Raw genomic sequence first — 42,567 nt, forward strand, 5'->3', positions numbered from 1 at the left:
GAACTCGGGGTAGATACCGATCAGCACGGAAATGGTCGCCGCGATCACGATGGGGATCACCATGGTCAGGGGCGCCTCCTTGATCCCGCCGGCATGAACTTCCCCGGCTGGAGGTTTACCGAAAAAGGCCTTGTAGGTGATGGGGGCGAAATAACCCACGTTGAGCAGGGTGGAACTGAGCAGTACCAGGATAATCCCGATCTGGCCTGCGTCCATGGAGCCGACCAGCAGATACCATTTGGTGACGAAACCTCCCACCGGCGGAGCCCCGATCATCGACAGGGAGGCGATGGCGAAGGCCCCGAAGGTGAAGGGCATCACTCGGCCCAATCCCCCCATCTCGGAGATGTTCTTTTTGTGGGTGGCCACGTAGATCGCCCCGGCGCAGAAGAAGAGGGTGATCTTGGCAAAGGCGTGGTTGGTGATATGGATCAGGCCCCCCTCCACCGCCGCCGGGGTCAGCAGGGCCACTCCCAGGATGATGTAGGAAAGCTGGCTCACCGTGGAGTAGGCCAGCCGGGCCTTGAGATTGTCCTTGCTCAGGGCGATGATCGAAGCCATCAGGATGGTGAAGGAGACAAAGTAGGCGGTGATGATCCCCAGATTGAGATCATCCATCAGGTCGACGCCGAACACGTAGAGCATCACCCGGGTGGTGCAGAAGACCCCCACCTTGACCACCGCCACCGCATGGAGCAAAGCGGAAACCGGGGTGGGAGCCACCATGGCGCCGGGTAACCAGCCGTGAAACGGCATCACTCCGTTTTTGGCGAAACCCAGGATGCAGAAGAAGTAGAGCACCGTCACCATGACGCTGCTGGCCCCCTCGGGCAGGATGCCGGTGGAGACGTTGTCGGCGAAGTCCAGGGTGCCGGTGAGCAGATAGATCAGAATCATCGCCGGCAGCACCAGCCCCTTGGCGGTGGTGGTCAGGTATACAATATACTTCTTGGCCCCGTCGTAACCTTCCTGATCCTGGTGGTGGGCGACCAGGGGATAGGTACCGATACTGACGATCTCGTAGAAGAGGTAGAGGGTGAAGAGGTTGTCGGAGAAGGCCACCCCCATGGCGCCGAAAAGGGCCAGGGCGAAACAGGCGTTGAAGCGAGTCTGGGCGTGTTCATGAAGGCCGCGCATGTAGCCGGCCGAATAGGAGACCGCCAGAATCCAAAGGAACGAGGCGGCCACCGCGAAGATCATCGAGAAGGCATCCACCCGCAGGGTTACCGAGATGCCGGGTAGTATCTGGAAGATCGGGTAAACGATGGTTTTGCCGGCCAGAATCAGCGGGGCCATGGAGGCGATGATCGTGAACATCACCACGGCGGCCACCGTCGACCAGGTTTCCCGGATGTTGGGATTGCGACCGGAAAGCATTACCAGGATGGCGCCGGTGAGGGCGGCCAGCAAGGCCAGCAGCGGTTTTATTGATACAATCGGTTCCATTGGGCGTATTTCCTCGTCAGCCTGCCAGTTCCACCGGCTCTTCGGGGTCGATTGACTTGTAGTTGCGGTAAACGGCGATGATGATGCTCAGAATGATCGCCGCCTCCGCCGCCGCCAGCCCCATGATAAAGAGGGCGAAAATCTGCCCCACCACCGGGTCCGGGGCCAGAAAACGGTTGAAGGCCATAAAGTTGACCGAAGCGGCGCAGAGGACCAGTTCGGCGGAGATCAGAATTCCGATCAGGCTGCGGTTTTTGATGATTCCGTAGATCCCAAAACCGAAGAGCAGGGCGGCGATCAGCAGGTAGGTCTGCAACTCGTTATAAAGGTTGAGAATATCCATGGCTACACCTTGCTCCTTCCCCGGCGACCCAGCACCAGGGAGCCGATGATCGCCACCAGCAAAATCAGGGAGATCAGTTCGAAGCTGACCACGAAGGTGGTCATCATCGCCCGGCCCACATCCTCCAGGGCGCCAGGGTTGAGCCTTGTTGCCGCTTCCGGCCAGGAAGTTTTGAAAGCCAGGGCCGCCAGGCCCCAGGCCATCAGGACGCCGGCGGCAATCGCCCCCGGGCCGGCCAGGGGGTGCATCTTCTTGAACTTTTTAACCCCCTGGGGTTCGGCCAGCATCACCGCGAAGATGATGGCGACACAGACCGCCCCGGCGTAGATCAGAAGCTGCATCAGGGCCAGGAAGGGGCTGCCGAGGAAGTAGTACACTCCCGCGACCCCCACCAGACAGAGGGCCAGCCCGCTGACCGCTCGGATCAGGGTGGCGGCGTGGGTGGCGACCAGGGCGCCCAGGATGATGATCAGGACAAAGCCAAGGAAAACCACTCCGGCCAGCCCCTCCACCGAAAGTAATGGGGTCATCGCTTTCGTTCCTCGAAACGTTTTAGCAGGTCAAAAATATACTCCTGGCGGGTCAGCCCGGCCAGATTGTATTCCTTAGAAAAATCGAGGGCATCGGTGGGGCAACCCTCGACACAGGAGCCACAGAGGCTGCAGGTGGTGAAATCAAGCTGATACTGGGTCAGCACCTTCTTCTTGCTCCCTTCCGGTTTCTCCCCGGCCAGGGAGATGCAACCCGAGGGGCAGTTGCGCTGGCACATGCCGCAAACGATGCATTTGTTGTTGCCCTCCTCGTCGGCCACCAGCTCGATGTGGCCCCGGTAGCGCGGGGTCATCTTCACGCTCTGGCGGGGGTACTGCATGGTGACCACCGGCTGGAGCATGTACTTGAAGGTGATCCCCATGCCCACCAGCAGGCTCTTGCCGCCGTCATAAAGCTCTTGGAAATAGCCGCTCATTAAAACACCTTCAACAGGGCTGCGGTAACGATCAGGTTGACCAGGGCAAAGGGCACCAGCACCTTCCAGGAAAGATTCAGCAGGCCATAAATGGTGGTCCGGGGAAAGGTCCAGCGGATCCACATGACCACAAACACCAGCAGATAAGTTTTGATCAGCAGCCAGTGGACTCCCGGAGCCCAGCCCAACGGGCATTGCCAACCGCCGAGGAAAAAGATGCTGGTAAGGGCGCAGCCGACAAAAACATAGGCGTACTCGCCCAGGAAGAAGAGACCGAAACCCATGCCGCCGTATTCAGTGTGGAAACCGGCCACCAGCTCGCTTTCGGCCTCGCCCAGATCGAAGGGCGCCCGGTTGGTTTCGGCCAGGGCGCAGATAAAGAAAATTAAGAAGGCCACCGGCAGCATGATACTGCCGTTCCAGGGAAAGATGTTCCACTGCAGCAGGTTGCCCTGCTTAATGACAATCTCGTTGAGGTTCATGGTGCCGGCGATCATCACCATCGTTACCACGGTGATCAGCATCGGTACCTCATAGGCCACGTTCTGGGAGACGGCCCGGGTGGCGGAGATCACCGAATATTTGTTGTTGGAGCCCCAGCCTGCCAGCAGCAGGGCCAGCACGTTGACTGAGGCGAAGGCGAAGATTACCAGCATGCCGATGTTGAGGTCGCGGGCCACCACGTTGGGGGCGAAGGGAATGGTGACAAAGACCATGATCGCGGTGGTCATGGTCATCAGCGGAGCCAGGCGGTAAAGCAGGCCATCGGCTTGCTCCGGCACCACCAGCTGTTTGCTCATCAGTTTGATCCCGTCGGCCAGGGACTGGATAATCCCGAAGGGTCCCACCTCCTTGGGTCCGATCCGCCGTTGAATATGCCCGGCCACCTTCCGCTCCAGCCAGACCAGAAAGGCGGCGTTGAGACCGACAAAGGCCAAGGTGCCGACGATGTAGGCCAGAACCCGGAATATTTCAGGATATCCACTCATTTCAACTAGGCTCCTATCGGTCGATCTCCGGAATTACCAGGTCAAGGCTGCCAAAAAGGGCCAGGGCATCGGCCAGCAGCAGGCCCCGGGCCGCCTCGCCAAACAGGCTGACGTTGGAAAAGGAGGGGGAACGCAGCTTCAGCCGGTAGGGGGTGGTGCTGCCGTCGCTGACCAGCCGGATGCCAAAGTCCCCCCGGGCCGCCTCCGCCGCGAAGTAGTAATCCCCCCTGGGAGGCTTGACCGCCTTGGGTACCTTGGCGGCCATCACCGGCCCCTCCGGCATCTTCTCCAGCCCCTGCTCAACAATCCGCAGGCTCTGTTCGATCTCGTCCATCCGCACCAGATAGCGGGCCATGGAATCGCCCTGCTCATAAACCGGAACATCGAAATCGATCTCGGGATATACCGAATAGGGTTCCTGTTTGCGCACATCGTAGGCGATTCCGGAGCCCCGGGCCACCGGCCCGGTGGCCCCGTACTTGCGGCACATCTCCGGGCTGATCACCCCAATTCCCTCCAGGCGCTGGCGGAGAATAACGTTTTTGCTGACCAGGTTGTGGTACATGGGCAGCTTTTCCCGCATCCGTTTGACGAAGTTGCGGACCCCGGTGACGAAGTCGTCGTCGATATCGTTGTAGACCCCGCCGAAGCGAAAATAGCAGTAGGTGAGGCGGGAGCCGGTCACCGACTCCAGCAGGTCGAGGATCTGCTCACGATCATCCATCACGTAAAGCAGGGGAGTAAAACCGCCCAGATCGAGAACGAAGGCTCCCAGCCAGAGAAGATGGCTGGAGATCCGGTTCAACTCGACGGTGACCACCCGGATATATTCGGCCCGCTCCGGGACCTCGATCCCGGCGGCTCTCTCCACCACCCCGGCGTAGCCGTGGTTGTAGCAGAGAGCGGAGAGGTAATCCAGGCGGCCGGTGTTGGGCATAAACTGGGGATAGGGGCGATTTTCCCCCATCTTTTCGTGCATCCGGTGGATGTAGCCCAGGACCGGTTCGGCCTCGACAACATACTCCCCGTCCATGGTCAACTTGACCCGCAGGGCGCCGTGGGTGGCGGGATGCTGCGGCCCCACGTTGAGGATGAAGGTTTCGTGGGCGGGATCGGCGGCCAGGGGTCTCATGGCTGGTAATCCTTGCGTAGGGGGTGAAAATCAGCATCCTCGGGAAGCAGGAAGGGTGAAAGGTCCGGATGCCCTTCAAAGACAATGCCGAAGAAATCGTGGGTCTCCCGTTCGTGCCAGTTGGCGCCGGGATAAACCTGGGAAATGGTCGGCAGCTGCGGGGTATGGCGGGGAACCCGGGTTCGGATCACCACCCGGCAAAGCTGGGGGTAGTGGTTGAAGTCATAAACCACCTCGAAGCTGTCCTCCACCGGCTCGGCCGGCGCCGTCGGTTGGGGTGCCGATGCGGCGGGCGGGGCTGATGGTTTGGCGGGGGTCTCGCCGCTTTCAGCCGCCTTCTTGGCCGCTTCGGCCGCCGCCTTTTTGGCCGCCGCCGCGGCCTTCGCCGCCTCTTTGGCCAGGGCTTCCTGCTCCCCCAGCCAGTCGACGCCGGTGACCGCCTCCAGGAAAAAACCTTCCCGGTCGAGAATCTCCGCCGCCGCCACCACCTGCTCGGGGGGGACGGTTACACTGAGATGGTAACCCCGGGCGGCATAATCGCACTCCTCAATTCCCAGGGCCAAGGCGTTCAAGGCTTGTTTGACGGCTGCGCTTTTCATTGCGGTTCAACCCTCGGCCAGCGCCGGCTGCCGGTAAGCTTCTCCTCCAGCAGGAGCAAACCTTCAATCAGGGCTTCGGGCCGGGGCGGACAGCCGGGGATATAGATATCCACCGGCAGAATCTTATCCGCGCCTTCGACGATTCCGTACTGGCCTTCAAACTTGAAAGGCCCGCCGGAGATGGCGCAGTTGCCCATGGCGATCACCCACTTGGGGTGGGGCATCTGCTCGTAGAGGGTGACGATGGCCGGGGCCATCTTTTTGCTGATGGTGCCGGCCACGATCATGACATCCGCCTGCTTGGGGGCGGGGCGAAAAACCCCGATCCCGAAACGGTCCAGGTCAAACCGCGAGGCCCCGGTGGCCATCATCTCGATGGCGCAGCAGGCCAGACCGAAGGTCAGGGGCCACAGCGAGTTGGCCCGCCCCAGGTTGAGCAGCTTGTCCAGGGTCGCGAAATGGACTACTGGTGGGTGCTGTAAATTTTCCGTTCCCACTTAAACACTCCCTTTTTCCAGGCATAGACCACGGCCAGCGCCAAGGTATCGATGAAGAGGAAAATAACAATGAAGTCCAGCAGGTTGGAGCCGAGGATTGTCTCTCCGGCATAGATCACCGCCACCGGCAACAGGAAGAGAATATCAACGGCAAAGGCGAGAAAGATCAGGGCGTAGAGGTAATAAACCACCCCGAAGCGGATCCAGGCCTCACCGATGGGCGGCATGCCGCATTCGTAAATGGACCTGGTCTGGGGTTGCAGGGTTCTGGGGGCCAGCAACTTGGAGATGATGACCGGGCCACCGGCCATGGCCATCCCGCCGAAAAAGAAGGCCACCACGTACAAGAGATCTATCAGGTATTCCTGTTCCACTCTTCCCTCCTCTCTGTTCCCCCGAACTGCTCAGGAAGAAAAAAACTTAAGCTGTTCTTTAGTCCTGCTCCGGGCCAAGGTCAAGCAAAAAATGAATAGCTATTCATAAAAAACGTTTTGGGGGGTAGCGGGAGCATCGCCCCGATTATCAGCACAGCGGGCGGGAAAGCGCAAGGGAAAAACGGTTTATTGGCCGAGGGGGGCGGCCAGGCGTTGCAGGAGGCGGCGATGGATATCGTCGAAGCCGCCGTTGGAAAGAATGGCGACCAGATCGCCGGGGCGGGTGGTGGCGGCCAGCTCAGCGAGGATCAGGTCGGTGGTGGGGAAGGCTTGGGCCTGTTGGCCCCGGGCCGCAAGGTCGGCGGCCAGCTGTTGCACCGAGAATCTTTCCGCCTCGGGGATCTGCTCCAGCCCTTCCGAAACCCGGAGCAAAACCCGGTCGGCGGCGGCAAAAACCGGCACGTAGGCCTCCTGAAAGACCCGGCGGCGGCTGGAGTTGGTGCGGGGTTCGAACACCACCAGCAGGCGGCGGTCGGGGTAGGCCGCCCGCAGGGCGTTGAGGGTTTCCCGCACCGCCGTGGGGTGGTGGGCGAAATCATCGATCACCGTTACCCCGGCCACCTCCCCCCGAACTTCCTGGCGCCGACGGACCCCGGTGAAGGAGGCCAGGCCGGCGGCGATGGCCTCTGGGGCAACTCCCAGCCGGTCCAGCAGGGCGATCACCGCCAGGGCGTTCAAGGCGTTGTGTCGGCCGGGCATCGGGCTGCGGAAACGGCCGAAATCGCGTCCCTCCCTCTCCGCCGTAAAGGTGGTTCCGGTGGGTTGGATCTCAATTTCCCGCAGCCGCCAAGGCAGATCCCGCGTTTCGCCGTAACCCAGCACCGGGCAGGGGGCCCGGCGGCAAATCTCGGCGACCACCGGATCGTCCAGACAGGCGATCAAGGCCCCGTGGGGGGGCATGATCGCCACCAAGCGGGCAAAGGCCGCCTTGACCGCCGCCAGGTCGGCGTAGATGTCGGCGTGATCGAATTCGATGCTGGTGATGATGCAGAGCTCGGGACGATAATGGAGGAATTTGGGACCCTTGTCGAAAAAGGCGGTGTCGTATTCGTCACCCTCGCTGACAAAGAAGGGGCCGTTGGCCGCCCGGGCTCCCCGCCCGAAGGCCTGGACGATGCCCCCGATCATAAAGCCCGGCTCCAGACCGGCGTGGTCGAGCATGGTGGCCAGCAGGGAGGCGGTGGTGGTTTTGCCGTGGGTTCCCGCCACCACCAGGGAGCGTTTTTCCTTGAGAAAATAGTGGCCCAGGGCTTGGGGAAAGGAGAGATAGGGAATCTTGAGTTGGGCCAGGGCCCGGGCCTCGGGGTTGACCGCCCGGATCACGTTGCCGACAATCACCAGATCGGGGCGGGCAGCCAGGTTTTCCGGCCGGTAGCCCTCCATCACCTCGATCCCCGTCTCGGCCAGATAATCACTCATTGGCGGGTAAACCCGCTGGTCGGAGCCGCTTACCCGCATGCCGGCGCTCTGCAGCATCCCGGCCAGGGCGGCCATGCCGGTGCCGCCGATCCCCATCAGGTGAACGTGGCGGACCTGGGCCGGCGGGCGGTTCAAGGTTGGATCCAGCGGGTTGCTCAGGTGGGGCTGCAACTCAGGGGCGGACGGCATCACGCACCGTGCGATGAATTTCGTTGAAGGTTTCGGTGAAGTTGGCGGGGGAGAGGCGACCGACCTCGATGAACTTGATCACGATCTCCTTGGTCACCTTGAGGATCGTTTCCTCTCCCACCGGGCGCTCCCGGGGTTCGCCGGCCGCAGTCTGGTTTTTGGCGGGAATGCTCATGGGGGTCGAACTCCAAGGGGCTGACTAAAGGGGCCGGGGAGGAAAAAGAAAGCCCCCGCCGCTTTAGGAAGAAGGCCAATTCAACTGACGGCGGCAGAGGCCCCTGGTCTCGAGAAAAACCGGTCAGGCCCTCCCCGACGGAACCAGCTGTTACGTTCAAGAAAGGGGGTCCAGATTAAAAAGTGGTGGAGCTAAGCGGGATCGAACCGCTGACCTCTTGAATGCCATTCAAGCGCTCTCCCAGCTGAGCTATAGCCCCACGTGGACGGCCCATCGTTTACCACGACCCCGCTTGGCCTGTCAAGTTTTTTTCGTGGGAAACTCCCGTCATTTTAGTTGCCAGGCTCAAGAGACTCTGCTAGACTCACCCTGTTTCGCATGCTTTTGATATATTAAGACTTGTTAAGCATTTGGCTCTCCAGATAACCATCACCATAGAGGACCACCATGTTCCTTGATTCCCTGTTCGGTTTTCTCTCCAACGATTTGGCAATCGATCTGGGTACGGCCAACACCCTGGTTTTTGTTAAAGGCAAGGGGATCGTTTTGCGGGAGCCTTCGGTGGTGGCGGTCCGCAAGGACGCTCGCACCAACAAGGTGCTGGCCGTGGGCAAGGAGGCCAAGATGATGCTGGGCCGTACCCCCGGCAACATCGCCGCCATTCGGCCGATCAAGGATGGTGTCATCGCCGACTTCGAGGTCACCGAGGCGATGCTGCGCTACTTCATCAACAAGGTCCACAACCGGCGCACCCTGGTGCATCCCCGGATCATCATCAGCGTTCCTTCCGGTATCACCCAGGTGGAGAAGCGGGCGGTGAAGGAGTCGGCCGAATCGGCCGGGGCTCGGGAGGTATACCTGATCGAGGAGCCCATGGCCGCCGCCATCGGGGCCGGCCTGCCCATCACCGAGCCCACCGCCAACATGGTGGTGGATATCGGCGGCGGCACCACCGAGGTGGCGGTGATCTCCCTGGCCGGGGTGGTTTACGCCAGCTCGGTGCGGGTGGCCGGCGACAAGATGGATGAATCGATCCTCCACTACATCAAGCGTAAGCACAACCTGGCCATCGGTGAGCACACCGCCGAGGTGATCAAGACCACCATCGCCAACGTGATGCCGGAAGAGCCCTACGAGAGCATGGAGGTCAAGGGCCGGGATCTGGTTTCCGGGGTGCCCAAAACCCTGGTGATCACTTCCGATGAGATCAGGCAGGCGATCACCGAGCAGGTTGATGCCATCGTTGAGGCGGTCAAGATGGCCCTGGAGTTGACCCCCCCGGAACTGGCCGCCGACATCGTTGACCAGGGGATCGTGCTCACCGGCGGCGGGGCCCTGCTCCGCAATCTGGACCGGCGGCTGCGCGAAGAGACCGGGGTACCGGTGATTATCGCCGAGGACCCCCTTTCCTCGGTGGTGCTTGGCTCCGGTAAGGCTCTGGAAAATATCGATGTCCTCAAGGATGTTTTGACCACCTGAGTTAACCGAGGCAATGTTTAAACCTGACCACCGATCCGCCCCATGAGAAAAAGAGGAAAAAGTGCCCGTCAGGCCCGCACTTTGCTGCTGTTTGGCGTTGTTTTCGTTCTGATTCTCATCATCATCGTCTCCTCCCTGGGCCGCCGGGAGTTCAATCTGGTTCACCGGTTGGGTCTGGAAGTGGTTGGGGGGGTGCAGGCGGTGGGCACCGGGGTCGGCGGCTACTTTGCCGGTATTTGGACCGATTACCGCGAACTGATCGGGGTTCGGGACGAGAACCGGCGGCTGCGCGAGGAGCTGCGCCATTACCAGGCCGCCACCACCCAATACCGGGAGGCGGTGGCCACCAACGTTCGTCTGCAGAAACTGCTCGGGTTGAAGGAATCACTGCCCGACCCCACCATCACCGCCCGGGTCATCGGGCGCGATCCCTCTCTCTGGTTCAAGACCCTTACCATCGATCGCGGCAGCAGTGACGGGGTGGAGCGCGGCATGCCGGCGGTGACCGTGGAAGGCATTGTCGGCCAGGTGATCAACACCTCGCCCAATTATGCCAAAATCCTCCTGGCCAACGACCCCAACAGTGCCGTGGATGTTATTATCCAGAAAAACCGGGTCCAGGGGATCATCAAGGGGGATGGCAATGAGTTCGTTCTCCACTATGTGTTGCGCAACTCCGATGTGGAGAAGGGGGATCATATCATTACCTCGGGCCTGGGCGGGGTCTTTCCCCAAGGCTTGCCGGTGGGTCGGGTGGCGGAGGTGGTTCGCTCCCCAAGGGGGATGTTTCAAAGTATCAGGGTGGAGCCGGCCGCCGACTTCTCCCGGTTTGAACATCTGGTCATCATCATGAAAAAATCTCCTCTTACGGAATAGCCGCCGCCATGAGGTTTTTGGTTTTTTTCGGCATCGGCATCATCTTTCTGGTTTTACAGACCACCCTGTTTCATCGGTTCCCGGCCTGGATCGGCCGCCCGGACCTGCTTTTTCTCCTGCTGGTTTTTGTCGCCCTGCAGATGGATACCTTCCGGGGTCTGGTACTGACTCTGCTGCTGGGCATGATGCTGGATATCTTCTCCGGTATTCACTTGGGGGTCTATCCCCTGGCCTATCTGCTGCTCTTTCTGATAATTAAGGTGATCTCCCGCAACCTGGCCCTGAAGGATTCGGTCCACCAGGTGCCTCTGGTGATGGTCGGATTTCTGGGGTTTGCCGCCTGTGCCCACCTGCTGGTTTCCCTCCTCTCCCCGGGAAACGAGACCTACTGGGCCTGGCCGCAGCTTTTGCAGAACATTGTTATTCTGGGCGTTGCCTGCCTGCCCTTTTTCCACTGCTGCCTGTGGCTGCAGGATCTGCTGGAGAATAAACCGCCGCTCTCCATCTTTGTTTTCAAACGGCGTCCCGCCAACCGCTTCAACAGGGACTGAGTCATGCTGCGCCCCTTGGGCAATATTAATAAAATGGATCCGGCCGAGCTGAAAATGCTCAAAAAACGGACCGACGCCGCTACGGCGGTGGTGCTTTGCGTCGTGGCAATCCTGGTTTTGCGACTCTGGTACCTCCAGATCCAGCAGGGTGGCGAATATATGCAGCTCTCCGAGAGCAATCGGATCCGGGTCCAGCAGCTGGCCGCTCCCCGGGGCAACCTCCTGGATCGCCACGGGGAGATCATGGTCACCAATCGGCCCCGTTTCAACGTGATCTGGATTCGTGAGGACGCGCCCCACCCCGATGAAGTGATCAAGCAACTGGCCCGGATTCTCGACCTGGATATCTCCGAACTGCTGGATCGCATCCGGGCCGGGGCCGAACAGCCCCGTTTCATCCCCACCCGCCTCAAGGAGGATATCGACTGGCGAACCCTGGTCCGGATCGAAAACAACAGTTTCAATCTGCCCGGAGTTCAGATCGAGGTTCAGCCCAGTCGGGATTACCTCTACGGCAATATGGCCTCTCACCTGGTGGGCTATCTGGGCGAGATCAACCGTCAGGAGCTGGCGGAGCGGCCGGGGGATGGTTATCGATCCGGGGATCCCATCGGCAAGATGGGGATCGAAAAGTTATTTGAGTCCTATCTGCGAGGGGAGAAGGGCCGCAGTTACGTGGAGGTGGATGTTCGGGGTTTTGCCCAGAAGCAGTTACAGATTCAGGAACCCCTGCCGGGAAATGATCTCCAGCTCACCCTGGACGCGGAGATTCAGCAGGTGGCGGAAAAGGTCCTGGAGGGTCAGGCCGGGGCGGTGGTGGTGATGGAGGTTGACACCGGTCGCCTGCTGGCCCTGGCCAGCGCCCCCCATCTGCCCCTGGACCAGTTTGTCGGCCGGATCCCGCTGCCGGTCTGGCGCGGTCTCCTCGATGATCGGCGCGCTCCCTTGCTGAACAAGCCGGTGCAAGGACAATACGCCCCTGGCTCCACCTACAAGATCATCACCGCCCTGGCCGGCCTGGAAGAGGGGGTGGTCACTCCCGAGACCACCCATTACTGTGCGGGCAGCATTGTTTTTGGCGGCCGCCGCTACCACTGCTGGAACCGCAATGGCCATGGTCATGTCAATCTCAAGCAGGCGATGACCGTTTCCTGTGACGTCTATTTCTACCAGCTGGGCCAGCGGCTGGGGGTGGATACCCTGGCCCGTTACGCCCGGATACTGGGGCTGGGTGGCAAGACCGGAGTCGTGCTGGAGCACGAAAAGGCGGGCCTGGTGCCCACCGCCGCCTGGAAGCTCCAGCGCCATCGGGAGCCCTGGCAGGATGGTGAAACCCTCTCCCTGGCCATCGGCCAGGGGTTCAATCTGGTCACCCCTTTGCAGATCGCCCGGATGACCGCCGCGGTGGCCAACGGCGGCCGGCTCTATCGCCCCAAGCTGATGGTCGCCATCCGCGACCCCGAAGGCCAGGTTATCCAGGAGTTCGCGCCCGAGCTGGAGAGGGATATCAGCACGGTCAAGACGCGAACCTGGCGCCTGTTGCAGGAAGCCGTGGAGGCGGCGGTGGCGGGGGAGCGGGCCACCGGCCGAAGCGCCCGGATCAAGGATATCAGGGTGGCGGGAAAAACCGGCACCGCCCAGGTGGTGCGCTTGTCCCATTTCGAACACCTGGAGGATGATGAGGAGATCCCCTATCAGTTTCGTGATCATGCCTGGTTCACCGCCTATGCCCCGGCGGATAAGCCGGAAGTGGTGGTGACCGTGCTGGTGGAGCATGGCGGTGGGGGTGGCCTGGTGGCCGCCCCCATGGCCAAAACCGTCCTGGAAGCCTATTTTCGCCAGGCCGCCCAGAAGCACGAGGAGGTCGCGGCCTCCCCCAATAGGGAATAGATCGCCATGATACGTTTTGATCGCCGTTTAGTGCAGAATTTCGACTGGGTGATGGTCGCCGCGGTTCTGGTGGTGGCCCTGCTGGGGTTGCTCAACCTTTACAGCGCCACCCATTTGAGCCGAGGCTACGGCTCCACGGTCTTTATCAAGCAGGCCTACTATTTTCTGGCCGGTTTCGGGTTGATCTTCCTGATTGTTCTGGTGGACTACAAGGTCCTGATCAAGTGGAACTACCTCCTCTACGGAATAATGATCATCCTGCTGCTGCTGGTCCTGCTGGTGGGGGGCGAGGTGGCCGGATCCCAGCGCTGGATCAACCTGGGGTTTTTCCGGCTCCAGCCCTCGGAGCCGGCCAAGTTGCTGCTGGTGATCACCCTGGCCAGCTACTATTACCGCAAGGATACCGGCAAGGGGTTTGCCTTAAAGGAGCTGTTGCTGCCCATGGGGCTTACCGCCGTGCCGGTGCTGATGATTCTCAAGCAGCCCGATCTGGGGACCGCCCTGATGCTGGTCTTCATCTTTGTGTCCATGACCCTGTTCGTCAAGCTCAAGTGGTCCACATTGGGGGTGCTGGCCGGGATCGGGGTCTCGTTTTTACCTCTGGTCTGGCAGTTTTATCTCAAGCCTTACCAGCGTCAGCGGATTATGACCTTTCTGAGCCCCGAAAGTGACCCTTTGGGCAGCGGTTATCATATCGCCCAGTCCAAGATCGCGGTGGGCAGCGGGGCCACCTTCGGCAAGGGTTACATGCAGGGAACCCAGGCCCAGCTGGATTTTCTCCCCGAGCGCCATACCGACTTCGCCTTCTCGGTTTGGGCCGAGGAGTGGGGTTTTATCGGTTCGCTCTTCTTTCTGGCCTGCTACTTTTTCATCGTCCTCTGGGGGCTCAATATCGCCCTTTCCGCCCGGGACAAGTTTGGGGTGCTGCTGGCCTTCGGTATCGTTTCCCTCCTCTTCTGGCAGGCCTTTATCAACCTGGGCATGGTGCTGGGGCTTTTGCCGGTGGTGGGGATGCCGATGCCGCTCTTCAGTTACGGCGGCTCCTCGCTGCTCACCACCCTGGCCGGAATCGGGATTTTGATCAATATCCGGATGCGCCGTTTCACCACGCCCTAGCGGGTGTGGCTCAGCACCAGTTCGGCCAGGGCTTCGATCAGGCGGGGATGGGTGTTGAGGGCGGGGGGGCGGACCAGGCGGATGCCTAGGCCATGGGCCAGCTCCCGGTACTGGATGTCGATCTCATAAAGGGTCTCCACGTGATCGGAGACAAAGCTGATCGGCACCATCAGGACGTTCTTCACTCCAGCATCGGCCAGCTCTCGGAGCGTTTCCGGGGTGGAAGGGGCCAGCCAGCGGACCGGGCCGCTGCGGCTCTGGAAGCAGAGCCGGCCGCCGAAGCCGAGCAGCGGTTCGACGGCGGCGATGGTGCGTTTGATATGGTCGAGGTAGGGGTCACCGGCCTCGATGAAACTCACTGGCAGGCTATGGGCGCTGTAAACCAGGGTAAACGGAGCGTCACCGAAGGCGACCGCCCCCTCCTTGATGGTGGCGGCCAGGGCGGCGGCGTAGGCGGGTTGGTCTGGCCAGGCGGTTATCTCCCGGCAGGAAAAATTGTAATCGGTGGCGGCTAAAGCCCGGCGCAGATCATTAAACGATGAACCGCTGGTGGCTCTGGAGTAGTGGGGATAGAGGGGCAGGGCCAGCAGGTCGCGCACGCCGGCCCGCTGAAATTCGGCCAGGGCCTCCTCGGCCAGGGGGTGCCAGTAGCGCATGGCGCAACGGACCATGAACTCACCCTCTCCGGCCAGGCGGGCGGCCAGGGCCCGGCCCTGCTCGGCGGAGATTCGGGCCAACGGCGAACCGCCGCCGATCAGTTGGTAGGCGGCCCGGCTTTTGGGAGCCCGCTTTTTGACGATCTTGCGGGCGATAAACTTCTGCAGGAAAGGAAAGGGTCCCAGGCGGATAATCTCCCGGTCGCTGAACAGGTTGAGCAGGAAAGGCTCGACGTCATCCAGGCTCTCCGGCCCTCCCATGTTGAGCAACACCACCCCGATCTTTTTCCCCGCCATTCAATTTTCCTCAGTCACGGTCGCCAGTTGGGCCAGATCCGGCGGGGTCAGGTTCAGCCCGGCGAACAGGCGTGCTTCCAGGCGCTTGCAGATCTGAAAGTTGTGCCGGATCTGTTCCCGCCGCCGGGGATCCCCCTGGGCGTAGCGGCGGATGATATCGTCGCGTCGCTCCTCCAGGGTCACGATGCTGGCATGGCAGACCCGCTTGTCGGCATAGTAGACGATCTCCCGCTCGTTGCGGCGGCCGTTGCCGGTCGAACTGAGAAAGACATGCTCGGCCACCAGCGGGCCCACCTCGTCATAACCGTGGCGGCGGCAGATCTCCTGGCCCATCCGGGCGTGGTTGCAGTCTTCCTCCAGGCAGAGCGCCTTGGCGATATCATGGAGCAGGCCCCCGGCCAGGGCCAGTTCAACCCGGATCGGTTCTCCCCGGTCCCGCAGGGCGGAGGCCAGAACCTCGGCCACCCGGCCGACCAGCAGGGAGTGGGCCCTGATATGCTCCGGCATCCGGTAGCGCTCCATCAGGAGCCGGCAATCTTCCGGGGTGGGGATGGCCATCAAACCTTATTTTTTCGCGCTTAACCGGTGGACGGTCTCCACCATGAGCTTGGCCTGGGCCGGGGGAATTTCGGGCAGGATGCCGTGGCCCAGGTTGAAGATATGGCCGCTGGCCGCCTTGCCCTGCTCGAGAATGGCGGCCACCCGCTGCTCCAGCTTGTCCTGGGGCAGCAGCAGGGCGCAGGGATCAAGGTTGCCCTGGAGGGCGATGCCGGGGCCGACAATCCGGGCGGCCTCATCCAAATTGATCCGCCAGTCCAGGCCCAGGACATCGGCCCCGACGGTTTTGCTCTGGTCAAGCAGGGTGGCGCCGTTGTTGGCGAAATAGATCAATGGGACGGTGACCCCGGACGCCTTGAGGGCGGTGATAATCCGCTTGGCGTAGGGGTGGGCGAATTCGGCGAAATCACGGGGAGCCAGCACCCCGGCCCAGGAGTCGAAGAGCTGCAGGGCCTGGGCCCCGGCTTCCACCTGGGCTTTGAGGTAGGAGATGGTGCTGTCGGTGATCTTGTCCAGCAAGCGGGCGTAGAGGGCCGGCTCGGTGTACATCATCTTCTTGGTGAGAAAGAAATTTTTGCTGGAACCACCCTCGATCAGGTAGGTGGCAATGGTGAAGGGGGCCCCGGCAAAACCGATCAGCGGCACCTTGTTGGCCAGTTCCTTGCGCAGCAGGCGAATGGCGGCCATCACGTAGCCCAGCTCATCTTCCGGGTCGGGGACGATCAGTTTGTTTACCGCGGCCTCGTCCCGCACCGGGCTTGGGAACACCGGCCCGCGGTTTTCATGGAACTCCAGGGGGGCGCCCATGGCCTCGGGGACCACCAGGATATCGGAGAAGAGGATGGCGGCATCCACCCCGATCAGGTCCACCGGCTGGATGGTGACCTCGGCGGCGGCCTCCGGAGTTTTGCACATCTCAAGAAAGGTGTAACGACTGCGTACCGTGTGGTATTCGGGGAGATAACGCCCGGCCTGACGCATCATCCAGACGGGAGTGTAGTCGGTGGCTTCGCCCCGGCAGGCTTTCAGAAAAGTGTCGTTCATCGTTTTTCCTTTTTTGAGGTGGTTTTTTCCTTGTTCTCCAGGCGAGTGGGAACGTAGTTGCAAAATGGCTCCTCGGCCAGATAGTCGCCGGTGACCGCGTAGGCGCGGGCCCGGCAACCGCCGCAAACATTGACGTACTCACAACGGCCGCACCGGCCCTTGTAGCCTTTGAAATCCCGCATCTCCTGGAAAAGTTTGGAGTTTTCCCAGATATCCTTGAAGGACTGCTGCTTGAGGTTGCCGGCGGGCAGGGGGAAGTAGCTGCAGGGCAGGACATTGCCGTCCACATCGATCAGGGAGATCAGCTGGCCGGCCAGGCAGCCCTTGGCGCCGCCGGTGGAAAACTGGAGGGTGCGCCGCTTGAACTTCTCGCCCTCCTGCTTAGCCTTCTGCAGGATCAGCCGGTAATAGTGGGGGGCGCAGGTGGGGCGGACCAGCAGTTCGTCCTCCTCCTTCTCCATTTCGTAATGCCAGGCCAACAACTCCTCGTACTCCTCGGGACTGATCAGCTCCTCCATGATATTTTCACCCCGGCCGGTGGGCACGATCATGAACATGTACCAGGCCTTGGCCCCCAGCTCCTTGGCCAGCCGGTAAACCTTGGGAATCTCGGCCTGATTGCGCTTGGTGAAGGAGGAGTTGATCAGAAAGGGGATATCGTGGGCGCGAAAAAGGCGGGCGGCGTTGATGGTGCCGGCAAAAGCCCCGGGCTGAGAGCGGAAGTCGTCGTGGACGGCGGCATCGGCTCCGTCCAGGCTCAGGGAAACCATCCTGATTCCCGCCTCCTTCAGACGGCGGCAGATCTCCTCGGTGACCAGGGTGCCGTTGGTGGCCAGGCACATCCGCAGCCCCTTGCCGGTGCCGTAGGCGGCGATTTCGAAAACATCATCGCGCAACAGCGGCTCCCCGCCGGAGAGCACCACCACCGGCTCGGCGTAGGAGGCGATATCGTCCAGAATCCGCTTGGCCTCCTGGAGATCGAAATCGGGATGTTCCTTGGCCTCCAGCTCCGAAGAGGAGCGGCAGTGAACACACTTGAGATTGCAGCGGCGGGTGATCTCCCAGGCCAGCCATTTGGGGGCGAATTCCATTTTTTTATCCTTGCGTTTAAGGGTGCAACGGCCCACTTTGTCGGACAACAGGGTCAATTATAACCGGACAACAAGAAAAAACAACGATAACGGCCAACTCCGCCCCCGGTCATGTTCTTTTAGGTTGATCTTTGCCTGGCTGGCGGGCGTAAACTGTGCTATGCTGCCGAACTTCCGCTCCGCGTTGCTCGGGGTTTACCGTTTGTCCAAGGGGTTTGCTGGCAGGTTTCCGGTATGAAAATCGCCCTGATTCAAATTAATCCGCTGGTTGGTGATTTTGCCCATAACAGCGAGCTGATCGTCGACGGCTGCCGGCGGGCGGCGGCCCTGGGTTGCGGGCTGGCCATCCTGCCGGAACTGGTGCTCAGTGGTTATCCGCCCCAGGATCTGCTGGAACGACCCGCTTTTCTGGCCGATCATCAGCGGGCCCTGGAGCGGCTGATCCACCGGGTGCGGGGAATCGGGGTGCTGTGCGGGGCGATCACTCCCAATCCGGCGCCCGGCGGCAAGGGGCTGTACAATTCGGCCCTGCTTTTCGCCGAAGGCCGGTTGCTGGCGGAGGTGGCCAAGCGGTTGCTGCCCACCTATGACGTCTTCGATGAGGCCCGCTATTTTGAGCCCGGCCCCCCCCCCGCCCCCTGCCATTTTCAGGGCTTGAACCTGGCGGTCACCATCTGTGAGGATGTCTGGAACGACCGGGAGCTGCTTCCCCGCTCGGCTTACCGGTGCGATCCGGTGGCTGAACTGCTGGAGCCGGCGGGAGGCGCAGCGGGGGTTGACCTGTTCGTCAATATCGCCGCCTCCCCCTTCGGCATGGGCAAGAACGCCCTGCGGGAGAGCTTGCTGCGCCGGGTTTGCAGCCGCTACGGGGTGCCGTTGGCCTTTGTCAACCAGGTGGGGGGGCAGGATACCCTGATCTTCGACGGCGGCAGCCTGGCCCTGGATCGGCAGGGGCGGACAATCTGCCGGGCCGCCGCTTTCGCCGAGGATCTGGTTACTTTTGAACTTACCGCCCCAGCCCCGATGGGAGAGGAAGGGGGGGCGCGCGGTGACGGAGAGGAGGAGCAGGCCTTGGCGGCCCTGACCCTGGGCACCCGGGATTATGTGCGCAAGTGCGGTTTCAGCCAGGTGGTGGTCGGGCTCTCCGGCGGAGTCGATTCGGCCCTCACCGCGGTGGTGGCCGCCCGGGCCTTGGGGCCGGAGAATGTCCTGGGGGTGGCCATGCCCTCCTCCTACTCCTCGGCGGTCAGTCTGGAGGACGCTCGCCAACTGGCAGCCAATCTGGGAATCGAGTTTGCCGAGCTGCCCATCACCGAGGTGCAGGGCAGTTACCTGGAGAGCCTGGCCCCTTTGCTGGGGGAGGTGCGCGGCCGGTTGACCGAGCAGAATATTCAGGCCCGGATCAGGGGTAACTTTCTGATGGCCCTGGCCAACCACCGGGGCCGCTTGGTGCTTTCCACCGGCAATAAATCGGAGATGGCGGTGGGCTACTGTACCCTCTATGGTGATATGAGCGGTGGCCTGGCGGTGCTGGCCGACGTGCCCAAGACCTTGGTTTACCGGCTGAGCCGGCTGATCAACCGGGAGAAGGAGCTTATCCCCTGGCGCACCATCGAGCGGCCTCCCAGCGCCGAATTGGCCCCTAATCAGCGAGATGACGATGATCTGCCCCCCTATGAAGTGCTGGACCCCATTCTCCAGGCCTATCTGGAGGAGCAGTTGCCCCTGGGGGCCATCGTCGAGCGGGGCTTTGACCCGGCGGTGGTGGAGGAGGTGGTGGCCCGGGTGCGTCGCAGTGAGCATAAACGCCGGCAGGCTCCCCCCGGCCTGAAGATCAGCGGCAAGGCCTTCGGGCCGGGCCGCCGTTATCCCATCGCGGAAAACTACAGAGAAAGGATTGTCCGATGATACTGACCCCCATTAGCACCAGCTCCCAACAGGGGCGGGAAAAGCTGGCCGCCCTGGCCGATCGTTTTCAGCTGGCCGACGAGCGGGTTCGCCAGGCGGTGAGCGAAATCATCGCCCAGGTAAGAAGCCGCGGGGACGCCGCCCTGGTGGAGTTCACCCGCAAATTTGACGCCCCCCAGTTCACCGCCGGGCAACTGGCGGTGACGCCGGCGGAGATCGAGGCGGCCCATGCCCAGGTAACCCCGGAGTTTATGGCCGATCTGGAGTTGGCCTGCCGGCGGATCCGCGAGTTCCACGAACGGGAGCGGGAGCAGTCCTGGCTGCTGACCCGGGATGACGGGGTGATCACCGGTCGGCTGGTCAATCCGGTGGATGCCGCCGGCCTCTACGTGCCGGGCGGCCAGGGCGGCAGCACGCCCCTGGTCTCCTCGGTGTTGATGAACGGGATTCCGGCCGGAATCGCCGGGGTGCCCCGCCGGGTGATGCTGACCCCCCCCGACGGCCAGGGCCGGATCAGCCCGGCCCTGCTGGTGGCGGCCCACCGGATCGGCATCAGCGAAATTTATAAGGCGGGCAGTGCCTGGGCGGTGGCCGCCCTGGCCTACGGTACCGAAACCGTGCCGGCGGTGGATGTGATTGTCGGACCCGGCAACCAGTATGTCACCGAGGCCAAGCGCCAGGTTGCCGGACGGGTCAGGATCGACATGATCGCCGGCCCCAGTGAGGTCCTGATCGTGGCCGACGGCAGCGCCCGACCGGAATATGCCGCCGCCGATCTCCTGGCCCAGGCCGAGCATGATCCCCAGGCTTTGGCCATCTGCATCTGTACCGAGACCGCTTTGGCCGAGCGGGTCGCCGCCGCCGTCGAGGGGCAGCTGCCGGAGCTGGAGCGGGTCGATATTGCCACCAAATCCTTGCGGGATAAGGGCTTGTTGCTGGTGGCGGCCGATCTGGAGGAGGCGATCACCCTGGCCAATGGGATCGCCATCGAGCATCTGGAGTTGATGGTGGCCGATCCCTTTGCCTGGCTGCCCCGAATCCGCCACGCCGGCGCCATCTTCCTGGGCAGTTACACCCCGGAGGCGGCCGGGGATTATCTGGCCGGGCCCAACCACGTGCTGCCCACCATGGGTACCGCCCGTTTCTCCTCGGCCCTGGGGGTGGAGACCTTCGTCAAGAAAAGCAGCCTGATCAGCTACTCCCGGGAGGCGCTGCTGGCCGATCTGCCGGCCATCGACCGGCTGGCCCGCCTGGAAGGGCTGACCGGCCACGCCCGCTCGGCGATGATCAGAAAGGAGTAGCCGCCGAGGCGGCGTTCATTATGTTCAATGGCGCTGAGAAAAGATGGCACCGGTTGCCCGGTTGGGCCCTGATCGCCTGCCTGCTGCCCGCTGCCCTGCTGCTGAGCTGGCTGCTGCTGGCCCGGCTGGATTTTCTCTATCCCTTCTGGTATCGGGTCCTGGAGATCGAGGAGCATATCGCCCTTTATGCCCCGCAAAACCGCCACGGCCGGGCCGATTTTGTCCAGACCTCTCCCGCCGAGCATCGGCGTCTCTTCGCCCTGATTGTCCAGGGGATCCATGGCCGCACCGAGCTGGCCGCCATCGAGTACCGCGACCAACAGGGCCGCGCCCTGGGCCAACTGTTGCAGGCCGATGAGATCGGGCATCTGCGGGATGTGGCCCGGCTGGTGAAGCTGTTGCTGGGGTTTGGCTGGGTGCTGCTGGCGGGAGCGGTGGGCCTGGTCCTGCTGCTGCGCCTGCGGCGCTGGTCCCTGCCGCCGCCTTCAAAGGTGGTGGTGGCCACGGCTCTCCTGCTGGGGGTCGGCGGGCTGCTGCTGGCCCTGGTGGGACCCCAGCGGTTTTTTGACCTGCTCCATGAGTGGATTTTCCCCCCCGACCATCCCTGGTTTTTTTATTACCAGGATTCGCTGATGACCACCCTGATGAAGGCGCCCCAGATCTTTGCCGCCATTGCTGCCACCTGGGTCGGGCTGGCTCTGCTTATTTGCGGCCTGGCCCTGGTTGGAATCAACCGGATAATTCGCTGACGCCATGGAAAATTTTCTGATTACCATCACCTGTTTGCTGGCGGGGGTCGGTTTGCGGCGGCTGCCGCAGATGCCCCAGGGGGGGGCCACCGTGCTTAATCTGGTGGTGATCAATATCTCCCTGCCCGCCCTGGTGTTGCTGAAAATTCCCGAGCTGGTTTTCTCCCGGGCGGTGCTGGTTCCGGTGATTATGCCCTGGGTGATGCTGGCCTCCTTCGCTCTCCTGACCCTGCTGATTGCCCGGATCGCCGGCTGGAGTCGACCGGTCACCGGTTGTCTGCTGCTGCTGGTGCCCATGGGTAATACCTCCTTCCTGGGCATTCCCATGGTTACCGCCTTTTTCGGGGAGGAGGGGGTGCCCTATGCCCTGCTTTACGACCAACTGGGTTCATTTCTGGCCCTCTCCACCTACGGGGCGCTGGTGTTGGCCCTGTACAGCGGTGAGGGGCGGGTTAGTCCCCGGCAGGTGCTGGGTAAGATTATCCGTTTTCCCCCCTTCATCGCCCTGCTGATCGGCCTGGGGATGCATCTGGGCGGGACATCGGCCGCTCCCCTGGCCTGGCCTGCTCCCCTGGCGGCCCTACTGGCCACCTTGGCCGCCACCCTGGTTCCCCTGGTGATGCTGGCGGTGGGCTGGCAGATGACCCTGCGCCTGCCCCGGGAGCTGCTCTCCCCCCTGCTGGGTGGGCTTACCCTCAAAATGGGGATGGCTCCCCTGGCGGCCCTCCTGGGTTGTCTTTTTCTGGGCCTGGGCGGCGAGCCGACGCAGGTGGCGATCTTCGAGGCCGGCATGCCGCCGATGATCTCCGCCGGCGCCCTGGCCATGCTGGCCGGTCTGGCGCCCCCCCTGGCCGCCGCTCTGGTGGGCTACGGAGTGCTGTTGGCCTTCATCACCCTGCCCCTTCTCCACTGGCTGATCATGCTGTTGGGGGTGTAACAGCCCGTTGAAAAACGGGTTGTTAGCGGCCCATGGATGGGCCGCCGAATTCATTGGCACTGAAAGTGGCAATGAATTCGTGAGGTTGGCCAAAGCCATCTTTGGCCAACCGTTAGTTGAAAAAGCCAGGGATGGCTTTTTCAACGGACTGGAAAGGGAAACGGGGCGGAGATGGGGCACAAAAAAACCGCCCCGAAGGGCGGTTACCGGCGGCGGCCGGGGGCCGTCGCGGGAGATTTAACGGTTGATCAGCTGATCAGGCGGCTGTCGGAGAGCAGGCTCTGCAGCATTCGATCGGCCACGGCTTGGGCATCAACCTGATACTCACCCCGCTCGATCTGGCCCTTCAGGGCCCTGATCTTTTCCAGGCGAACCTCCGGGGTCTGGGCCAACACCTCCTTCACCCGCTGGATATCCTGGGTGCTGCTGGAGAGATCAACCCGATCACCGGTCTGGGCCGCGCCGGTGGGCGCGCTGGCCGCCGTCTCCTGGCTCCGCTTCACCGGCAGCTTTTCGGTCTTCAGCTGGGGAAAGATATTGGTAAGCTTCATAGTCGCCACTCCCGGGCCGTCCCGTGGCCGTTTTCGCCGGCCATCGCTGGGACACTTAAGATACGCCGCCATTCGCCGACGCTCACAACATTGTTCTCCTGTGTAACATATCGGTCGGCCCAAGACAAACTTTAATCTTTTTTACCACGCCAGTTCATGGGGTAAGGGCGGTGGTGGCGACGGCCGCTGCCGGTGGCTCCGAGCCGGATCGTTGCCAAGATCGGGGGTTACCTGGTATGATCCCCGGCCATGACCTCCCAGGAACCGCTTTACCTCATCGACGGCAGCGCCTATATCTATCGGGCCTACCATGCCATCGGGCCGCTGACCAACCCCGGCGGCCTGCCCACCCACGCCGTTTACGGTTTCACCACCATTCTGTTACGGGTGATCCGGGAAAAGTCCCCCCGTTTTCTGGCGGTGGTTTTCGACGCCAAGGGGCCAAATTTTCGCCACCAACTCTACCCCCAGTACAAGGCCAACCGGCCGACGATGCCCGAAGATCTGAGCTGCCAGATCCCCTACATTAAAGAGGTGGTGGCCGCCTACAATATCCCGTCCCTGGAGCGGGAGGGTTTTGAGGCCGACGATCTGATCGCCGCGGCGGTACGGCGGCTGGCGGGGCCGGAGCAGCCGGTGGTGGTGGTCTCCGGCGACAAGGATCTGCTGCAACTGGTGGGGGATCATGTCACCCTCTGGGACCCAATGAGCGATAAGGTTCTGGACGTGGAGGGGGTGACCGGTAAATACCAGGTGCCGCCGCGTCAGCTGCTGGACTATTTCGCCCTGGTGGGTGACAGCTCCGACAACGTGCCCGGGGTGCCGGGGGTGGGGCCCAAGACGGCGGCCAGATTGATCGGCAGCTTTGGCGATCTGGACCAGCTCTATGAGCGGATTGAAGAGGTTACTCCCCCTAAATTGCGGGGAAAATTGCTGGTCCATCGCCAAGAGGCCCTGCTCTCCCGTGATCTGATCCGGCTGGCCGACGAACTGGAGGTTCCGGCCCGGCCCGAGGATTACGCCCATGCAGCTCCCGACCAGGAGAAGTTGCGGCAACTGTTCCAGTTTCTCGATTTCACCCGGCTGATCAAAAGCGAGTTGAGCTCCGAAAAGCTGGTGGCCGACCGGTTCCGGCTGGTTACCGACCCGGCCCGGCTGGTGGAACTGGCCCAGCAGTGGCGGGGGGAGGCGACCCTGGTGATCGACAGCGAAACCACCTCTTTGGACCCCCTGCAGGCGGACCTGGTGGGGATTTCGCTCTGCTCCGGCGCCCCGGGGGAAGGGGCCAAGCGGGAAGCCTGGTATCTGCCCATCGGCCATCGGGCCGACGGCAAGCCGGTGGCTGGCCAGCTCCCCCTGGCCCGGGTGCGGGAGATCTTAACCCCCCTGCTGGCCGATTCCGGCACCCTCAAGCTGGGCCACAACCTCAAGTTCGACCTCCAGGTCCTGCGGCGCCACGGCTTCCCCCTGGAACCGCCCCTGGCCGATACCATGATCGCCTCCTACCTGATTGATCCCTCCCGACGCTCGCACAAGCTCGATGATCTGGCCGAGGAGTTGCTCCAGCGGCGCTTGACCAGTTTCGCCGAGGTCACCGGGGGCGATAAGCGCCCCGACGCCTTTGCCCATGTGGCCCTGGAGGCGGCTGCCGACTACTCCTGTGAGGATGTGGTGGCCACCCTGCTGCTGTGGGAGCAGTTGCAGCCCAAGCTGGCGGAGTTGGAGTTGACCGAGCTTTTTGACCGGGTGGAGATGGTACTGCTGCCGATCCTGGCCCGGATGGAGCGGATCGGCATCATGGTGGACCGGGAGCTGCTGGTGGAGCTGGCCGAGGAGTTCGGCCGCGAGCTGGCCCGGCTGGAGGAGAAGATTCAGCAACTGGCCGGGGAGCCGTTCAATACCAATTCCCCCCGCCAGTTGGAAGAGATCCTCTTTGATAAACTGAAGCTGCCCCGGGGGCGCAAAACCAAGGGTAAAACCGCCTACTCCACCGATATCAAGGAGCTGGAGCGGCTGGCCGCCTACCACGACCTGCCGGCCACGGTGATCGCCCAGCGCAACCTGAGCAAGCTCAAGTCCACCTACGTCGATAAGCTGGGCACCCTGATCAGCCCGAGCGACGGCCGGATCCACACCTCCTTCAACCAGACGGTGACCGCCACCGGCCGCCTGAGCAGCAGCAACCCCAATCTGCAGAACATTCCCATCCGCACCCCGGAGGGGCGGCGGCTACGGGCCGCCTTCATCGCCGCTCCCGGCCACCTCTTCCTGGCCGCCGACTACTCCCAGATCGACCTGCGGGTCCTGGCCCATTACGCCCAGGACCCGGTGCTGCTGGAGGCCTTCGGCCGGGGTGAGGATATCCATACCCGCACCGCCGCCGAAATTTTCCGGGTCAATCCGGCCATGGTCACCCCCCAGATGCGGCGGGTGGCCAAGACCATCAACTTCGGCATCATCTACGGGATGAGCGCCTTTGGCCTGGCCGAGCAGCTCCATTGCAGCCGCAAGGAAGCCCAGACCTTTATCGACCGCTACTTTGAACTCTACCGGGGGGTGCGGGAGTTCATGGGCAGTATTGTCGAGCAGGCCCGGCGGGACGGCTACGTCTGCACCCTGCTCAAGCGCCGCCGGCTGTTGCCGGAGATTAGTGCCGCCAACAAGATGCGCCGGGAGTTCGCCGAACGGACCGCGATCAATACCCCGATCCAGGGGACCGCCGCCGATATCATCAAACTGGCCGCCATAGCCTGCGATGGTGAGTTGCGGGCCGCCGGGCTGAAGAGCGAAGCCCTGCTCCAAATTCATGATGAACTGATCTTCGAGGTTCCGGTCCAGGAGCTGGAGCCGGTCAGCGAGCTGGTGCGGGGAGCCATGGAGGGGGTGATGGAGCTGGCGGTACCTTTGCTGGTCAACCTCAAAAGCGGCCCCAATCTGGCCGAGATCGAGGGGTGAGGGGGAGTCTAGCGGCCGAAAAGGGAGTAGAAGATGACGAAGACCACCGGCCAGATCATAAAGAGCACGGCGGGGATCAGGGGCTGGCGCAGGGGGTGGTTGAAGTCCACGATCCGTTGGGCCTTGATGGCGGAAAGCAGCAGCAGGAAGAGCAAAAACGGCGGCAGATAGCCGGTGGCGGCGTAGAGATTCCCCTCCAGCACCAGGTAAAAAAAGGCGTGGCCGCAGCCGAAGGCGAACAGCAGGAAGAGACTGGCGGTCTCGACCAGGACGCTGAGGGCCTTGGCGACCTTGTAAAGGCCGCAGCAGGAGAAGAGGTAGCTGACCAGGATCAGGCCGCCCCCCAGCAGGACGGCATTCAGGGCCAGCGTCCGTCGGTCGGAGGCGAACTCCACCAGGGCGTCGTAGACGGTCTCGTACGGTATTTCCTGGATCACGAAGAGCCAGGAAAAAATGATTGCCAGCAGCAGAATGTTTTTCAGCATGATCTCGCTGGGGGTGCGGTTTGACCCTGGGCCGCCCGGTTCAGGGCAGGTCTTCGAGTAGTCCCACCGCCCGCTCCACTTTCTGGATAAAAGCCAAACCCTGCCCTTTACCGAGGAGCCGGGCCGCGGCGGTTACGGCGTTGAACACCCGATCGGTTTCGTCCCCCTTGGTCATGATCAGGATCACCTCTTTTTCCGGGACGATGAATTGGGCCAGCAGGCCCAGCCGCTCCCGCACCCCGGTGCCGCGGCCATAAAACATGGTCGCGCCCTGGGCCCCGGCGGCCAGAGCTTCCTTGATCACCTCGTCGGATTTTCCGCGCTGCACGATGCAGGTTATCAGGTGCAAATCATCCATATTGGTCACTCCCCCGTGTTGGGCGGCGGATTTTGGTGAGCCGGCACTCTCCGGGTCCCTAACGCCCTTGAGCTGCCGAAAGATTCGCAAGTACGATACCACAGTTATCCCCCAATTAAAAAATCTTTTTCCCCGCCGGCCGGCGATCCCGGGGCGGACCGGAAAACGATTGACTGAACTGGGGAAAAAAATTAGGATGTTCGGCTGTTTAATCAGTTAACAACAAGATTGCCCCGGGGGGAAGAACCCCGGAGAATCAACCAACATCAGGGAGTCAACATGCTCGCTCTTTTGCGCCGCAAGGCCCGGTCGCCGGTTATCCAGATCGCCATTGTCGTCATCATCCTGGTTTTTATCTTCTGGTTGCCCCAGATGGGCGGCGACGGCGGCCCCGGCACGGTGGCGGTGGTCAACGACGAACCGATCTCCACCCGGGAGTTCCAGCGTCGCTATGACGATCTGCTGGCCCAGTACCGGGACCAGATGGGCGGGGTGATCCCCTCCGAGCTGCTGGAAGCCCTGGGGGTGCGGGAGCAGGTGGTCAATCAGTTGATCCAGGAGAGGCTGCTGCTCCAGAGCGCCGGCCAAACCGGCCTGCCGGTGACCCGGGATGAGGTACGCCAGGCGGTACACGCCATGGGTGAATTCAGCGAGAACGGCTATTTCAGTCTGGATGTTTACCGTCAGACCCTGGCTGGGGCTAGGATTGGGGTGCAGGAGTTCGAGGGTGGGCTCCGCACCGATCTCCAGCGCCGCAAGATCGTCGAACATTTGGTGGGCTTTGCCCGGGTGGGTGAAGCCGAGGTCCGCGAACGGTTCCACCGCGACCATGATCAGATTCGGCTCTCCTATCTCCGGCTGGCCGTGGCCGATTTCCGGGCCGGGATCAGCCCCACCGAGGAGGAGCTGAACGAGTATTATCAGGCCGATGCCGAGCGTTATCGGGGTGAGGCCCGGTTGCGCCTGGACTACCTGCTCTTTTCCCCCGACGGTGATTCTTCCCTGGTGGTGACGGAAGAGCAGATCGCCGCCTATTATCGGGAGAACCATGACCTGTTCAACTTTCCGGAGCAGCGCCGGGCCCGCCATATCCTGATCCGTAGTGCCGCCGCCGATTCCCCCGAGTTGCGGGAAAACCGGCGCGAACAGTTGCGGGGGGTGCTGGAGCAGGCCCGGGCCGGGCGGGATTTCGTGGAGCTGGCCCTGCTCTACTCCGAAGACGCCACCGCCACCGACGGTGGCGATCTGGGCTACTTCGGCCGGGGCGAGATGGTGGAGCCCATCGAGGCGGCGGCCTTTGCCCTGCGCCCCGGCGAGATCAGTGAGGTGGTGGAGACCAGTTTCGGTTTTCATCTGGTCAAGCTGGAGGATATTAAGTCGGCCCGCCAGATCAGCCTGGAAGAGGCCCGCCAGGAGATTGCCCAAAAGCTGCGGGCTGAACGGGGCCGCCAGTTGGCCTTTGCCCGGGCCGGCGACGTTTACGAAGAAGTTCTGACCTCGGGCAGCCTGGCCCGGGGAGCGGAGGCGACCGGGGAGAAGGTGCGGGGCACGACCTTGTTCAAGCGCAGCCAACCCCCCGCCGAACTGGCTCGCCGGCAGGAACTGGTGGCCGCCGCCTTCCGCCTCAATCAGGGAGAGCTGAGTTCCATTGTCCCCACCGGTGACGGTGGTTACGCCATTCTTTTCGTGCCGGAGCGGGAAGAGCCCATGATTCCGCCCCTGGCGGAGATCCGGGCCCGGGTGGCGGAGGATTTCATCAATACCAGGGCCCGGGAAGCGGCCCGGTTGGCGGCGGAGGATACCCTGGCGGCGTTGACTGAAGGGCGGGAGCTGGAAGCGGTGGCCGCTGAATTGGGCCAGAGGGTGCGGCAGTCGGGTTGGTTCGCCAGGGCTACCGCCACCACCGCCGATCTGCCCTCGTCGGTGGTGGAGGCCGGCCTGCGGTTGAGCGAAAAATCCCCCCTGCCTCCGCGGGTGCAGGCGGCCGACGACCACTACTACGTAATTCGCCTGGCCGAGCGCCGGCCTGGGGATGAGGGGCTTTTCGCCCGCTGGGCCGAGCCGATCCGGGCCGAGCTGCTGCGAGCCAAACAGGAAGCCCTGCTCGATAGCTGGGTCAAGCATCTGGCCGGTCAGGCGGATATCCGCCTGACCCAGGGCGCCTTCTAACGCCAGGGCGGCTAAGATTTACCAGCCCCAGAGCAGGTCCCGGGCCACCCAGCCACTGAGGCCGTTTTCGTGCTTGACCTTGACCCAGCCGCTGCGCCGCTCCTGGGTCTGCAGGACCACTCCGTACTTGGCCTGGCCCACCACCCGGTAACGGGTGCCCGGGCCACTGCGGATGTTGACGATCTTTGCCTTGACCACCAGATGGGCCTTGCGCCCCACCAGGGGCTGGTAGACCCAGCCCTCGTCGTTTTCAAAATCCCTTACCCTCAGCCAGCTGCCCTGGGTGCCGATCACCATCAGGGGATAGCCCCGGCCCAACTCCCAGATAATGGGGTGGTTGGTGCCCGGGCCGCTGCGCATATTGATTTTGGGACGGTCAACACTGACCATTCTTTTGGCCTGGGCGGCGGTGGCGACCAGGAGGCAGGCCGCCAGGAGGAGGGCAAGGCAAAGGCTGAATTTACGGCGAGATATCATGTTCATAAGCGCTTCCCGGAATGATGTTTTTTTACTGAGGTAAGGCCGCCTTTTTGGGGGCGGACGCGGGAGGCTGGCCACCCACCGGCACGCCGCCGATCTCCAGGGAGATGGCGTTGAATTCGCAGGCCTGATTCATACAGGCCAGGCAGGTGATGCACTCGGCGTCATCGGGGGATTCGTTGAACTTGACCCCCATCGGGCAGACCTGGTGACAGGCCTTGCAGTTGGTACAGCGTGAGGCGTCCAGGCGGAGTTTGACCAGCCGGACCTTGGCGAACAAGGCGTAAAAGGCGCCCAATGGGCAGGTGGTTCGGCAGAAGGGCCGGCTAGCGTAAATCGACCAGGCGATGAAGATTACCATAATGATAAATTTATTCAAGAAGAGAAGGCCGATTGCCTGACGCAGACCAGGCTGCATCAGCAGCAGGGGCAGACCGGCGGTAAGGGTGCCGGCCGGGCAGATATATTTGCAGAACCAGGGCTCTCCCGCCCCGAACTGGTCGAGGATCAGGAGGGGAAAAAGGATCACGAAAAAAAGGAGAAAGCCATATTTAAGGTAGCGCAGTCCCCGGGGAATTGCGAACTTGCGGGAGGGGATCTTGTGCAGCAGATCCTGAATCAGGCCAAAGGGGCAGAGCCAGCCGCAGACCGCCCGGCCCAGGATCCCGCCCATCACCCCCATGAAGCCGGCCACATAGAGCCCGAAATAGAACTGGCCGCTCTCCAGGGCGAAGCGCAGGCCGCCGAAGAGCTGTTGCAGTGCCCCGATGGGGCAGGAGGTGGTGGCGGCCGGGCAGGAGTAACAGTTTAGCCCCGGGGCGCAAAGGACCTTGAGCGGCCCCTGGTAGATGGAGCGGGTGACGGGAAAATCCCAGGAGCCGTTGACCAGCAGGGTGGAGAGGACCTGAACCCAGCGCCGTACCGTCTCCATCTAACCGATCCCGATGCAGCTGAGACAGACCCGGATCGCCTGTTCCAGAACCCGTTGCGGTTCCCCGGTGCTGATTCCGATCAGCCCCAGGATCATAAAGCCCAGGATCACCAGGAAAGGGGTTTTACGGACGGTGAACTCCGGCTTGCGGCGTAAACTCTTGCGGGCCATGGCGGCAAAACTCCCGGTTGGCGGCGAAAAGGTCAGGGGGATCAATCGATGGAGCGGGTCGCTTCGAGATGGTGGGAAAACTCCTCCTCCACCTGGTCCTGGTCGCCAAGGTTGTGGGTGATGATGTTTTTGAGGTGGACAAAACTGTCCAGATCGATGGCGAAAAAGCGCAGGGCCAGGCCATCCTTTCTGACCCGCACCACCTCACCCTTCATTTTGAGATGGAGATTGCTGGTGCTGCCGGTGAGATAAAGCTCCACTTCGCACGGTTCCCCGATCCGGCGACCGGTCACTCCATGCACCGAAACCCCCTTGAGACTGAGATCGGAGGTTTCGCAATGCTCGTAGAGGCCGTCGGCAAAACGCAAGGTGATGGTGGCCTTGAAGGGAACCCGGCTGTAGGCGCGACGGTTGACAGCTTCCATACTTTATCCCTCGGTGGCGATCAGAAAACCTTCCCGTTCCAGCAGGGAGCGGGGATTAAGCAAGGGGTAGGCTTTTTCGTCGTCCAGGGTGACCTGGCCGCTGATATCTCCGTTGGCGGCGGCCTGCCAGTGGCCGATGGCTTGCTCTTCGGCCGTGACGGTGCCGAAGATCACCCCATGCCACTGATCATGGCTCAGCACCACCAGGTGCTGGGCCTGTTCGTCGGGCAGCAGGGGCAGGCCGCCGCCCTTGGGCATCACCAGCGGCAGGTGCAATTTTTTCAAATGACGGCTGGGGATGGCGGCCAGGGGCCCTTTGAAACGGCCGGCCAGCCGCTGGAGAAAGCGGCCGAAATCCTTGATGGGGATCTGGTGGGAGGCGATATAGATCCCGCGCCGGCGGGGTTCGAGGGGCTCCACCAGGGCCACGGCGCTGGCCGGCAGGGCCAGGGGGTTTTTCCCCAGCAGGATGGTCAGGCAGTGGTCGTTGGCCGTGGGGGCATATTCCCGCGCGCCGTTGTTGGTTGCGGCCGGCGCCTTTTCTGCCACCCCCCGCCGGGGTGGCGCGGCCACCGCTTGCGGCGCCGGGGCTGGAGCTTCCGTTTTGGCCGCAGCCGGGGCTTTAGCCGGTTCCTTCCCCTCCCGCCGGTCCGCCATGATCCGGCGCAGGTTGGCAAACTTTTTATACATCCGCTTGCCCAGCTCTTCCTCCCGTTCGGGGACGAACTTGCCCTCCTCGTAAACATTGACCACGTGGGCCAGGGCTTCCTTGAGAAAATCCAGGCAATCGAGATCGGCGTGAACCTGGTGCCGCTGAATGTAGCGGATCACCCCGTCGGCCATTCCCAGGATGGCCAGAATGTTCTTGCGGCTTTTAAAGCGGAGCTTGAGGCAGGAGACGGCTTCCTGCAGCGGCTCGATTCGCCGAGCCGGGAGCTGGAGATCCTGGGCGATGATTTCCGCCTTAAGAAGGCGAATGGATTCGTCGATTGATATGCTCATGGCGTTCCGGGTTGTTGCCACATTTTTGCAGCGAATTTCACCATTTCGATATAACATAACCGGATGGATTATCCCATCCCTTATTATCTTTTGCTGGCCTCGGCGCTGCTGTTGGGGGCGGTGGTCGGCAGCTTTCTCAATGTGGTTATCGCCCGGCTGCCTCCCTGGATGGAGGGCGCCGCCGAGTCCATCGCCCGTCCCGCCTCCCGCTGCCCCCAGTGTAAACAGGAGATCCGCTGGTACGACAATATCCCCCTGCTCAGTTTTATCATTCTGGGCCGCCGCTGCCGGGCCTGCGGGGCGCCGATCCCCTGGCGCTACCCCCTGGTGGAGGCCGCCATGGCCCTGCTTTCGGCGGGGTTGCTGGTCCGTTTCGGTTTAAGCCCCGAATACTGGATCTACTTTATCTTCTGTGCCGCCCTCCTGGCCATCTTTTTTATCGATCTCGACCATCAACTTATTCCCGACGTGATCAGTTTGCCCGGTATCGGCCTGGGATTTGCCGTGGCCCTGCTGCCCGTGGGCATCGGCTGGCTGGATTCCTCCCTGGGGATTTTGCTGGGGGGCGGGATCTTTTACCTGGTGGCGGCGGGCTACTTCCTGATTACCCAGCGGGAGGGGATGGGCGGGGGTGATGTCAAGCTGCTGGCGATGATCGGCGCCTTCCTGGGCTGGCAATCCCTGCCCTTCGTCATCCTGGCCAGCTCACTGCTGGGCCTGGTGGTGGGGATCGGGGCCATGGTCCGCCAAGGCAAGGGGGGGCAGAGCGTGGTACCCTTTGGGCCCTTCCTGGTGGCCGCCGCTTGGCTCTGGCTCTTTTTTCCCCGGCAGATCGACTGGATTTTTCAAGTAATTTTTGGCTTTTAGTTGTTCCGGTCCCGGCTCCGCAACTGCACCTGCAGGATGGCGATGGCCGCCGGGGTGATCCCCGAGATCCGGGCGGCCTGGCCCAGGGTGCGGGGCCGCACCCGCTCCAGTTTTTCCACCACCTCCCGGCTCAGCCCCGGCATCCCGGCATAAACCAGCTCCGGCGGCAGCAGGATCGATTCCAACTTGCGGAATCGGGCCACCTGCTCCTGCTGGCGGGCGATATAACCCTCATACTTGATCTCCAGTTCCACCTCGTGGCCCAGGTCGGAAAATTCGCCGCCGGGCTCTGCCGCCGCCGCCAGCGGCAACAGGTTTGCCAGGCGCAGTTCCGGGCGTTTGAGCAGTTCGGCCAGGGTGGCGGGCTGGCGCAGGGGGGCGCTGCCCAGTTCGGCCAGGCGGCGGTTGGTTTCCGGATCGGGGCGCAGGGAGGTGGCCTGCAGGCGTTCCCGTAATCGATCCATCGCCTGCCGTTTGCGGCGGAAGATTTGGTGGCGCTCTTCATCCAGCAGGCCGATTTCGCGGCCGATCTCGCAGAGCCGGAAGTCGGCGTTGTCCTCCCGCAGCAGCAGGCGGTATTCAGCCCGGGAGGTGAAGAGGCGGTAGGGCTCCTTGGTGCCCTTGGTGACCAGGTCGTCGATCAGCACCCCGATATAGGCCTGGGAACGATCCAGGATCAGGGGTTCCTGCTCCCGCACCTGATGCACCGCGTTGATCCCGGCGATCAGGCCCTGGGCTGCCGCCTCCTCGTAGCCCGAGGTGCCGTTGATCTGGCCGGCCAGAAAGAGGCCGGGCAACCGCTTGGTTTCCAGCGATGGATGCAAATCCAGGGGATCGACATAATCATACTCGATGGCATAGCCGGGGCGGATCATCCGCACCCGTTCCAGGCCGGGAATGCTGCGCAGCATGGCCAATTGCACATCCACCGGCAGACTGGTGGGCACCCCGTTGGGATAGATCTCCACCGTCTCCAGCCCCTCGGGCTCCAGGAAGATCTGATGGCGCTCCTTGTCCGGGAAGCGCATGATCTTGTCCTCGATGGAGGGGCAGTAGCGGGCCCCCACCCCCTCGATGATCCCGGTGAACATCGGCGAGCGGCTGCAACCGGCCCGGATGATCTCGTGGGTGGCGGCGCTGGTGTAGGTGACGTGGCAGGGCAGTTGCCGCAGCTCCGGGCTTTTGCCGGCGTTGGCGAAGGAGAAAAGTGGGGCGGGATCGTCGCCGGGCTGGGCCTCGAGGGCCGAAAAATCGATGCTGCCCCCGTCCAGCCGCGGGGTGGTGCCGGTCTTCATCCGGCCCATGCTCAGCCCCAGCTCTTTAAGATGGCGGGGCAGGGAGAGCGACGGGGCATCCCCCATCCGCCCGGCCGGAAACTGCTTGAGGCCGATATGGATCAGGCCGTTTAAAAAGGTGCCGGTGGTGATGATCACCGCCTTGGCGTAAAGCTTCTCCTCCAGCGAGGTCAGCACCCCGCAGACCCGGCCGTCTTCGATCAGCAGCCGGTCGGCGGTGGTTTGGTGGATGGCCAGATTCTGCTGCCGCTCCAGCACCGCTTTCATCCGCAGCCGGTAGAGCAGTCGGTCGGCTTGGGCCCGAGAGGAGCGTACCGCCGGCCCCTTGCTGGTGTTGAGCCGGCGAAACTGGATCCCGGTGGCGTCGATATTACGGGCCATCTCGCCACCCAAGGCGTCGATCTCCTTGACCAGATGGCCCTTGGCCAGCCCCCCCACCGCCGGATTGCAGCTCAAGGCCCCGATGCTGTCGGCGTTGATCACCAGCACGGCGGTGCGGCAACCCATCCGGGCCGCCGCCAAGGCCGCTTCACAACCGGCATGGCCGGCTCCGATCACGATGATATCGTACTGTTCGGTCATACTATTTGTGGTCGCCGGGGGGGCGGGATTTGGGCCAGCGCAGCTCCGGGCGGCGGGCGGTCCGCCAGAAGGCGGGGGTGAGCAGCACGATTACCGTGTAAAGCTCCAATCGGCCGGCCAGCATGCAGAAGGTGAGGATCATCTTGGCGGCGTCGGGCAGCTCGGCAAAGCTGTGGGCCGGACCCACCAGGTGGAGGCCGGGGCCGATATTGTTGAGGGTGGCGATCACCGCCGTGGTGCCGGTGAGCAGGTCAACCCCCATGGCGGTCACCGCCAGGGTGGCGACAATGAAGATCATGAAATAGAGGGCGAAGAAACCCAGCACCGCGGTCATGATCTCCTGGGGCACCCGCTTGCCCCCCAGTTTGATGACGCTGACCGTCTGGGGGTGGATCAGGCTGCGGAACTGGAGCCGGACATACTTAAAAAAGAGCAGAAAGCGCACGGTCTTGATGCTGCCCGAGGTGGAGCCGGCCATGCCGCCCACCAGCATCAGCCCCACCAGAATCAACTGGGAGGCCGAGGGCCAGAGGGTGAAATCGTCGGTGCCGAAGCCGGAGGTGGTGAACACCGAAACCACCTGGAAGGCGGCGTGGCGCAGGGAATCGCCCACCGTTTCATAGATCGCCCCGTGCAGGTTGAAGGTGGTGATCAGCAGGGTTGCGCCCAGGGCCAGCCCCAGATAGAGCCGGAACTCCTCGCTCTGCCAGTAGGTGGCCAGCTTGCCCCGCATAAAATGGTGGTGCATGGCGAAGTTGATGCCGCCGATGAACATGAAGATGATGATCACCACCTCGACATAGAGCGAGTTGAAATGGGCCACGCTGTCGTTATAGGGCGAAAAGCCGGCGGTGGAGATGGTGCAGAAGGCGTGGGTGACGGCATCATACAGATTGAGGCCGCCGGCCATCAGCAGGGCGATCAGCACCCCGGTGAGCAGCAGATATACCGACCAGAGAATCCGGGCGGTGTCCTGAATCCGGGGAGTGAGCCGATCCTTGGTGGGGCCGGTCATCTCGGTCTGGAAAAGCTGCATGCCGCCGACGCCCAGCAGCGGCAGGATGGCCAGCGAGAGGATAATGATCCCCATCCCCCCCAGCCATTGGGTGATGGCCCGCCAGAAGAGCAGGCTGGGGGCCAGGGCCTCGATATCGGTGAGGATGGTGGAGCCGGTGGTGGTAAAGCCGCTCATCGCCTCGAACAGGCTGTCGACAAAGGAGGGCACCTGGTCCGAGAGCCAGTAGGGAAGAGAACCCAGCAGGGCCAGCCCCAGCCAGCAGATCACCGCCACCGTAAAGCCGTCGCGGAGGTTGAGTTCCCGGGCCGGGGCAAAGATCAGGATCAGCAGCACCCCGGCCCCGGCCCCGATGGCGGCGCAGCGCAGAAAGATATCCATCATCCCGTCGTCGTAGTAGACGCTGACCGGGATGGGGGTAAGCAGAAAAAGGGCGATCAGCAACAGCAGTTTGCCCAGGATATTGAGTACGCCGCCGGTATGCATAAGCCTATTTGTCGAAAAGGGAGGCCACGCCCTGCTCGGCGTCGCTGGTGAAGAAGATGATCAGGTTGTCGTCGGGGGCCAGGCGGGTGTCGCCGGTGGGGATGATGGTCTGATGGCCCCGCATGATGGCTCCGACGATGGAGCCGTAGGGGAAGGTCAGATGCTTCAGGGGCAGATCGACGAACTGGTCGTGATCGGGCACCTTCATCTCCACCACCTCGGCGTCGTTGCCCAGCAGGCTGGCCACGCTGACCACCCGGCCGCCGCCGTCCCGGCGGACATAGCGCAGGATCATGTTGGCCGCCACCTGGCGGGGGCTGAGCGGCACGTCGATCCCCAGCTTGCCCAGCATGGGGACGAAGCCGGGGTTGCTGATCAGGGTGATGCATTTCTTGGCCCCGTGGTGCTTGGCCAGCAGGCTGGAGAGGATGTTGGTGGTGTCGCTGTTGGTGACCGCGATCACCAGGTCGGCCTGGTCGATATCCTCCTCCAGCAGATCGTGGGCCTCCAGGCCGTCGCTGTTCAGCACCACGGTGTTTTCCAACTGCTCGGCCAGCCGCTCGCAGACCTTGGCGTCCTGCTCCAAAAGCCGGACCTCGATCCGGAGCTGTTCCAACTGGCTGGCCACCCGGGCGCCGATGGTGCCGCCGCCGATGATGAACACCCGGCGGGGCAGGCGGCTGGTGGTGGCAAAGAGCAGCTTTTCCACCAGGGGCACATCGGGGCGGCGGGCCACCAAATAAAGCTTGTCGCCCACTTCAACCTTGTCGTCACCCCGGGGGATGATGGTGGTCTCCCCCCGGGTGATCGCCACCACCAGGAAGTGGTAGGTATTCTGCAGGTCGCGCAGCTCGGCCAGGGTGGAGCCCACGCAGGGGTGCTCCGCCTTGGCCTGGTAGCCCAGGAGATCGACCTGGCCGTGGCCGAATTCGGCCACCTCCACCGCCTGGCTTAAGGTAATCAGCCGCAAGATCTCTTCGGTCATGGCCAGATCGGGGCTGATTACCAGGTCGATGCCCAGGGTTTTCTCCACCCGGGAGGTGCCCTGGGCGTAGAAATCCTCGTTGCGAACCCGGGCGATCCGGGTTTTGACCTTGTACTGGCGGGAGATGATGCAGGCGATCAGGTTGATCTCATCGCTGTCGGTGACCGCGATAAAGAGATCGGTCTGCTCGATCCCCGCCTTCTCCAGCACCCGGGGGGAAGCGCCGCTGCCCACCACCGGCATTACGTTCAGCTCCCGCTCCAGCCGGCGCAGTTTTTTTTCGTCGCTGTCCACCAGCACCACTTCCTGGCCTTCGCCGGAAAGCTTCTCGCTGAGGTGCTGGCCGATCATTCCGGCCCCGACAATCATGATCCGCATGGGTCCATCCTCTTAAGTGTAAACCAAGTTGCCGCTACGTTACTGTAAAGAGGCCCAGGAGACAAGAATTAAGGGTGGGATCGGGTCGCGGGCCGGGGCCTTGATTCCCCATATTTTTGGTTGTCATTCCCGGGCGATTTGGTTAGCTTGCCGCGATATAATTGATCGGCTAATTGCCACGATGGAAGCCGCTGGTGCCTGCTCAAACGGCCGGAAAATCTCACCGATACTCAGGTGGACAAATTGAGCGACCTGCTGGCCTGCAACCTTAAAACCATCCGGGCCTACCTGCTCAAGGAGGACTTCCAGCGTTTCTGGAGCTACGTCCATCCCGGCTGGACCGGTATCTTCCTCGACGAGTGGTGCACCAGAACCATGCGCTCCCGGCTTAAACCGATGAAGAAGGTGGCGAAGATGCTGAGGGCTCACCGGCCGCTCCTGCTCAACTGGTCCCAGGCCAGAGGCAAGATCGACCTGGGCTGTGTCGAGGGGTTCAACAACAAAGCCAGAGTGACCACAAAACGAGCCTATGGTTTCAGGTCGTATGATATGCTGAAAATCGCCTTGTATCATTCGCTTGGAGACTTACCCACGCCAAAATTTACCCACAGATTTTGCTGAAGAGCCATAATGGAAAAACCAGCCGCGCTCCAGCAGAGCAAATATACCCCACCATTTCTTGATCACGAGCGGTTCGTATTTCGGGAAAATCTTTTCCGGAAGCTCGCCGTGAAGAGGATCGAGCGGCGAAAATTGATCTTTATCGAGGCCCAGGCAGGCCAAGGCAAATCGGTTTTCGCTGCCCAGCTTCTTGGCCATCTGCAAAAACCCTTCTGTTGGTATCAACTCGGGGCTGAAGACGGCGATCCTGTTTTTTTCCTCAAATCCCTGTTGACAGCTCTGTCCAGAGTCATTCCCGGTTTCCAGTCCCCCCTTCTCGAGGAGATGCTGGCCAAAAAGGAAGCTGCCGCCTCCGAGTGCGTCCAATCCGGGCGGGTGCTGGCGACCGACCTGGAAAAGGAGCTCCGCAGTGATTTTTTCCTAGTCTTCGATGATGTCTATTTTCTGGAAGGTTATGCCGCCAGTCTTGAATTCCTTGCTGCAATGATCAATGAGCAGGCGCCGAAGCTCCATTTCGTACTTGTCACGCGCCGCCCTGTTGCCTCGCCGGTTCAGCGGTTGCTCGCTAATAGCGGCATGTATTTGATCGGCAACCGGGAACTGGCGCTCAGCAGAAGTGAAACCGGTGAGTTGTACGCCGAACGGATGCGGGTGGCGGTGAGCACCGAGCTGATACGGAAGCTGCATGCCCGCACCGAAGGCTGGGTCATGGGGCTGGTGCTGATGGGTCAGTTGCTCGGTACTGATAACGTCGATGACCTCCTTGCGAGTGATTCTCTTCCTGCCCATCTGCAGGGCGCCATTCCGGAGTACTTTCTGGAGGAGGTGCTTGCAGTTCTGCCTGCGGAGATACGGCGTTCCCTGGTCCATCTCTCCCTGTTGGACCAGCTGCCGCTTGGTCTGGTGGAAGAGATCGGCGAGGGAGTTGACAATATCCGGATGCTTGAGGATCTCGTCCGGCGGAATTTTTTTATCCGAAATACCGATGGAGAACAGAAGACTTACATTTTCCACCATTTTTTCCAGGAGAGCCTCCGCCAACAGGCGGCAAGGGAACTCAGCGGCCCGCAGATTGAAGAGACTTATCGGAAAGCAGCCGTTTGGTTTCTGGCTCAAGCCCGGTTCGAGGAAGCTCTCGCATATTATCTGAAGGCCGGGGATTTTGCAGACGCCCACCAGGTGATCAGCGAGGTCGGCATGGCACTGGTGAGCGATCACCGGATCGTGACCCTGAAGCAGGCCCTGGAAATGATCCCGGAAGAGGTGGTCCGCGCCTATCCCTGGTACTCCTATCTCACCGGAGTGGTCTGCCTGGATTTTTCACCTCCCGAGGCCCTCTCCTGGTTTGAGCGGAGCCGGGAGCTTTTTGCCGCGGTCGCTGATCCCTTCGGCGAGTTGTTGGCCATGGCGCAGATGATTGCATTCAGGATGCTGGTGGACGGCATGTACAATGAAGGCGAGCTGCTGCTTGGCCGGGCCGAGGAGCTGTTTGCCAGTCAAAGGGAAGCGCTACCTGCGGCCATCGCCATCCAAACCGCCCAGATCCTGGCCGGCGGCAACTGTTTTTTTCTCTGCAAGATGGAAAAAGCCGCTTTCTATTCCTCACTGGGACTGCAGCTTGCCGGTGAGCATGGTATGGAAAATCTCGTTGCTGGCTTACGGGTCATGCGCTGCTATGAAAATGGTCTAGGAAGATGGGCGGCATACCACTCCGAGGTCGAGCAAGCCCTGCCGCTCTTCGTCAGTCCGCGGGTTTCAGCGATAAACAAACTGCTCCTGCGCATCGCCGCGGTAAATCTCCTCGACATGGAAGGGGATTTCGGAAGCTACCAGTATCATAAGGAGCGGTTCGAAAGAGAAACCTCCGGGGATCTCCTGGCCAAAAGCATTGCCGCTCCCTTTCTGTTGATCTGGGATATCGATCTACTGGTGGCGGGGGGCAGAAATGAAGAGGCAATCCGGTTGGCCCGGCAGGGGCTTACGTTGCCGCACGGCGGGGCCAACCCTCACCTGCGGAGCCAGTTTCTTCATTATCTAGCTTTCCTGCTTGCAGCCTGCGGTGATTATAAGGAAGCGGCAGCAACAGCCGAGGAGTCGATTCGGCTGCGGGACATAGCCGGGGGTGCGTTATTCCGGACTCTCAACCTGTTCATTATCGGTGGCGCCCATGCCCTGATGGGTGATGCCGAGCAGGCTGAAAACCTGTTGAACCAATCCATCTCCAGCGCGGTTGATCACAACAGATTCATGCTGATCGGCGCCCATGTCCATCGGGCTTATAATCGGCTGCGCACCGGCCGTGAAGTCGATTCCCTGACGGATATCCGCATCGCTTTAAAATACTTGCGGGAAAACCGGTTTGTCCATTTCTTCTGCTGGTCGCCATTGATAATGAAGGAGATTCTCGCACTGGCGGTCCGGGAGAACATCGAACCAAAGTACGCCCGGCATCTGGCCACTGAACGGCTGGGCTCGGCCATCCTCCCGGACGGCAGGATGATCCCGCTTCTTGAAATCAAGAGTTTGGGCACCCTCGAACTCTCGATCTCCGGGGCAGGCAGGATTTCGGCCTGGGACCTGACCCCGGCCCAGCGCCAGTTGCTGGCGCTTCTGATCACCTCTCCCGGCAGCTCTCTCGCCCAGGAGCAGGCCCAGTGCATCCTGTGGCCGGAGAGTTCGCCGGAAAAGTCGAGATCCAAGCTGGACAACCTCCTTTCCCGGCTCCGAAAACTCCTGGCCGCCGCCTTTGAGCCGCACTCGGTGCAGGATTATCTGGTTCTCGAAAAAGGAATCCTGCGTCTCAAACATTGCGTGATCGATGCCAAACAGTTCGTCTGTTACGGAGAAAAGGGGCTGGCCCACGTTCGGCGGCGGGAATTCTGGCAGGCGGACAACGCCTTCCGGACCGCAAACGGTTTCTGGCAGGGTGAATACCTGCCGGGGCTCGACCCCGATGATGCGGTTTCGGCCAGGCGCGAGGAACTCTCCCGCCTCCGGGTAACCATCTCCCGGCCCTGGTCCGACATCCTGGTGGGCAGCAACCGGGCGCCCGAGGCGGCCGATTTGCTGACCGCCACCCTCCGGCTCGACCCCTTAAACCAGACTCTGGTGCGCAATCTCTACAATCTCCGGACCATAGCCGGCGATCTCCCCGGGGCGAGAAAGTCCCTGCGCCAATACCGGCAGGGTCTCGCAAAGGAGGGCTTTCCCCCTGAAGAGATCGAGGAGATGCTGGAATCGTTCTGGGGCCAGCATTCTCGCTTCAAGTAAGGCGCATCGATAACGTTCTCCTTGAATTATCCCCACCTCCCCTCCCCGAATTCCGCCGCCTTTTTTTTTGGCTCTTCAGCAAAATCTGTGGGTAAACTTCGGCGTGGGTAGATCACCAAGCGAATGATACAAGGCGATTTTCAGCATATCATACGACCTGAAACCATAGGCTCGTTTTGTGGTCACTCTGGCTTTGTTGTTGAACCCCTCGACACAGCCCAGGTCGATCTTGCCTCTGGCCTGGGACCAGTTGAGCAGGAGCGGCCGGTGAGCCCTCAGCATCTTCGCCACCTTCTTCATCGGTTTAAGCCGGGAGCGCATGGTTCTGGTGCACCACTCGTCGAGGAAGATACCGGTCCAGCCGGGATGGACGTAGCTCCAGAAACGCTGGAAGTCCTCCTTGAGCAGGTAGGCCCGGATGGTTTTAAGGTTGCAGGGCAGCAGGTCGCTCAATTTGTCCACCTGAGTATCGGTGAGATTTTCCGGCCGTTTGAGCAGGCACCAGCGGCTTTTGGTCAACACCGGTTCTTTTCCTTTGGCCTTGAGTTCCCGGGTCTCCTCGGCCCTGACCTTATCGATGGCCTTGCTCATGTGGCTCATCACATGGAAGCGGTCGAGGACGTTGACCGCATTGACGGCCTTCTCGGCAATCACCCGCAGATACGGTTTCCACATATCGCTGCAAACAAACTGCAGCTTTTTACTTCGTTCCGGCCCGAACCAATCGAAAAAGCTCCGGAATACCTTGGTGGTCCGGTTGGGGCCGATCCAGAGCAGTCGCTTGCTGCCGGCATCAAGCTGGTAAACCAGGGTGACGAACTTGTCCTTGGTTCGCTTGCGCCAGCAGATTTCATCGGTGCCGATGGCGGTGATGCCGTCCAGGTCCCGATTGGCAAGG

The 42,567-nt window shown here is 61.9% G+C and carries 42 protein-coding genes, 1 tRNA gene and 1 pseudogene; 14 read left to right on the plus strand and 30 right to left on the minus strand.

Annotation, left to right across the window (positions count from 1 at the left end):
* The 12 genes from ACHHRT_RS10690 to ACHHRT_RS10745 all read right to left on the minus strand — a co-directional run.
* Nucleotides 1-1,446 (minus strand): monovalent cation/H+ antiporter subunit D family protein (locus ACHHRT_RS10690; protein WP_395499760.1); only part of this gene is annotated, 1,446 nt, incomplete at its 3' end.
* 16 nt (nt 1,447-1,462) lie between these two features.
* Entirely contained in the window at nt 1,463-1,789 is a 327-nt protein-coding gene (gene nuoK / locus ACHHRT_RS10695; RefSeq protein ID WP_395499761.1) for an NADH-quinone oxidoreductase subunit NuoK, read from the minus strand.
* A gap of 2 nt (nt 1,790-1,791) precedes the next feature.
* Complete coding sequence (locus ACHHRT_RS10700) at nt 1,792-2,319, minus strand: NADH-quinone oxidoreductase subunit J family protein (RefSeq protein WP_395499762.1); 528 nt, start codon at nt 2,317-2,319, stop codon at nt 1,792-1,794.
* Nucleotides 2,316-2,756, minus strand: a complete 441-nt coding sequence (locus tag ACHHRT_RS10705; protein ID WP_395499763.1) for a NuoI/complex I 23 kDa subunit family protein — start codon at nt 2,754-2,756, stop codon at nt 2,316-2,318. Before ACHHRT_RS10705 ends, ACHHRT_RS10700 begins: the two co-directional genes overlap by 4 nt.
* A complete protein-coding gene (nuoH, locus tag ACHHRT_RS10710) occupies nt 2,756-3,745 on the minus strand; it encodes an NADH-quinone oxidoreductase subunit NuoH (RefSeq protein WP_395499764.1) in 990 nt (329 codons plus the stop codon). Before nuoH ends, ACHHRT_RS10705 begins: the two co-directional genes overlap by 1 nt.
* A 13-nt stretch (nt 3,746-3,758) precedes the next feature.
* On the minus strand, nt 3,759-4,877 hold the full coding sequence (locus ACHHRT_RS10715; protein ID WP_395499765.1) for an NADH-quinone oxidoreductase subunit D: 1,119 nt from the start codon (nt 4,875-4,877) through the stop codon (nt 3,759-3,761).
* A complete protein-coding gene (locus ACHHRT_RS10720) occupies nt 4,874-5,476 on the minus strand; it encodes an NADH-quinone oxidoreductase subunit C (RefSeq protein WP_395499766.1) in 603 nt (200 codons plus the stop codon). Before ACHHRT_RS10720 ends, ACHHRT_RS10715 begins: the two co-directional genes overlap by 4 nt.
* Nucleotides 5,473-5,973 (minus strand): NADH-quinone oxidoreductase subunit B, encoded by a 501-nt coding sequence (locus tag ACHHRT_RS10725; protein WP_395499767.1) that lies wholly within the window; start codon nt 5,971-5,973, stop codon nt 5,473-5,475. Before ACHHRT_RS10725 ends, ACHHRT_RS10720 begins: the two co-directional genes overlap by 4 nt.
* Nucleotides 5,940-6,347 (minus strand): NADH-quinone oxidoreductase subunit A, encoded by a 408-nt coding sequence (locus tag ACHHRT_RS10730; protein WP_395499768.1) that lies wholly within the window; start codon nt 6,345-6,347, stop codon nt 5,940-5,942. Before ACHHRT_RS10730 ends, ACHHRT_RS10725 begins: the two co-directional genes overlap by 34 nt.
* Nucleotides 6,348-6,533: 186 nt before the next feature.
* Entirely contained in the window at nt 6,534-8,015 is a 1,482-nt protein-coding gene (gene mpl, locus ACHHRT_RS10735; RefSeq protein ID WP_395499769.1) for a UDP-N-acetylmuramate:L-alanyl-gamma-D-glutamyl-meso-diaminopimelate ligase, read from the minus strand.
* A complete protein-coding gene (locus tag ACHHRT_RS10740) occupies nt 7,999-8,190 on the minus strand; it encodes a hypothetical protein (RefSeq protein WP_395499770.1) in 192 nt (63 codons plus the stop codon). Before ACHHRT_RS10740 ends, mpl begins: the two co-directional genes overlap by 17 nt.
* Before the next feature lie 183 nt (nt 8,191-8,373).
* A tRNA-Ala gene (locus ACHHRT_RS10745) sits at nt 8,374-8,449 on the minus strand.
* Nucleotides 8,450-8,637: 188 nt separating this feature from the next.
* Between ACHHRT_RS10745 and ACHHRT_RS10750 the strand changes: the two genes are divergently transcribed.
* From ACHHRT_RS10750 to rodA, 5 genes are read left to right on the plus strand one after another with little or no spacing between them, the layout of a single operon-like run.
* Complete coding sequence (locus ACHHRT_RS10750) at nt 8,638-9,669, plus strand: rod shape-determining protein (RefSeq protein WP_395499771.1); 1,032 nt, start codon at nt 8,638-8,640, stop codon at nt 9,667-9,669.
* 42 nt (nt 9,670-9,711) lie between these two features.
* Complete coding sequence (gene mreC / locus ACHHRT_RS10755; protein ID WP_395499772.1) at nt 9,712-10,545, plus strand: rod shape-determining protein MreC; 834 nt, start codon at nt 9,712-9,714, stop codon at nt 10,543-10,545.
* 8 nt (nt 10,546-10,553) lie between these two features.
* Nucleotides 10,554-11,096 carry a rod shape-determining protein MreD gene (mreD, locus tag ACHHRT_RS10760; RefSeq protein WP_395499773.1) on the plus strand — a complete coding sequence of 181 codons (543 nt, stop codon included), beginning with the start codon at nt 10,554-10,556 and terminating at the stop codon, nt 11,094-11,096.
* A gap of 54 nt (nt 11,097-11,150) precedes the next feature.
* The gene (gene mrdA, locus ACHHRT_RS10765) at nt 11,151-12,986 is read left to right on the plus strand and encodes a penicillin-binding protein 2 (protein ID WP_395499774.1); all 1,836 of its coding nucleotides are present in this window, start codon (nt 11,151-11,153) and stop codon (nt 12,984-12,986) included.
* Between the two features lie 6 nt (nt 12,987-12,992).
* A complete protein-coding gene (rodA, locus tag ACHHRT_RS10770; RefSeq protein WP_395499775.1) occupies nt 12,993-14,102 on the plus strand; it encodes a rod shape-determining protein RodA in 1,110 nt (369 codons plus the stop codon).
* On the opposite strand, the gene hemH is transcribed toward rodA, so the two are convergent.
* The 4 genes from hemH to ACHHRT_RS10790 are packed head-to-tail and all read right to left on the minus strand — an operon-like array spanning nt 14,099 to nt 17,748.
* Nucleotides 14,099-15,055 (minus strand): ferrochelatase, encoded by a 957-nt coding sequence (hemH, locus tag ACHHRT_RS10775; protein WP_395499776.1) that lies wholly within the window; start codon nt 15,053-15,055, stop codon nt 14,099-14,101. The genes rodA and hemH overlap by 4 nt on opposite strands.
* Entirely contained in the window at nt 15,056-15,613 is a 558-nt protein-coding gene (locus tag ACHHRT_RS10780) for an HD domain-containing protein (RefSeq protein ID WP_395499777.1), read from the minus strand.
* Nucleotides 15,614-15,619: 6 nt separating this feature from the next.
* A complete protein-coding gene (gene hemE, locus ACHHRT_RS10785; RefSeq protein WP_395499778.1) occupies nt 15,620-16,657 on the minus strand; it encodes a uroporphyrinogen decarboxylase in 1,038 nt (345 codons plus the stop codon).
* Entirely contained in the window at nt 16,654-17,748 is a 1,095-nt protein-coding gene (locus ACHHRT_RS10790; RefSeq protein ID WP_395499779.1) for a radical SAM protein, read from the minus strand. The genes hemE and ACHHRT_RS10790 overlap by 4 nt, the downstream gene beginning before the upstream one ends.
* Before the next feature lie 234 nt (nt 17,749-17,982).
* On the opposite strand from ACHHRT_RS10790, the gene ACHHRT_RS10795 reads away from it, so the two are divergent.
* From ACHHRT_RS10795 to ACHHRT_RS10810, 4 genes are read left to right on the plus strand one after another with little or no spacing between them, the layout of a single operon-like run.
* Nucleotides 17,983-19,656 (plus strand): NAD+ synthase, encoded by a 1,674-nt coding sequence (locus ACHHRT_RS10795; RefSeq protein ID WP_395499780.1) that lies wholly within the window; start codon nt 17,983-17,985, stop codon nt 19,654-19,656.
* The gene (gene hisD, locus ACHHRT_RS10800; protein ID WP_395499781.1) at nt 19,653-20,957 is read left to right on the plus strand and encodes a histidinol dehydrogenase; all 1,305 of its coding nucleotides are present in this window, start codon (nt 19,653-19,655) and stop codon (nt 20,955-20,957) included. The genes ACHHRT_RS10795 and hisD overlap by 4 nt, the downstream gene beginning before the upstream one ends.
* A gap of 20 nt (nt 20,958-20,977) precedes the next feature.
* Nucleotides 20,978-21,706 carry a lipoprotein intramolecular transacylase Lit gene (locus ACHHRT_RS10805; protein WP_395499782.1) on the plus strand — a complete coding sequence of 243 codons (729 nt, stop codon included), beginning with the start codon at nt 20,978-20,980 and terminating at the stop codon, nt 21,704-21,706.
* A 4-nt stretch (nt 21,707-21,710) separates the two neighbouring features.
* A complete protein-coding gene (locus tag ACHHRT_RS10810; protein ID WP_395499783.1) occupies nt 21,711-22,643 on the plus strand; it encodes an AEC family transporter in 933 nt (310 codons plus the stop codon).
* A 248-nt stretch (nt 22,644-22,891) separates the two neighbouring features.
* Here the strand turns inward: ACHHRT_RS10810 and flgM are convergent, their stop codons facing one another.
* Nucleotides 22,892-23,194: a flagellar biosynthesis anti-sigma factor FlgM gene (gene flgM / locus ACHHRT_RS10815; protein ID WP_395499784.1), complete on the minus strand. Its 303-nt coding sequence runs from the start codon at nt 23,192-23,194 to the stop codon at nt 22,892-22,894.
* 249 nt (nt 23,195-23,443) lie between these two features.
* Between flgM and polA the strand changes: the two genes are divergently transcribed.
* Nucleotides 23,444-26,149, plus strand: a complete 2,706-nt coding sequence (polA, locus tag ACHHRT_RS10820; protein ID WP_395499785.1) for a DNA polymerase I — start codon at nt 23,444-23,446, stop codon at nt 26,147-26,149.
* A gap of 8 nt (nt 26,150-26,157) precedes the next feature.
* On the opposite strand, the gene ACHHRT_RS10825 is transcribed toward polA, so the two are convergent.
* Nucleotides 26,158-26,634 carry a hypothetical protein gene (locus ACHHRT_RS10825; protein ID WP_395499786.1) on the minus strand — a complete coding sequence of 159 codons (477 nt, stop codon included), beginning with the start codon at nt 26,632-26,634 and terminating at the stop codon, nt 26,158-26,160.
* Between the two features lie 40 nt (nt 26,635-26,674).
* A complete protein-coding gene (locus tag ACHHRT_RS10830) occupies nt 26,675-26,992 on the minus strand; it encodes a P-II family nitrogen regulator (protein ID WP_395499787.1) in 318 nt (105 codons plus the stop codon).
* Nucleotides 26,993-27,271: 279 nt separating this feature from the next.
* Between ACHHRT_RS10830 and ACHHRT_RS10835 the strand changes: the two genes are divergently transcribed.
* Nucleotides 27,272-29,161, plus strand: coding sequence for a peptidylprolyl isomerase (locus tag ACHHRT_RS10835; protein ID WP_395499788.1), 1,890 nt, complete (start codon nt 27,272-27,274; stop codon nt 29,159-29,161).
* An 18-nt stretch (nt 29,162-29,179) separates the two neighbouring features.
* Here ACHHRT_RS10835 and ACHHRT_RS10840 read toward each other — a convergent pair whose 3' ends face one another.
* From ACHHRT_RS10840 to ACHHRT_RS10860, 5 genes are read right to left on the minus strand one after another with little or no spacing between them, the layout of a single operon-like run.
* Complete coding sequence (locus ACHHRT_RS10840) at nt 29,180-29,644, minus strand: SH3 domain-containing protein (RefSeq protein ID WP_395499789.1); 465 nt, start codon at nt 29,642-29,644, stop codon at nt 29,180-29,182.
* 25 nt (nt 29,645-29,669) lie between these two features.
* Complete coding sequence (locus ACHHRT_RS10845) at nt 29,670-30,572, minus strand: 4Fe-4S binding protein (protein ID WP_395499790.1); 903 nt, start codon at nt 30,570-30,572, stop codon at nt 29,670-29,672.
* A complete protein-coding gene (locus ACHHRT_RS10850; protein ID WP_395499791.1) occupies nt 30,573-30,743 on the minus strand; it encodes a CD1871A family CXXC motif-containing protein in 171 nt (56 codons plus the stop codon). It abuts the gene before it with no gap.
* Nucleotides 30,744-30,784: 41 nt separating this feature from the next.
* Nucleotides 30,785-31,168, minus strand: a complete 384-nt coding sequence (locus tag ACHHRT_RS10855) for a PilZ domain-containing protein (protein WP_395499792.1) — start codon at nt 31,166-31,168, stop codon at nt 30,785-30,787.
* A gap of 3 nt (nt 31,169-31,171) precedes the next feature.
* The gene (locus ACHHRT_RS10860) at nt 31,172-32,170 is read right to left on the minus strand and encodes a hypothetical protein (protein ID WP_395499793.1); all 999 of its coding nucleotides are present in this window, start codon (nt 32,168-32,170) and stop codon (nt 31,172-31,174) included.
* 63 nt (nt 32,171-32,233) lie between these two features.
* Here ACHHRT_RS10860 and ACHHRT_RS10865 point away from each other — a divergent pair, with 63 nt between their 5' ends.
* Entirely contained in the window at nt 32,234-33,037 is an 804-nt protein-coding gene (locus ACHHRT_RS10865) for a prepilin peptidase (RefSeq protein WP_395499794.1), read from the plus strand.
* Here the strand turns inward: ACHHRT_RS10865 and mnmG are convergent.
* From mnmG to trkA, 3 genes are read right to left on the minus strand one after another with little or no spacing between them, the layout of a single operon-like run.
* Nucleotides 33,034-34,914 carry a tRNA uridine-5-carboxymethylaminomethyl(34) synthesis enzyme MnmG gene (gene mnmG / locus ACHHRT_RS10870; RefSeq protein WP_395499795.1) on the minus strand — a complete coding sequence of 627 codons (1,881 nt, stop codon included), beginning with the start codon at nt 34,912-34,914 and terminating at the stop codon, nt 33,034-33,036. The genes ACHHRT_RS10865 and mnmG overlap by 4 nt on opposite strands.
* 1 nt (nt 34,915) lies before the next feature.
* Complete coding sequence (locus ACHHRT_RS10875) at nt 34,916-36,415, minus strand: TrkH family potassium uptake protein (protein WP_395499796.1); 1,500 nt, start codon at nt 36,413-36,415, stop codon at nt 34,916-34,918.
* Nucleotides 36,416-36,419: 4 nt separating this feature from the next.
* Nucleotides 36,420-37,778 (minus strand): Trk system potassium transporter TrkA, encoded by a 1,359-nt coding sequence (gene trkA, locus ACHHRT_RS10880; RefSeq protein WP_395499797.1) that lies wholly within the window; start codon nt 37,776-37,778, stop codon nt 36,420-36,422.
* Between the two features lie 195 nt (nt 37,779-37,973).
* On the opposite strand from trkA, the pseudogene ACHHRT_RS10885 reads away from it, so the two are divergent.
* A pseudogene (locus tag ACHHRT_RS10885) lies at nt 37,974-38,399 on the plus strand (transposase); the annotation flags it as partial.
* Here ACHHRT_RS10885 and ACHHRT_RS10890 read toward each other — a convergent pair.
* Both ACHHRT_RS10890 and ACHHRT_RS10895 read right to left on the minus strand, forming a co-directional pair.
* Nucleotides 38,364-38,765: a hypothetical protein gene (locus ACHHRT_RS10890; RefSeq protein WP_395499798.1), complete on the minus strand. Its 402-nt coding sequence runs from the start codon at nt 38,763-38,765 to the stop codon at nt 38,364-38,366. The pseudogene ACHHRT_RS10885 and the gene ACHHRT_RS10890 overlap by 36 nt on opposite strands.
* Before the next feature lie 54 nt (nt 38,766-38,819).
* Nucleotides 38,820-39,617, minus strand: a complete 798-nt coding sequence (locus tag ACHHRT_RS10895; RefSeq protein ID WP_395499799.1) for a hypothetical protein — start codon at nt 39,615-39,617, stop codon at nt 38,820-38,822.
* Between ACHHRT_RS10895 and ACHHRT_RS10900 the strand changes: the two genes are divergently transcribed.
* The gene (locus ACHHRT_RS10900) at nt 39,597-41,669 is read left to right on the plus strand and encodes a BTAD domain-containing putative transcriptional regulator (protein WP_395499800.1); all 2,073 of its coding nucleotides are present in this window, start codon (nt 39,597-39,599) and stop codon (nt 41,667-41,669) included. The genes ACHHRT_RS10895 and ACHHRT_RS10900 overlap by 21 nt on opposite strands.
* 75 nt (nt 41,670-41,744) lie before the next feature.
* Here the strand turns inward: ACHHRT_RS10900 and ACHHRT_RS10905 are convergent.
* Nucleotides 41,745-42,567 (minus strand): ISL3 family transposase (locus tag ACHHRT_RS10905; RefSeq protein ID WP_395499801.1); only part of this gene is annotated, 823 nt, incomplete at its 5' end.

Origin of the sequence: Desulfurivibrio modestus, assembly GCF_044068625.1 — a bacterium.
Lineage (GTDB): Bacteria > Desulfobacterota > Desulfobulbia > Desulfobulbales > Desulfurivibrionaceae > Desulfurivibrio.

What these genes read in the sequence shown, in the direction of transcription:
- ACHHRT_RS10740 (WP_395499770.1), bottom strand. Translation starts at nt 8,190, where the DNA reads ATGAGCATTCCCGCCAAAAACCAGACTGCGGCCGGCGAACCCCGGGAG.
- ACHHRT_RS10900 (WP_395499800.1), top strand. Translation starts at nt 39,597, where the DNA reads ATGGCACTGGTGAGCGATCACCGGATCGTGACCCTGAAGCAGGCCCTG.
- hemH (WP_395499776.1), bottom strand. Translation starts at nt 15,055, where the DNA reads ATGGCGGGGAAAAAGATCGGGGTGGTGTTGCTCAACATGGGAGGGCCG.
- hisD (WP_395499781.1), top strand. Translation starts at nt 19,653, where the DNA reads ATGATACTGACCCCCATTAGCACCAGCTCCCAACAGGGGCGGGAAAAG.
- ACHHRT_RS10855 (WP_395499792.1), bottom strand. Translation starts at nt 31,168, where the DNA reads ATGGAAGCTGTCAACCGTCGCGCCTACAGCCGGGTTCCCTTCAAGGCC.
- ACHHRT_RS10705 (WP_395499763.1), bottom strand. Translation starts at nt 2,756, where the DNA reads ATGAGCGGCTATTTCCAAGAGCTTTATGACGGCGGCAAGAGCCTGCTG.
- hemE (WP_395499778.1), bottom strand. Translation starts at nt 16,657, where the DNA reads ATGAACGACACTTTTCTGAAAGCCTGCCGGGGCGAAGCCACCGACTAC.
- ACHHRT_RS10780 (WP_395499777.1), bottom strand. Translation starts at nt 15,613, where the DNA reads ATGGCCATCCCCACCCCGGAAGATTGCCGGCTCCTGATGGAGCGCTAC.
- ACHHRT_RS10835 (WP_395499788.1), top strand. Translation starts at nt 27,272, where the DNA reads ATGCTCGCTCTTTTGCGCCGCAAGGCCCGGTCGCCGGTTATCCAGATC.
- ACHHRT_RS10875 (WP_395499796.1), bottom strand. Translation starts at nt 36,415, where the DNA reads ATGCATACCGGCGGCGTACTCAATATCCTGGGCAAACTGCTGTTGCTG.
- ACHHRT_RS10840 (WP_395499789.1), bottom strand. Translation starts at nt 29,644, where the DNA reads ATGAACATGATATCTCGCCGTAAATTCAGCCTTTGCCTTGCCCTCCTC.
- flgM (WP_395499784.1), bottom strand. Translation starts at nt 23,194, where the DNA reads ATGAAGCTTACCAATATCTTTCCCCAGCTGAAGACCGAAAAGCTGCCG.
- polA (WP_395499785.1), top strand. Translation starts at nt 23,444, where the DNA reads ATGACCTCCCAGGAACCGCTTTACCTCATCGACGGCAGCGCCTATATC.
- rodA (WP_395499775.1), top strand. Translation starts at nt 12,993, where the DNA reads ATGATACGTTTTGATCGCCGTTTAGTGCAGAATTTCGACTGGGTGATG.
- mrdA (WP_395499774.1), top strand. Translation starts at nt 11,151, where the DNA reads ATGCTCAAAAAACGGACCGACGCCGCTACGGCGGTGGTGCTTTGCGTC.
- nuoK (WP_395499761.1), bottom strand. Translation starts at nt 1,789, where the DNA reads ATGGATATTCTCAACCTTTATAACGAGTTGCAGACCTACCTGCTGATC.
- nuoH (WP_395499764.1), bottom strand. Translation starts at nt 3,745, where the DNA reads ATGAGTGGATATCCTGAAATATTCCGGGTTCTGGCCTACATCGTCGGC.
- mpl (WP_395499769.1), bottom strand. Translation starts at nt 8,015, where the DNA reads ATGCCGTCCGCCCCTGAGTTGCAGCCCCACCTGAGCAACCCGCTGGAT.
- ACHHRT_RS10795 (WP_395499780.1), top strand. Translation starts at nt 17,983, where the DNA reads ATGAAAATCGCCCTGATTCAAATTAATCCGCTGGTTGGTGATTTTGCC.
- ACHHRT_RS10790 (WP_395499779.1), bottom strand. Translation starts at nt 17,748, where the DNA reads ATGGAATTCGCCCCCAAATGGCTGGCCTGGGAGATCACCCGCCGCTGC.
- trkA (WP_395499797.1), bottom strand. Translation starts at nt 37,778, where the DNA reads ATGCGGATCATGATTGTCGGGGCCGGAATGATCGGCCAGCACCTCAGC.
- ACHHRT_RS10830 (WP_395499787.1), bottom strand. Translation starts at nt 26,992, where the DNA reads ATGGATGATTTGCACCTGATAACCTGCATCGTGCAGCGCGGAAAATCC.
- ACHHRT_RS10700 (WP_395499762.1), bottom strand. Translation starts at nt 2,319, where the DNA reads ATGACCCCATTACTTTCGGTGGAGGGGCTGGCCGGAGTGGTTTTCCTT.
- mreD (WP_395499773.1), top strand. Translation starts at nt 10,554, where the DNA reads ATGAGGTTTTTGGTTTTTTTCGGCATCGGCATCATCTTTCTGGTTTTA.
- ACHHRT_RS10825 (WP_395499786.1), bottom strand. Translation starts at nt 26,634, where the DNA reads ATGCTGAAAAACATTCTGCTGCTGGCAATCATTTTTTCCTGGCTCTTC.
- ACHHRT_RS10810 (WP_395499783.1), top strand. Translation starts at nt 21,711, where the DNA reads ATGGAAAATTTTCTGATTACCATCACCTGTTTGCTGGCGGGGGTCGGT.
- ACHHRT_RS10720 (WP_395499766.1), bottom strand. Translation starts at nt 5,476, where the DNA reads ATGAAAAGCGCAGCCGTCAAACAAGCCTTGAACGCCTTGGCCCTGGGA.
- ACHHRT_RS10715 (WP_395499765.1), bottom strand. Translation starts at nt 4,877, where the DNA reads ATGAGACCCCTGGCCGCCGATCCCGCCCACGAAACCTTCATCCTCAAC.
- ACHHRT_RS10750 (WP_395499771.1), top strand. Translation starts at nt 8,638, where the DNA reads ATGTTCCTTGATTCCCTGTTCGGTTTTCTCTCCAACGATTTGGCAATC.
- mnmG (WP_395499795.1), bottom strand. Translation starts at nt 34,914, where the DNA reads ATGACCGAACAGTACGATATCATCGTGATCGGAGCCGGCCATGCCGGT.
- ACHHRT_RS10805 (WP_395499782.1), top strand. Translation starts at nt 20,978, where the DNA reads ATGTTCAATGGCGCTGAGAAAAGATGGCACCGGTTGCCCGGTTGGGCC.
- ACHHRT_RS10860 (WP_395499793.1), bottom strand. Translation starts at nt 32,170, where the DNA reads ATGAGCATATCAATCGACGAATCCATTCGCCTTCTTAAGGCGGAAATC.
- mreC (WP_395499772.1), top strand. Translation starts at nt 9,712, where the DNA reads ATGAGAAAAAGAGGAAAAAGTGCCCGTCAGGCCCGCACTTTGCTGCTG.
- ACHHRT_RS10865 (WP_395499794.1), top strand. Translation starts at nt 32,234, where the DNA reads ATGGATTATCCCATCCCTTATTATCTTTTGCTGGCCTCGGCGCTGCTG.
- ACHHRT_RS10850 (WP_395499791.1), bottom strand. Translation starts at nt 30,743, where the DNA reads ATGGCCCGCAAGAGTTTACGCCGCAAGCCGGAGTTCACCGTCCGTAAA.
- ACHHRT_RS10845 (WP_395499790.1), bottom strand. Translation starts at nt 30,572, where the DNA reads ATGGAGACGGTACGGCGCTGGGTTCAGGTCCTCTCCACCCTGCTGGTC.